Origin of the sequence: Thioalkalivibrio versutus, from assembly GCF_001020955.1 — a bacterium.
GTDB lineage: Bacteria > Pseudomonadota > Gammaproteobacteria > Ectothiorhodospirales > Ectothiorhodospiraceae > Thioalkalivibrio > Thioalkalivibrio versutus.
In genome coordinates this window covers 2,397,038-2,453,967 of the sequence record NZ_CP011367.1, presented here as the reverse complement: position 1 = coordinate 2,453,967, position 56,930 = coordinate 2,397,038, and the positions used below count along the sequence as shown (strand labels likewise).

General features: G+C 67.1%; 48 protein-coding genes, 1 tRNA gene, 1 other RNA gene and 1 pseudogene (1 of these 51 cut by a window edge). 27 read left to right on the top strand and 24 right to left on the bottom strand.

Going from position 1 to position 56,930, the window contains the following annotated elements; all coding sequences use genetic code 11:
* The 3 genes from rluD to clpB all read left to right on the top strand — a co-directional run.
* A protein-coding gene (gene rluD / locus TVD_RS11310; RefSeq protein ID WP_018175812.1) for a 23S rRNA pseudouridine(1911/1915/1917) synthase RluD crosses the window boundary here: on the top strand, window positions 1-802 show its 3' portion. The gene continues 158 nt to the left of window position 1, outside the view; the window shows 802 of its 960 coding nt (coding positions 159-960); its start codon lies off the left edge, out of view; it ends in the stop codon at window positions 800-802.
* A complete protein-coding gene (pgeF, locus tag TVD_RS11305) occupies window positions 795-1,577 on the top strand; it encodes a peptidoglycan editing factor PgeF (RefSeq protein ID WP_047251627.1) in 783 nt (260 codons plus the stop codon). Before rluD ends, pgeF begins: the two co-directional genes overlap by 8 nt.
* 270 nt (window positions 1,578-1,847) lie before the next feature.
* Window positions 1,848-4,430 carry an ATP-dependent chaperone ClpB gene (gene clpB / locus TVD_RS11300; RefSeq protein WP_018175810.1) on the top strand — a complete coding sequence of 861 codons (2,583 nt, stop codon included), beginning with the start codon at window positions 1,848-1,850 and terminating at the stop codon, window positions 4,428-4,430.
* A 112-nt stretch (window positions 4,431-4,542) separates the two neighbouring features.
* On the opposite strand, the gene TVD_RS11295 is transcribed toward clpB, so the two are convergent.
* Window positions 4,543-5,019 (bottom strand): cupin domain-containing protein, encoded by a 477-nt coding sequence (locus tag TVD_RS11295; RefSeq protein WP_019567775.1) that lies wholly within the window; start codon window positions 5,017-5,019, stop codon window positions 4,543-4,545.
* Between the two features lie 246 nt (window positions 5,020-5,265).
* Here TVD_RS11295 and TVD_RS11290 point away from each other — a divergent pair, with 246 nt between their 5' ends.
* From TVD_RS11290 to TVD_RS11275, 4 genes are all read left to right on the top strand, one after another.
* On the top strand, window positions 5,266-6,555 hold the full coding sequence (locus tag TVD_RS11290) for a lipase family alpha/beta hydrolase (protein WP_205622104.1): 1,290 nt from the start codon (window positions 5,266-5,268) through the stop codon (window positions 6,553-6,555).
* A gap of 110 nt (window positions 6,556-6,665) precedes the next feature.
* On the top strand, window positions 6,666-7,817 hold the full coding sequence (locus tag TVD_RS11285) for a zinc-binding metallopeptidase family protein (protein WP_018938369.1): 1,152 nt from the start codon (window positions 6,666-6,668) through the stop codon (window positions 7,815-7,817).
* Window positions 7,818-7,885: 68 nt separating this feature from the next.
* Window positions 7,886-9,544, top strand: coding sequence for a BCCT family transporter (locus TVD_RS11280; protein WP_018952106.1), 1,659 nt, complete (start codon window positions 7,886-7,888; stop codon window positions 9,542-9,544).
* Between the two features lie 318 nt (window positions 9,545-9,862).
* Entirely contained in the window at window positions 9,863-10,147 is a 285-nt protein-coding gene (locus TVD_RS11275) for a hypothetical protein (RefSeq protein ID WP_018168090.1), read from the top strand.
* Between the two features lie 75 nt (window positions 10,148-10,222).
* On the opposite strand, the gene TVD_RS11270 is transcribed toward TVD_RS11275, so the two are convergent.
* From TVD_RS11270 to TVD_RS11245, 6 genes are all read right to left on the bottom strand, one after another.
* Entirely contained in the window at window positions 10,223-10,801 is a 579-nt protein-coding gene (locus TVD_RS11270; RefSeq protein WP_047251625.1) for a TM2 domain-containing protein, read from the bottom strand.
* A gap of 99 nt (window positions 10,802-10,900) precedes the next feature.
* Entirely contained in the window at window positions 10,901-11,893 is a 993-nt protein-coding gene (locus TVD_RS11265; RefSeq protein ID WP_052772680.1) for an NAD(P)H-dependent glycerol-3-phosphate dehydrogenase, read from the bottom strand.
* Between the two features lie 299 nt (window positions 11,894-12,192).
* Window positions 12,193-12,720: a protein-export chaperone SecB gene (gene secB, locus TVD_RS11260; RefSeq protein ID WP_018938372.1), complete on the bottom strand. Its 528-nt coding sequence runs from the start codon at window positions 12,718-12,720 to the stop codon at window positions 12,193-12,195.
* A gap of 111 nt (window positions 12,721-12,831) precedes the next feature.
* The gene (gene grxC / locus TVD_RS11255; protein ID WP_018938373.1) at window positions 12,832-13,122 is read right to left on the bottom strand and encodes a glutaredoxin 3; all 291 of its coding nucleotides are present in this window, start codon (window positions 13,120-13,122) and stop codon (window positions 12,832-12,834) included.
* Entirely contained in the window at window positions 13,122-13,550 is a 429-nt protein-coding gene (locus tag TVD_RS11250) for a rhodanese-like domain-containing protein (protein ID WP_018144124.1), read from the bottom strand. Before TVD_RS11250 ends, grxC begins: the two co-directional genes overlap by 1 nt.
* 28 nt (window positions 13,551-13,578) lie before the next feature.
* Window positions 13,579-13,914 carry an ArsR/SmtB family transcription factor gene (locus tag TVD_RS11245; protein WP_026182005.1) on the bottom strand — a complete coding sequence of 112 codons (336 nt, stop codon included), beginning with the start codon at window positions 13,912-13,914 and terminating at the stop codon, window positions 13,579-13,581.
* A 74-nt stretch (window positions 13,915-13,988) separates the two neighbouring features.
* Between TVD_RS11245 and TVD_RS11240 the strand changes: the two genes are divergently transcribed.
* The 3 genes from TVD_RS11240 (at window position 13,989) to TVD_RS11230 (ending at window position 17,136) form a co-directional block, all read left to right on the top strand.
* Window positions 13,989-15,170, top strand: a complete 1,182-nt coding sequence (locus tag TVD_RS11240; RefSeq protein ID WP_047251623.1) for a murein hydrolase activator EnvC family protein — start codon at window positions 13,989-13,991, stop codon at window positions 15,168-15,170.
* 126 nt (window positions 15,171-15,296) lie between these two features.
* Complete coding sequence (locus TVD_RS11235; protein ID WP_018168096.1) at window positions 15,297-16,571, top strand: S41 family peptidase; 1,275 nt, start codon at window positions 15,297-15,299, stop codon at window positions 16,569-16,571.
* Between the two features lie 22 nt (window positions 16,572-16,593).
* Window positions 16,594-17,136 carry a DJ-1 family glyoxalase III gene (locus TVD_RS11230; protein WP_018175801.1) on the top strand — a complete coding sequence of 181 codons (543 nt, stop codon included), beginning with the start codon at window positions 16,594-16,596 and terminating at the stop codon, window positions 17,134-17,136.
* A gap of 313 nt (window positions 17,137-17,449) precedes the next feature.
* On the opposite strand, the gene recG is transcribed toward TVD_RS11230, so the two are convergent.
* The gene (gene recG / locus TVD_RS11225) at window positions 17,450-19,513 is read right to left on the bottom strand and encodes an ATP-dependent DNA helicase RecG (RefSeq protein ID WP_018168098.1); all 2,064 of its coding nucleotides are present in this window, start codon (window positions 19,511-19,513) and stop codon (window positions 17,450-17,452) included.
* A gap of 22 nt (window positions 19,514-19,535) precedes the next feature.
* Window positions 19,536-19,925, bottom strand: a complete 390-nt coding sequence (locus TVD_RS11220; protein ID WP_018168099.1) for a RidA family protein — start codon at window positions 19,923-19,925, stop codon at window positions 19,536-19,538.
* Window positions 19,926-20,095: 170 nt separating this feature from the next.
* Between TVD_RS11220 and TVD_RS11215 the strand changes: the two genes are divergently transcribed.
* Window positions 20,096-20,563, top strand: a complete 468-nt coding sequence (locus tag TVD_RS11215) for a CopD family protein (protein WP_018144117.1) — start codon at window positions 20,096-20,098, stop codon at window positions 20,561-20,563.
* 8 nt (window positions 20,564-20,571) lie between these two features.
* Here the strand turns inward: TVD_RS11215 and TVD_RS11210 are convergent, their stop codons facing one another.
* Window positions 20,572-21,069 carry a DUF3293 domain-containing protein gene (locus tag TVD_RS11210; RefSeq protein ID WP_047251622.1) on the bottom strand — a complete coding sequence of 166 codons (498 nt, stop codon included), beginning with the start codon at window positions 21,067-21,069 and terminating at the stop codon, window positions 20,572-20,574.
* 153 nt (window positions 21,070-21,222) lie between these two features.
* On the opposite strand from TVD_RS11210, the gene TVD_RS11205 reads away from it, so the two are divergent.
* A complete protein-coding gene (locus TVD_RS11205) occupies window positions 21,223-22,953 on the top strand; it encodes a diguanylate cyclase domain-containing protein (RefSeq protein ID WP_018168101.1) in 1,731 nt (576 codons plus the stop codon).
* A gap of 15 nt (window positions 22,954-22,968) precedes the next feature.
* Here TVD_RS11205 and TVD_RS11200 read toward each other — a convergent pair whose 3' ends face one another.
* Complete coding sequence (locus TVD_RS11200; protein ID WP_047251621.1) at window positions 22,969-25,872, bottom strand: EAL domain-containing protein; 2,904 nt, start codon at window positions 25,870-25,872, stop codon at window positions 22,969-22,971.
* Between the two features lie 164 nt (window positions 25,873-26,036).
* A complete protein-coding gene (gene cls, locus TVD_RS11195; protein WP_047251620.1) occupies window positions 26,037-27,458 on the bottom strand; it encodes a cardiolipin synthase in 1,422 nt (473 codons plus the stop codon).
* A gap of 126 nt (window positions 27,459-27,584) precedes the next feature.
* On the opposite strand from cls, the gene parC reads away from it, so the two are divergent.
* Both parC and htpX read left to right on the top strand, forming a co-directional pair.
* Entirely contained in the window at window positions 27,585-29,846 is a 2,262-nt protein-coding gene (gene parC, locus TVD_RS11190) for a DNA topoisomerase IV subunit A (RefSeq protein ID WP_018168104.1), read from the top strand.
* A gap of 112 nt (window positions 29,847-29,958) precedes the next feature.
* Complete coding sequence (htpX, locus tag TVD_RS11185; RefSeq protein WP_018168105.1) at window positions 29,959-30,846, top strand: protease HtpX; 888 nt, start codon at window positions 29,959-29,961, stop codon at window positions 30,844-30,846.
* An 85-nt stretch (window positions 30,847-30,931) separates the two neighbouring features.
* Here htpX and TVD_RS11180 read toward each other — a convergent pair whose 3' ends face one another.
* Window positions 30,932-31,615 (bottom strand): MBL fold metallo-hydrolase, encoded by a 684-nt coding sequence (locus TVD_RS11180; RefSeq protein WP_018952094.1) that lies wholly within the window; start codon window positions 31,613-31,615, stop codon window positions 30,932-30,934.
* Window positions 31,616-31,982: 367 nt separating this feature from the next.
* On the opposite strand from TVD_RS11180, the gene TVD_RS11175 reads away from it, so the two are divergent.
* From TVD_RS11175 to TVD_RS11125, 12 genes are all read left to right on the top strand, one after another.
* Complete coding sequence (locus TVD_RS11175) at window positions 31,983-33,458, top strand: ATP-binding protein (protein WP_047251619.1); 1,476 nt, start codon at window positions 31,983-31,985, stop codon at window positions 33,456-33,458.
* The gene (locus tag TVD_RS11170; protein ID WP_047251618.1) at window positions 33,455-34,882 is read left to right on the top strand and encodes a sigma-54-dependent transcriptional regulator; all 1,428 of its coding nucleotides are present in this window, start codon (window positions 33,455-33,457) and stop codon (window positions 34,880-34,882) included. Before TVD_RS11175 ends, TVD_RS11170 begins: the two co-directional genes overlap by 4 nt.
* Before the next feature lie 303 nt (window positions 34,883-35,185).
* Complete coding sequence (locus tag TVD_RS11165) at window positions 35,186-35,701, top strand: DUF4168 domain-containing protein (protein WP_018168109.1); 516 nt, start codon at window positions 35,186-35,188, stop codon at window positions 35,699-35,701.
* A 239-nt stretch (window positions 35,702-35,940) separates the two neighbouring features.
* On the top strand, window positions 35,941-36,369 hold the full coding sequence (rplM, locus tag TVD_RS11160) for a 50S ribosomal protein L13 (RefSeq protein WP_018144106.1): 429 nt from the start codon (window positions 35,941-35,943) through the stop codon (window positions 36,367-36,369).
* 31 nt (window positions 36,370-36,400) lie between these two features.
* Entirely contained in the window at window positions 36,401-36,793 is a 393-nt protein-coding gene (gene rpsI / locus TVD_RS11155) for a 30S ribosomal protein S9 (protein ID WP_018144105.1), read from the top strand.
* 40 nt (window positions 36,794-36,833) lie between these two features.
* Window positions 36,834-36,907: transfer RNA gene (locus TVD_RS11150), tRNA-Gln, on the top strand.
* 36 nt (window positions 36,908-36,943) lie between these two features.
* A non-coding RNA gene (locus tag TVD_RS14425) (RtT sRNA) lies at window positions 36,944-37,079 on the top strand.
* A gap of 467 nt (window positions 37,080-37,546) precedes the next feature.
* Window positions 37,547-38,464 carry an MBL fold metallo-hydrolase gene (locus TVD_RS11145; RefSeq protein ID WP_018144104.1) on the top strand — a complete coding sequence of 306 codons (918 nt, stop codon included), beginning with the start codon at window positions 37,547-37,549 and terminating at the stop codon, window positions 38,462-38,464.
* 88 nt (window positions 38,465-38,552) lie between these two features.
* Window positions 38,553-38,702: a DUF3096 domain-containing protein gene (locus TVD_RS14420; RefSeq protein WP_018144103.1), complete on the top strand. Its 150-nt coding sequence runs from the start codon at window positions 38,553-38,555 to the stop codon at window positions 38,700-38,702.
* Between the two features lie 80 nt (window positions 38,703-38,782).
* A protein-coding gene (locus TVD_RS14415; protein WP_156167552.1) for an IS3 family transposase occupies window positions 38,783-39,960 on the top strand; the annotation gives its coding sequence in 2 pieces (ribosomal slippage) (window positions 38,783-39,050 and window positions 39,050-39,960; 1,179 coding nt in all).
* Between the two features lie 182 nt (window positions 39,961-40,142).
* Window positions 40,143-43,985: a DUF3683 domain-containing protein gene (locus TVD_RS11130; protein ID WP_018938385.1), complete on the top strand. Its 3,843-nt coding sequence runs from the start codon at window positions 40,143-40,145 to the stop codon at window positions 43,983-43,985.
* 186 nt (window positions 43,986-44,171) lie between these two features.
* On the top strand, window positions 44,172-45,005 hold the full coding sequence (locus TVD_RS11125; RefSeq protein WP_047251616.1) for a rhodanese-like domain-containing protein: 834 nt from the start codon (window positions 44,172-44,174) through the stop codon (window positions 45,003-45,005).
* A 75-nt stretch (window positions 45,006-45,080) separates the two neighbouring features.
* Here the strand turns inward: TVD_RS11125 and TVD_RS11120 are convergent, their stop codons facing one another.
* Both TVD_RS11120 and rpiA read right to left on the bottom strand, forming a co-directional pair.
* Window positions 45,081-45,290 (bottom strand): DUF2905 domain-containing protein, encoded by a 210-nt coding sequence (locus TVD_RS11120; protein WP_047251615.1) that lies wholly within the window; start codon window positions 45,288-45,290, stop codon window positions 45,081-45,083.
* A 19-nt stretch (window positions 45,291-45,309) separates the two neighbouring features.
* Window positions 45,310-45,972: a ribose-5-phosphate isomerase RpiA gene (gene rpiA / locus TVD_RS11115; RefSeq protein ID WP_026313012.1), complete on the bottom strand. Its 663-nt coding sequence runs from the start codon at window positions 45,970-45,972 to the stop codon at window positions 45,310-45,312.
* Between the two features lie 103 nt (window positions 45,973-46,075).
* Here rpiA and ilvA point away from each other — a divergent pair, with 103 nt between their 5' ends.
* Window positions 46,076-47,590: a threonine ammonia-lyase, biosynthetic gene (gene ilvA, locus TVD_RS11110; RefSeq protein WP_018938388.1), complete on the top strand. Its 1,515-nt coding sequence runs from the start codon at window positions 46,076-46,078 to the stop codon at window positions 47,588-47,590.
* Window positions 47,591-47,819: 229 nt separating this feature from the next.
* Here the strand turns inward: ilvA and TVD_RS15075 are convergent.
* The 9 genes and pseudogenes from TVD_RS15075 to TVD_RS11070 form a co-directional block, all read right to left on the bottom strand.
* Window positions 47,820-48,025 (bottom strand): annotated as a pseudogene (locus TVD_RS15075) (hypothetical protein).
* A gap of 381 nt (window positions 48,026-48,406) precedes the next feature.
* Window positions 48,407-49,240: a symmetrical bis(5'-nucleosyl)-tetraphosphatase gene (locus TVD_RS11105; protein WP_047251614.1), complete on the bottom strand. Its 834-nt coding sequence runs from the start codon at window positions 49,238-49,240 to the stop codon at window positions 48,407-48,409.
* Window positions 49,241-49,249: 9 nt separating this feature from the next.
* On the bottom strand, window positions 49,250-49,648 hold the full coding sequence (apaG, locus tag TVD_RS11100) for a Co2+/Mg2+ efflux protein ApaG (RefSeq protein WP_018144096.1): 399 nt from the start codon (window positions 49,646-49,648) through the stop codon (window positions 49,250-49,252).
* A 58-nt stretch (window positions 49,649-49,706) separates the two neighbouring features.
* On the bottom strand, window positions 49,707-50,684 hold the full coding sequence (locus TVD_RS11095) for a glucokinase (RefSeq protein ID WP_047251613.1): 978 nt from the start codon (window positions 50,682-50,684) through the stop codon (window positions 49,707-49,709).
* Window positions 50,685-50,718: 34 nt separating this feature from the next.
* On the bottom strand, window positions 50,719-51,522 hold the full coding sequence (rsmA, locus tag TVD_RS11090) for a 16S rRNA (adenine(1518)-N(6)/adenine(1519)-N(6))-dimethyltransferase RsmA (RefSeq protein WP_018938391.1): 804 nt from the start codon (window positions 51,520-51,522) through the stop codon (window positions 50,719-50,721).
* The gene (pdxA, locus tag TVD_RS11085; RefSeq protein ID WP_047251612.1) at window positions 51,519-52,577 is read right to left on the bottom strand and encodes a 4-hydroxythreonine-4-phosphate dehydrogenase PdxA; all 1,059 of its coding nucleotides are present in this window, start codon (window positions 52,575-52,577) and stop codon (window positions 51,519-51,521) included. Before pdxA ends, rsmA begins: the two co-directional genes overlap by 4 nt.
* Window positions 52,543-53,985 (bottom strand): peptidylprolyl isomerase, encoded by a 1,443-nt coding sequence (locus TVD_RS11080; protein WP_018176128.1) that lies wholly within the window; start codon window positions 53,983-53,985, stop codon window positions 52,543-52,545. The genes pdxA and TVD_RS11080 overlap by 35 nt, the downstream gene beginning before the upstream one ends.
* The gene (locus TVD_RS11075) at window positions 53,969-56,221 is read right to left on the bottom strand and encodes an LPS-assembly protein LptD (protein WP_047251611.1); all 2,253 of its coding nucleotides are present in this window, start codon (window positions 56,219-56,221) and stop codon (window positions 53,969-53,971) included. Before TVD_RS11075 ends, TVD_RS11080 begins: the two co-directional genes overlap by 17 nt.
* Before the next feature lie 7 nt (window positions 56,222-56,228).
* Entirely contained in the window at window positions 56,229-56,870 is a 642-nt protein-coding gene (locus tag TVD_RS11070) for an adenylate kinase (protein ID WP_018144090.1), read from the bottom strand.
* Window positions 56,871-56,930 lie beyond the last annotated feature (60 nt).

The following is a 56,930-nucleotide window of genomic DNA, read 5'->3' as shown; positions in this document are numbered from 1 at the left end:
CACGCCGGTTCGAGGCGGCGAGCGGGTGGAACTGATCGCGCCGGACGCCCCGGTGCTGGCGGCGCAGCCCGAGGCCATAGCGCTGGATGTCCTGTACGAGGATGCGGCGGTGCTGGTGATCAACAAGCCGGCCGGGCTGGTGGCCCACCCGGCAGCCGGGCATCGCGACGGCACACTGGTCAATGCCCTGCTGCACCACGCCCCGGAGCTGGCGCAGTTGCCGCGCGCGGGCGTGGTCCACCGCCTGGACAAGGACACCACCGGACTGATGGTGGTCGCGCGTACCCCGGAGGCGCAGACCGCCCTGGTGCGCCAGTTGCAGGCGCGCAGCGTGCACCGTGAGTACCGCGCGCTGGTCCAGGGTCGGGTGATCAGCGGTGCCACCATCGAGGAGCCGATCGGGCGCCACCCGGTGGATCGCAAGCGCCAGGCGGTGACCGGCGGTGGCAAGCCCGCGGTCACGCATTACCGCGTGGCCGAACGCTTCCCCGCCCATACCCTGCTGAACGTGCGTCTGGAGACCGGCCGCACCCACCAGATCCGCGTACACATGGCGCATATCCGCCACCCGATCGTGGGCGACCTGACCTACGGCGGACGCCCGCGGCCGGTCAAGGGCATGGGTGAGGCGGCCAAGGCCACGGTGGCGGCCTTCAAGCGTCAGGCCCTGCATGCGGCGCGCCTGGAGTTCGAGCACCCGACCAGCGGCGAACCCTGCGCGTTCGAGGCCCCGCTACCGGAGGACTTCGAGGGCCTGCTTGCAGCCCTGCGCGCCGATGCCCGGGAGACCGGTGATGCCTGAGACCCTGCCCCTGCTGGCGCCGTCCCCCGGCGAACTGCCGGCCGGCGTGCGCGCGGTCCAGACCACGCGGGTGGGCGGCGTCAGTGCCGGGCCCTGGGCCGCGCTGAACCTGGCGCTGCACACCGGCGATGACCCGGAACATGTGGCGGAGAATCGGCGTCGGCTGGAACAGTCTTTGGGGCTGGCCGCGCCGATCGCCTGGCCGCGCCAGGTCCACGGCACCGGCGTGACCAGCGCCGACACCCTGCACGCGGCGCTGGAGGCCGGCGACGCGGCCGAGGCCGATGCGGTGGTCAGCGACCGGCCCGGGGTCGTCTGTGCGGTGCAGACCGCCGACTGCCTGCCGGTGGTGCTGGCGACCGCCGATGGCGCGGCGGTGGGGGTGGCGCATGCCGGCTGGCGCGGGCTGGCCGACGGGGTGCTGGAGGCCAGCGTGGAGGCCCTGAAGACGCTGCGCCCGGGGATGCCGATCCAGGCCTGGATGGGGGCGGCCATTGGCCCCGCGGCCTTCGAGGTGGGCCCCGAGGTCCGCGAAGCCTTTGTCGCGCACGACCCGGAGGCCGTTGCCGCGTTCTGCCCCGGCGCCGAGGGCCGCCTGCTGGCGGATCTCTACCTGCTGGCCCGGCAGCGCCTGCAGCGGGCCGGGGTGGCGCAGGTCGCCGGTGGCGGACGCTGCACCTTCAGCGAGGCGGATACCTTTTTCTCCTACCGCCGCGATGGCGAGACCGGCCGCATGGGTACGCTCGTCTGGGTCGATCCCGGCCACCTGCGATAACCCCGACGCTCGGTCCGGCGCGAGGGTTACCCATGGAGATCGCCGCGTCGCTGCGCTCCTCGCGATGACGGTGCTTTTTCCTGCCCCCGTCATTGCGAGGCCCCGCAGGGGCCGTGGCGACCTCCGCGCGCAACCCCGACGTTCGTGCGTGACGGTGTTGGCGTTTGTCTGATGCGGGCGGTTGCGTCCGTCTATCCTTGAAGGTCGGGGGATTGTCCCCATCATTGGTGTCAGTTCACCCAGATTTGACCGAGGGGTTTCCCAATGCGAATGGATCGCCTGACGACCAAGTTCCAGTCCGCCATCGCGGATGCACAATCGCTCGCGGTAGGCCGCGATCACCAGTTCATCGAACCGGCCCACCTCCTGCTGGCCCTGCTGGACCAGGAGGGCGGTACCATCCGCCACGTGCTCGACCGCGCCGGCGCCAACGTGCGCCAGCTGCGCTCCGCGCTGGGCGAGGCGCTGGACCGCCTGCCCAGGGTGGAGGGTGCCGCGGGCGAGGTGCATGTCTCCAATGACCTGGGGCGCATGCTGAATGTCTGCGACAAGCTTGCCCAGGAGCGCAAGGACCAGTACATCCCCAGCGAGCTGTTCCTGCTCGCGGCGATCGCCGAGAAGGCCGGTGTGGGCGAGATGCTGCGCAACGCCGGCGCCAACAAGGACTCCCTGGAGAAGGCCGTGGAAGATATGCGCGGCGGTGCCCAGGTGGACGACCCGAACGCCGAGGAGAACCGCCAGGCGCTGGACAAGTACACCATCGACCTCACCGAGCGCGCCGAGCAGGGCAAGCTCGATCCGGTGATCGGGCGTGACGAGGAGATTCGCCGTTCGATCCAGGTCCTGCAGCGGCGCACCAAGAACAACCCGGTGCTGATCGGCGAACCCGGTGTCGGCAAAACCGCGATTGTCGAGGGCCTGGCCCAGCGCATCATCAACGGCGAGGTGCCCGAGGGCCTGAAGGACAAGCGCGTGCTTGCGCTGGATCTGGGCGCCTTGCTGGCCGGGGCCAAGTACCGCGGCGATTTCGAAGAGCGGCTGAAGTCCGTGCTCAAGGAGCTCTCGCAGGAAGAGGGTCGCGTGATCCTGTTCATCGACGAGATCCATACCCTGGTGGGCGCCGGCAAGGCCGAGGGCGCAATGGACGCCGGCAACATGCTCAAGCCGGCGCTGGCACGTGGCGAGCTGCACTGCATCGGCGCGACCACGCTGGACGAGTACCGCCAGAACATCGAGAAGGACGCCGCGCTGGAACGCCGTTTCCAGAAGGTGGTGGTCGACGAGCCCACGCTGGAAGACACCATCGCTATCCTGCGCGGTCTGAAGGAGCGCTACGAGGTCCACCACGGGATCGAGATCACCGACCCGGCGATCGTCGCCGCGGCGCAGCTGTCGCAGCGTTACATCACCGATCGCCAGCTGCCGGACAAGGCGATCGACCTGATCGACGAGGCCAGCTCGCGGATCCGCATGGAGATCGATTCCAAGCCCGAGGTCATGGATCGCCTGGAACGGCGCCTGATTCAGCTGAAGATCGAACGCGAGGCCCTGAAGAAGGAATCCGACGACGCCTCGAAGAAGCGGCTGGATACCCTGGAGGGCGAGATCGATCGCCTGGGGCGCGAGCTCTCCGATCTGGAAGAGGTGTGGAAGTCCGAGAAGGCCTCGGTCTCCGGCGCCGCGCAATTGAAGGAAGAGCTCGAGCGCGCACGTACCGAGCTGGAGACCGCCCGCCGTGCCGGCGACCTGTCGCGCATGTCCGAGTTGCAGTACGGGCGCATCCCGGATCTGGAGAAGTCCCTCGCCATGGCCCACGAGATGGAGAGCCAGGAGACCCAGTTGCTGCGCACCAAGGTGACCGACGAGGAGGTCGCCGAGGTGGTTGCGCGCTGGACCGGCATCCCTGTCTCCAAGATGCTGGAGGGCGAGAAGGACAAGCTGCTGCGCATGGAAGAGGCCGTGGGTGATCGCGTGGTCGGCCAGACGGAAGCCGTGCGCGCGGTGGCCAACGCCATCCGCCGTTCGCGGGCGGGCCTGTCCGATCCGAACCGGCCGAATGGCTCGTTCTTGTTCCTCGGCCCGACCGGGGTCGGCAAGACGGAGCTGACCAAGGCGCTGGCGTCATTCCTGTTCGACACCGAAGAGTCCATGGTGCGCATCGACATGTCCGAGTTCATGGAGAAGCACTCGGTGGCGCGGTTGATCGGGGCGCCCCCGGGCTATGTCGGCTACGAGGAGGGCGGCTACCTGACCGAGGCCGTGCGCCGCAAGCCGTACTCCGTGATCCTGCTGGACGAGGTCGAGAAGGCGCATCCGGATGTCTTCAACGTGCTGCTGCAGGTGCTGGATGATGGTCGTCTGACGGACGGTCATGGGCGCACCGTGGACTTCCGCAACACGGTGATCGTGATGACTTCCAACCTCGGCTCGCAGCAGATCCAGGAGATGGCCGGCGAGGCGAACTACGACGCAATGAAGGCCGCGGTGATGGAGATCGTCGGGCAGCACTTCCGCCCCGAGTTCATCAACCGCGTGGATGATGTGGTGGTGTTCCACCCGCTGGAGCGCGAGCAGATCCGGGCGATTGCCGGCATCCAGCTGCAGTTCCTGCGCAAGCGTCTGGAGGAGCGCGATCTGGGGCTCACCATCACCGACGCCGCGCTGGATCACCTGGGCGCCGCCGGTTTCGACCCGGTGTACGGCGCGCGTCCACTCAAGCGGGCCATCCAGACGCAGATGGAAAACCCGCTGGCCCAGTCGTTGCTGTCCGGCGAATTCGGCCCCGGCGATACCATCGAGGTGGACCTGGCTGGCGACCAGCTTGCCTTTACCCGGGCTGCCGCTGCTGCCTGACCGGGTTGTCGCTGTTCCGATCCAACAAGGCCCGCCCCGTGCGGGCCTTTTTTGGGTCCGGGAGCAGCCGCGGGCGGCCGCATCCGGCTATGGTGATTGGACCGTGACGGGGTCAGTCGTCGTGGCTGGCGTGGGCGTCCACCGGTTCCTCGAAGGCGATGAACAGGATGCAGTCCTCGTCCGATGTGCAATGGGTGGTATGTGCCAGCCGGGCCGGTCCGTAGGCATAGGTGCCGGGTCGGAGCACGACCGGGTCCTGGTCGTCGTAGTCGACCTGCATCTCGCCGCTGACGAGCACCATGCGTTCGGCGCTGGTGTGCCAGTGGTGGGGCGCGGTGCTGTTGCCGGGGAGGAGGAAGAAGACGTCGGCATTGGGCTGCGCCGGGTCACCTTGCAGCACGGCGAGCCGGCAGCCATCCGGCATGAAGTCCGGGCACGGGCCCCATTCGAGCTCGGGGGAATCAGGTTCGTGGATGAAGGCCGGGCCCTGGTCCGCCGTCGCGACCGTCCAGGCGGCGACCAGCGCGAGGGCGGCGGCAGAGGCAAGGCGGGGTATGGCCGCGGTGGGTGGGATATCGCGTTTGAACATGGTGCACCTCCTGTGGGTCCTGGCTTCACCCGGCGCGCTCCGGGTGGGCGTGTCGTGGTGTGGCTGACCGGGCGGGTGTCCGTCCGGAGCGGCTTTTGCCTGTAAGTCTGGCTGGTTCACGTGGGGGTGGCTTCCAAGATCTTGCGGCAGGGGGGCGGATGTTGCGGTAGGTGGGCACCAGGCAGCGCCACGATTGCCGGCTCGCTACACTCGGGGTCTGGGAGCTATCGGATAGGGATGTTCGGAATGGGTGTGTTGCGGGTGTGTGCGGTCCTGGTGGTGGTGATGGGGCTGGTGGGGTGTTCGCTGCTGGATGCGCGCGAGCAGCTGGCGCGGATGGGCGGGGCCTGTGTGATCAGCGGTACGGTAGGATCGAACAAAGGGGCGGATGGGTCGGAACGGACCGGGCCCTATGTGGTGGCGGTGTTCCGCGAGCCGGTCGCCGGCGCCGTTGTGTCCGAACCGGCGGACCACGTGGTGAGCGCGCGCGGCGGGAGCTGGTTCTTTGCCCTGGAGCCTGGTCGTTACAGCGTGCTGGCCTTCCTCGACGAGGATGGTGATCGTACGCATCCGGCCGGCGCACCGGTCCAGCACGTCGCGGGCGGCGATTCGCTGGATTGTGGTCCTGGCGGACGGCTGACCGGGATCGATATCCGCGTGAACGGGAATGATCGCCTGGCGCACGCCATTCGCCTGCCGGATACACGGGGTCCTGGGGCCGGCGCGGCGCCGCTGAGCCTGGGCCGGGTGACGGCCTACGGCGAGATCGCCCATCTGGAGGATCCGCGTTTCGCGAACGAGGTGGCGCGGGGCAGCCAGTGGCGCCCCCTGGATTTCGTGCTGGCGGGGTATGCCGGGGTGTACTTTCTTGAGCCATACGATCCCGCTCGGACGCCCGTGCTGTTCGTGCACGGGATGAACGGCTCGCCGCGGGACTTCGCCGGGCTGCTGGAGGGGCTTGACCGAGAACGTTACCAGCCGTGGTTCTACTATTACGCCTCCGGGCTGCCGCTGCAGTCGGCCGCGGCGCACCTGGCACAGGTGGTCGAGGAGCTGGAGGTGCGCCACGGCGTCGAGTCACTGCCGGTGGTGGCACACAGCATGGGCGGGCTGATCGCGCGCGGCTTCCTGAACGAGCGCGCCCGGCGCGAGGCGGCGGCGACCGTGCCGGCGATGATCACCCTGTCCACCCCCTGGGCCGGACACGAACGCGCCCAGCAGGGTGTCGATCGTTCGCCGGTGGTCATTCCGGTATGGCGCGACATGGCCCCGGGCAGCGATTACCTGGAAGGCCTGTTCGCGGATGCCAACACGGAGGTGACCGAGCTGCATCTGCTGTTTGGCTACCAGCGCGGGGAGGGAGGCGCGCGCGCCACTGCGGACGGGGTGGTCACTCTCGCCAGCATGCTGCACCCGCCTGCGCAGCGCGAGGCGGCCTCGGTCTTCGGGGTGGCGACCACGCACGCCGGCATCCTGTCCCATCCACTGGTGCTGGAGCGAGTGGACGGACTTTTGTCCGGCGTACAGGGGGACTGACTGCCGTCTGCGGTGGTGTGTGCCGCCGCGACGGCGCCACGGGATCGGCGTAGTCTGAAGGCATGCCTGCCGCCTGGACATCCTCGGCAGGCCAGCCAACGGGGAGCGCGATGCAGTTATTCGAGTGCGAGGTCTGTGGGCAGGGGGTGTATTTCGACAACACCTTCTGTACCCGCTGCGGCCACCGGCTGGGATTCCTGCCGGACCGCCTGGAGGTCTCCGCCCTAGTGCCGGCGGGGGAGGCCGTGGGCGCCCGTGGGCGCCCGATCCCCGGTGGCCTGTGGCGGGTGGCGGACGAGCCGGACGGGCTGTTTTATCGCCAGTGCCGGCACTATGCGGTAGACGCGGTGTGCAACTGGATGGTGCCACATGAAGAAGCCGAGCCGTTCTGTCGCGCCTGCCGCCTGAATCGCACCATCCCGGACCTCAGTGTGCCGGGCAATGCGCGGCTGTGGGAGCGTCTGGAGGCCGAGAAGCGACGCCTGGTATATGGCCTGTTGCGCCTGGGCCTGCCGGTGGTGCCGCGGAAAAGCGATCCTGGGGGGATTGCGTTTGATTTCCTGGCCGATCCGGCCCCGGAGTTCCGCGAGGGCGGAGGCGTGGTCACCGGCCATTCGCATGGGCTCATTACCATCAATATCGCCGAGGCCGATCCCGCGGTGCGCGAGCGCATGCGCGAGGCGATGGCCGAACCCTATCGCACCATTCTCGGCCACTTTCGCCATGAGTCCGCGCACTACTACTGGGATCGACTGATTCGCGGTAGCCACTGGCATACCGATTTTCGCGAGCGCTTCGGCGACGAGCGTGCGGACTACGACGAGGCCCTGCGGCGCCATTACACCGGCGGTCCTCCGGCGGATTGGCAGGCCTCGTTCGTGTCCGCCTATGCCAGCTCCCACCCCTGGGAAGACTGGGCCGAGACCTGGGCCCACTATATGCACATCGTGGATACGCTGGACACGGCCTCCGCCTACAACATGGACATCGAACCCGTCGCCGGGCCGTCGGCGCGGCTGGGCGCGCAGGGGAATCTGCCGGCTTTTGATGCCTATGCCACGGTGGACTTCGATTTGCTTCTGGAGCATTGGCTGCCGCTGGTCAGCGCCCTGAACAGCCTGAATCGCAGCATGGGTCACTCGCATGTCTACCCCTTCGTGCTGACCGCTACCGCGATCGCCAAGCTGGCGTTCGTGCATCAGGTCATTCAGGATTTCCGCATGGGCATCCGCGTACAACCGGCGGGCGCCACCGGCCCTTGATCTGCCGGCCTGGATCGGCAAAGGTCCGGTCCTGAAATACATCCATCGCGCAAGCGAAAGGACGCGAGATGTACAACGTTGCCACCCGCGGCCCGTTCAAGGGGCTGAACCCGCGTGTTGCGCCGCTGGCGCTGATGCTTGTGGTGATCATCGCCCTGCTGGGGGTTTATCGAACCGAGCAGCTGGGCGCAGTGGTGGGGGATGCGCGCGCCTTCGTGACGCCGCTGCTGGAGTGGTACTACGTGGTGATCATGGCCTTCTTCCTGGTCATGGTGATCTGGCTCGGGGTGGGGCGCTACAAGAACGTGCGCCTGGGGCGCGACGACGAGGTCCCGGAGTTCACCACGCTGTCCTGGCTGTCGATGCTGTTCGCCGCCGGCATGGGCGTCGGCCTGCTGTTCTGGGCGGTGGCCGAGCCGCTGTCGCATTACGGCGGCAACCCGTTTCTGGCCGAGAACGGCAACCAGGCGGCCGCCGCCGACATGTCGATGGTGCTGACGTATTTCCACTGGGGGCTGAATGCCTGGGGTGTGTTCGCGCTGCTGGCACTGATCCTGGCCTATTTCAGCTTCCGCAAGGGCCAGCCGCTGGCGCTGCGCTCGGCCCTGCACCCGCTGATCGGCAAGTACAGTCATACCTGGCCGGGCGATCTGGTGGATCTGCTCGCCATCGTGGCCACGGTCTTCGGGATCGCAACGACTCTGGGGCTGGGTATCCAGCAGCTGGAGGCCGGGTTGGCGCATACCGTGGGCCTCTCGCTGGAAGGGGATCGCGGTCTCCTGCTGCTGACGGCGCTGCTGACGGTGACCGCGATCGTGTCGGTGGTGGCCGGGATGCAGGCCGGGGTGCAGCGGGTCAGCCAGGCCAACCTGTGGCTTAGTGTCGCTCTGCTTGGACTCCTGCTGGTATGGGGTCCAACCCAGTACTTGCTGGCCTTGGTGGTGCAGTCCAGTGGTAGTTACATGCAGAACCTGCTGGGGCTGTCGCTGTACACCCATGCTCACCACCTGGACGAGTGGCACTCCGACTGGACGGTCTTCTACTGGGGCTGGTGGCTGGCCTGGGCGCCGTTCGTCGGGCTGTTCATCGCGCGCATCTCGCGCGGGCGCACGCTGCGCGAGTTCGTGATGGGTGTGCTGCTGGTGCCGACCCTGATCACCTTCTTCTGGCTCGCACTGCTGGGCGGTACGGCCCTGCACGCCGAGGTCGAGGGCATCGCGAACATTGCCGATCAGGTGGCGGAGGACCTGACCATGGCGACCTTCGCCACCATGGAGACCCTGGAACCCTGGTTGATCGCGAAGAGCGGGGCCGTCCTGATTACGGTGCTGATCGCGACCTACCTGCTGACCTCGGCCAATGCCGGCATCGTGGTCATCAACACCCTGCTGGCCCATGGGTCCACCGAACACCGGGCGATTCACCTGATCCTGTGGGGCGCGATGATCGGTCTGGTGACCGGCGTGCTACTGCTGGCCGGCGGGCTGGAGGTCCTGCAGAATGCAGTCATCCTGGCCGCGCTGCCGTTCTCGCTGGTGATGCTGATGATGGTGGTGGGCCTGATGCGCGCCCTGGAAGACGAGCGCTATGCCCCACGCCCGGGCGAGCATACGGTCGCCCCCAGCGAGCCATGGACCATTCCGCCGGATCGCGTCCACGAGGACTTTGACATGGACGACGATGCCCCCGAGGCCCGTGACGAAGACGACGACCCTCGTCGCTCCTGACGGTCCCAGTTTTCCACCACGAAGCACACGAAGAAGGTCAAAAGCCTTTGCACCACAGAAGGCACGGAGGAAAGAAAGGAACGCGGTAACGCCTGGGTGGCGAAGGCGCCGTTCGATTCGCCTTGCCCTTCAACCCTGATTTTCTCCGTGCCCTCTGTGGTTCAAATCGCTCTTGAACTTACCTTCTTCGAGCCTTCGCGCGCTTCGTGTTGAACACACCAGGGAGGGAAAGGCCCGCGCATCTTGCGTTCACTTTCGGGGTGGCGGGGCTTGCCGTAGCCTGTGCGCAACGATTTCACGAACCGCGAGAGGAACCCCATGAGCGATACCCTGCAGTTGTCCGGCGAGTTGATTCAGAAGGTCCAGGATCTGCTGACCGAGGTGGACCCGAAGGCGCAGCAACCCATCGTGGCCGTGCAGTACCTGAGCGCGATCACCGGGTTCATGGTCGCGCAGATGCCGGAGTCGGTGAACGAGCGCAAGGAGTACCTCAAGCAGCTCTCCGAATTTACCGAGTCGGTGTTCGTGGACGTCGAGAGCCGCAAGCAGACCGCCCCGCCGCCGCAGGATGCCAGTGGCGTGTGGCGCCCCGGCGAGAACTGAGCGCCACGGGCCATGCCGTCGGGCGTGGCCGCAACCGGGGGCGGCGCAACCTCGGTGATCTTGTGAAGGCGGCGGTCAGTTGTTCCCGTCGCCTTTGTTTTTGTCCTTGCGCATCTGGCGCAGCATGGCTTCCTGTTCGTTGAAGCTGGGCATGCGGCGCTTGCCGCCGGCGTCGCGGGCCGGGTCGTTGCGACCGGCTAGGCCTGATTGCCCGGGCTTTTCGGCTTCCTTGATCTGCTGGTATTCGTCCAGTTCGCGGCGGGCGTCTTCGTCGCTGGTGTAGCGGCCACGGTAGTCCTGCGGTGGCTTGTGGCCCTTGCGCAGGAAGAGCTGCTTGCGTAGCTCCTTGTTGTAGTCGGTCACTCGGCGGTCAATCCACCACAGGTCCACCAGCGCCCATGACACGCCAATAATCAGCGGTAGCAACCACCAGGCGGCGGGGCCAAATCCGGCGAGGGCCAGGGTGGCCGCACTGAGTGCCAGGAAGCCGGTGCCGCCCAGCGGCTCGTGCAGGTAGAAGCGATGCAGCCCGAGCGGGAACAGGATCCACGCAGCGTAGGCCGCAGGGCGGGTGCGCATCTCGCGAGCGAGGCGGGCGTTGACCGCCTGCAGGCCGCCACCTTCCAGGTCCAGTTCCTTCCAGGCCTTGCTCATGCGGTTCTCCGTTGCGTTCGCGTGTGAGGGCCACGGTAGTCCGACCGGAGCGTACGGGCGATTGTGCGGGTGTCGCGCGGGGCTTTTGCAGACGCGGCTTCAGTCCTCTTCGCGGGTGGCGTCGCGTTCCAGCAGCCGGCGCACAGTGTCGTGCACCGGGCGGCCCTGATAGAGCACCGCGTGCACCTCGGCGCAGATCGGCATGTCCACTTCCAGTGCCTTCGCCCGCGCCACAGCGACCCGGGCGGTCTCTACGCCCTCCACCGACTGTCCCACCCGCGCGCGGGCGGTGTCGAGATCCAGGCCTTCGCCCAGCATCCGGCCCAGACGCCGGTTGCGCGACTGGTTGTCGGTGCAGGTGAGGATCATGTCCCCCAGTCCGGAGAGGCCGGTGAGGGTGGTCGGACGGGCGCCGACCGCCGCGCCGAAGCGCTGGATCTCGGCCAGCCCGCGGGTCATCAGTGCGGCGCGCGCATTGGCCCCGAACCCGGCGCCGTCGGCAATACCGGTGGCCACCGCGAGCACGTTCTTCAGCGCGCCGCCCAGTTCCACGCCGATCACGTCCGTATTGCGGTACAGGCGCAGCGAGCGCCCGTGCAGGGCCGTAACCAGGCAGTCCATGTGGCCCTCGTCGCTGGAGGCCACGGACAGCGCGGTCGGCTGCTCCTGCGCCACCTCGGCGGCGAAGGAGGGCCCGGAGATCAGAGCGGGCGGGCGCTCGGGCCCCAGTTCCTGTTCGGCAATCTCGTGCAGCCAGGCCCCGGTTGCCGTCTCCAGGCCCTTGGTGGCCCAGGCGACCACCTGGTCGTGTGCGAGGCGCGGGGCGATCCAGCGCAGGGTTTCGCGGAAGGCGCCGGAGGGGACTGCGATCAGGACCAGGTCGCGGCCCTCGATGGTCGCCGGGTCGGCGCTGACGCGCAGGTTGTCCGGGAGGCGCAGGCCGGGAAGGTAGCGGGCGTTCTCGCGCTCGCGTTCCAGTTGTCCGGCCGTGGCGTCGTTGCGCACCCACAGGGCGACGTCGGCATGCAGACGGGCCGCATGCACCGCCAGCGCCGTGCCCCAGCAGCCGCCTCCGAGGACCGCGATACGCATCCTAGGGAAACACTGATTCATGTACACGCTCGCGCTCGAGCCGCTTTTGCGTGCGAACAAGGCGCGGTGACTGCGGTGCAGTCATTCTGCACAAGGGAGCCGCAACGCCGTTCCCACGCAAAAGCGGCCGAGCCCCTGCTTTCAATAATTTGTGGGGTTGGTACCCCAGGTTCCCCGATCCTGCGTTGCGCCGCTTGCGGGTAGAACCACTACCCGCTACACGACGCGCCTTGTCTCGGAAAACCTGGGGTACCAACGCGAGTGTGTACATGAATCAGTGTTTCCCTCGGCGCCTCGCGTCAGGCCTGTTGCGTGGGCTCGGCCTGTTCCCCGCCGGCCTGTTGCTTCTGTTCCTGCAGGTGCTGGGCATACAGCGACTCGAAGTTGACCGGTTGTAGCAGGAGCTGCGGGAAGCCGCCCTTCAGTACCAGGTCGGCCACCGTTTCGCGGGCGAACGGGAACAGCACGTTGGGGCAGTAGGCACCCAGCAGGTGGTTGCGCTGATCCTCGGCAAAATTGCGCAGGATGAACACGCCGGCCTGCTTGATTTCGACCAGATAGGCGGTCTTGCCGTCGGATTCGGTGGTCACGGTCAGGCCCAGTTCCACCTCGAAGGCGCCGGCGGCCTCGTCGATCGGACGTGCGTTGGTGTTCAGCTGGATGTTGGTCTCGCCCTTCCACTCGCGCATGAATACCTCGGGGGATTCCGGCGCCTCGAAGGACAGGTCCTTGATGAAGACCTTCTGGATGGAGAAGTCGGGCCGGTCACTCTGTTCGGCCTGGGCCGCGCCGTTGCCGCTCTTCGGGGAATTCTTCTCTTCAGCCATGATGTTGTCTCGCAGTCGTCTGGAATCGGGGCATTGTAAGGGGGATGAGCGGTGTTTTTCGGGGTCGCCGGGGCGATCCTGTTTGCCGCCCGTTGCCGGCGGCGGCGCGTGTTATCCGGAGGCGTTGTCGGTCGGGGCTTCGAGGCCGGCCTCGCTGGCCAGGCGCGCCAGTTGGCCGTTACTGTCCATCGCCTGCAGTTCGTCGAAGCCGCCGATGTGTGTGTCGCCGAGAAAGATCTGCGGGACCGAGCTGCGGCCGGCGGCGCGCTGTTCCATCTCCGCGCGCAGACCGGGTTCGCGGTCGACGGCGTACTCCGCGAACGGGTAGCCACGCTGATTGAGCAGGCGCCGCGCGAGCAGGCAGAATGGACAGCGCCCGCTGGAGTAGACCTCGAACTGCATTACTTCTTCTTGATGGGCATGTTGGCCGATTGCCAGGCCTGGATGCCGCCCTGCAGGTTGACTACGTCCTCGAACCCGGCCGCGGTCAGTTGCTGCGCGGCGCTGGCGGAGCGGTTGCCGCTGCGGCAGTACACCACTACCGGCTTGTCCTTGTATTTCTCGATGTCGCCCATGCGCTTTTTCAGGCTGCCGAGCGGGATATGCTTGGCGCCGCCGATGCGCCCGGAGGCGACTTCGTTGTCCTCGCGCACGTCCAGTACCAGGGCGTCGTCCTGGTTGATCACGCGCACCGCCTCGACCGGCGAGAGCGAGCGATACTTGCGGTTCAGGCGTCGCAGTTCGACGAACAGGATCATCCCGATCACCGCCAGCAGGGCGCCGGTCAGGATGGGGTGGTTGGCGAGAAATTCGGGCAGGCGTTCAAGCATTCGGGAGACCGGATCGGAGGGGTGGGTGTCAGGAACTGCAGAAAACGTCCTGCATCATACCGATCAGGCGCAGGGTCCGGGAGTCCCCCACCCGGTAGTAGACCCGGTTGGCGTCCTTGCGCGTGGCGAGGATGCCCTTGTCGCGCAGGATGCCGAGATGCTGCGAGATGTTGCTCTGCGACGTCCCGACCTGATCGACGATTTCCTGTACGCTGATTTCGCGATCGCCGAGAATGCAGAGGATCTTCAGACGCAGCGGGTGGGACATGGCCTTGAGCGAGCGCGAGGCCCGCTCGATGTCTTCGTCCTGGGACATCAAACCGTCTTCGACGTACATTTCGTCTTCAACCGTTTCGTTGCTCACGGCATGCCTCTCTTGCTCGCGAGGGAAGGCCCTCGCAACTGGGTCAGAATATAAGAACCTAAACGTACCCCGATATGCGAATTTGCGCAATCTTGAGTCATCCAAGCGGTTCACGCGCCCTTTTGTGGTGCGGTGTGTTGCTCTGTTTTCTGTGGCCGGTCGGCGCCGTGGCGCTGGAACCGGAGGCGGAGCTGCGCGAGACGCGCGAGGCCATCCAGGACCTGGAGCGTAGCCAGGAAGAGCGTTACGCGGCCCTGCAGCAGCTGGAAGGGCTGCTTGCGGAGGCCGCTCGCGGGACCGAGGCCTCGCGCCAGGAGCTGCGCGAGCTGGCGCGGGCGCGTTCGCGTCAGGAGGCGGTGGTCGCCGACCAGGAGGACCGTGTGGACGAGGCCCGGGAGCGGCTGGAGGCAGAACGCCGCGCCGCGGCCCGCCTGGTGCGCGATCAGTGGCAGGGCGAACGCCATCCCGGACGGAGCGACGGTCAGTCTGCGGAGCACCGCCATCAGGCCGCGTTTGCCGCGCGCATCCGCGAGGCGCGCGAGCAGGCCCTGGTCGTGTTGCGCGACCGTATCGAGGCGCTGGAGACGGCGCGCGAGAACCTCGCGCGGGAGCGGGCGGTGCTGGCAGAACGGGAAGAGCAGGCCCGCGCGGCGGTCGCGGATCTGGAACGCGAGGAGGCGCACCAGCGCCAGGCGATGGCGGAGCTGGAGGCGGTGATCGAGGACGAGTCGCTGGAACTGGAGCGCCTGGCGCGCAATGCCGAGACCCTGGAGGCGGTGATCGAGGAGGTCGAGGCTCGCAGCGCGGCGCGTGCCGCGGCACCCCGCGAGTTTACCCCCGAACGGCCGGACGTGGCCTTCGTGGAATTGGAGGGCGAGCTCCCGCGTCCGGCCGAAGGCCGCGTGATCCGCAGTTTCAACGAGTCCCGTGGTAGCCGCCTGCGCTCGCGCTGGCGTGGCGCGGTGCTGGCGGTCGATAACGGCACGGCGGTACGCGCGGTGCACTACGGCCAGGTGGTCTACGCCGACTGGATGCAGGGCTACGGCTTCCTGGTGATCGTCGATCATGGGGAGCGCTATCTGACGCTCTACTCCAATGTAGAGGAGATCCTGGTTGCAGAAGGCGAGACCGTGGGTGCTGGCGAGCAACTGGCCGTGGCGGGCGAGGGCAGCGAGGCGATTGCGCCCGGGCTTTACTTCGAGATCCGTCACAACGGCGGACCATTGAACCCCGAGAGCTGGTGGCCCTCTCAGTAGAGGGAAAAAGATGGAATGCGCCCATGCCCCGGCAAAAGGCCGATCGGTGGCGTGCATTCAGGCAGCCGTCACATTGCGGGTGCTACCATCTTCACACAAATCACCTCAAGTGAACGAGGAAAGGTAATGAGCAAGTCTTGTCGCACCGGATACTCCCTGATCGTCGGACTGGTTGTCGGGGTCATGTTGAGTGTCTCGGTGGCGGTCTACGCCGACCGCGACAATGGCGCGCAATCCGCTTTGCCAGTAGAAGATTTGCAGCGCTTCACTGACGTATACATGCGCATCAAGCGCAATTACGTCACCGAGGTCGAAGACAAGGATCTCCTGGACAATGCGATCCAGGGGATGCTGTCCGGCCTTGACCAGCATTCGGCCTATCTGGACGAACAGGACTTCGAGGACATGCAGGTCGGGACCTCCGGCGAGTTTGGCGGTCTGGGCATCGAGGTTGGCATGGAAGACGGCTTCGTCAAGGTCATCGCGCCGATCGATGACACCCCGGCCAGCCGTGCCGGGGTCGAGGCCGGTGACCTGATCATTCGCCTGGATGGCGAGTCGGTGAAGGGTATGTCCCTGTCCGACGCGGTCGCCAAGATGCGCGGCGAGAAAGGCTCGGACATCACCCTGACCATCCTGCGCGATGGCGAGGACCGCCCGAAAGAAATCACCATCACCCGCGACGTGATCCAGGTGCAGAGCGTGCGCTCCGAGATCCTGGAGGACGGCTTCGGCTACGTACGCATCAGCAATTTCCAGCAGCGCACGGCACGCGACTTGGTGCGGGCGATCGAAGACCTGCAGGAACAGGGCGAGCTGCAGGGGCTCGTGCTGGATCTGCGCAACAACCCCGGTGGCATTCTGACGGGCGCTGTGGGCGTCTCGGACGCCTTCCTCGAAGAAGGCCTGATCGTCTACACCGAAGGTCGGCTGGAGGATTCGCAGTTCCGCTACCAGGCCTCGCCGGGGGATGTTCTCAAGGGCGCGCCGATGGTCGTCCTCGTCAATCGCGGATCGGCCTCCGCCTCCGAGATCGTGGCGGGTGCGTTGCAGGACCACCGGCGGGCCGTGGTTATGGGTCAGAACACCTTCGGCAAGGGTTCGGTGCAAACCATCCTGCCGCTGACCCAGAACACCGGGATCAAGCTGACCACCGCGCGTTACTTCACGCCTGATGGCCGTGCCATCAACGAGGACGGGATTGACCCGGACATCCGCCTGCAGCAGCTCGTGGTGCAGCGCTCCGACAGCGAAAATGGCGGTGCCCGCATGGGCCGTGACGGCCTGCCGGAATCTGTGGATGCGGACGAAGACAATGGCGAGACGTTGGCCGAGCGCGATTACGGTATGAACGAGGCGCTGAATCTCCTGAAGGGCCTGAACTTCTACAACCGCCGCTGAGCGCGGTGGACAGGGAGGATTGATGCCGAACGTACTGGTGCCCCTGGCCGCCGGGGCCGAGGAACTGGAGGCGGTCACGATCATCGACCTGCTGCGCCGGGCGCAATTCGAGGTCACCGTGGCCGGGCTGGAGCCGGGGCCGGTGACCTGCTCGCGGGGCACGGTGATCCAGCCGGATACCACGGTTGATCAGGTGCTGGATCAGTCCTTTGACCTGATCGTCCTGCCGGGTGGCCTGCCCGGCGCCAATCACCTGCGCGACGACGCCCGGGTGCAGGGTTTGCTGCGGGCGCAGGCCGAACGCGATGGCCACTTGGCCGCGATCTGTGCCGGGCCCAAGGCGCTGGCCGAGGCCGGGCTGCTGGAGGGGCGCACCGTGACGGCCTTCACCGGCGCGCTGGACGAGGCGGGGATCCCGTCCACTGGCGCCCCGGTGGAGATCGACGGGCGCCTGATCACCGGCCGTGGCCCGGGTGCCGCGATGGACTTCGCCCTGACCCTGATCGAACAGCTCGCCGGCCGCGAGGCCCGCGACGCCGTCGAGGGCCCGCTGCTAAGGCCCTGATGGTCTTAGCCACGAAGCGTACGAAGACCCGAAGGAAGACACGAAGAGGGTAGGATGTGTTGAGCGCAGCGAAACGCATCGGGGCCCGGATCATTCCGTGAGGCCGATGCGATTCGCTGCGCTCATCCTCACCCTGCCCGCTGCAAAACGATCGTGGCCTTTCTGATACGCCTCAAAAGGCCCGATGGAGGTCGTCAACACCCGCTGTTTCGTGCGCGATAGCGCGTCGTCCCCGGACGGGGCGCCAACTCTGTGGTGGAAGCTTTTGACCTTCCTCGTGCGCTTCGTGGTGGATTCGCCCTTCGTTCTTGAGCTATCCCACGGTCGCGTAGCGGGTGGCGGTGCCCAGCCAGCGTTCGATCAGGGCGGCGGCGCGCGCCGGGTCCTTCTCGATGCGTGCGGCAAGGGTGGTGGCCTCGTCGAGCAGGTCCTGGTCGCGTGACCAGTCGGCGACGCGGAAGCTGCGATCGCCAGTCTGGCGCGTGCCCAGCAGTTCGCCCGGACCGCGCAGCTTGAGATCCACCTCCGCAATCTCGAAGCCGTCGTCGGTGCGGCGCATCGCCTCGAGGCGCTCGCGGGCGGTATCGCCCAGTGGCGGACGGTAAAGCAGCACGCAGGCCGAGGCGGCACTGCCGCGCCCGACCCGGCCGCGGAGCTGGTGCAGCTGCGACAGCCCCATGCGTTCGGCATTCTCGATGATCATCAGGCTGGCGTTGGGGACGTCGACGCCGACCTCGATCACGGTAGTCGCCACCAGCAGGTCGATCGCGCCCGCGCGGAAGCGCTCCATCACCGCATCGCGCTCGGGTCCCTTCATGCGTCCGTGGGCCAGTCCGATGGTCAGCTCCGGCAACGCCTCGCGCAGGCGTTCGGCGGTGGCCTCGGCCGATTCCGCCTCCAGTTGTTCCGATTCCTCCACCAGCGGGCAGACCCAGTAGGCCTGGGTGCCGGAGCCGCAGGCGGCGCGGATGCGTTCGATGACCTCGTCACGGCGCTCGTGGCTGATCAGCGCGGTGCGTACCGGGGTGCGCCCAGGCGGGCGTTCGTCGATGACCGAACTGGCCAGTTCCGCGTACAGGGCCATGGCCAGCGTGCGCGGGATCGGGGTGGCGGTCATGATCAGCTGATGCGGCATCCGGCCGTTGCCCTTGTCGCGCAGGGCCATGCGCTGGTGCACGCCGAAGCGGTGCTGTTCGTCGATGATTGCGAGCCCCAGATGATGAAACCGCACCTCCTCCTGGAACAGGGCGTGGGTCCCGATTGCGACCTGGCGCTGCCCGCTGGCCAGTTCCGCGAGCAGCTGGCCGCGTTCGCTGGCCGTCTGGCGCCCGCCCAGCCAGGCGATCGCGACGCCCAGTGGTTCCATCCACTGGGCAAGATTGCGCCCGTGCTGGCGGGCGAGCAGTTCGGTCGGGGCCATGAACGCCACCTGATAGCCGGCCTCTACCGCCGCCAGCGCGGCCGCGACCGCGACCAGGGTCTTGCCGGAGCCGACATCGCCCTGGACCAGACGGTTCATCGGCTGCGGGCGCGCGAGGTCGGCCAGGATCTCTGCGGTAACACGCTCCTGTGCGCCGGTGGGTTCGAAGGGGAGCTGCCCGCGCAGTTGTTGCCACAGCGCCCCCGGGGGCTGGATGACCGGGGCGCTGCGTGTGTCCGCGGGCATCCGGCTCTGCTGCATGCGCGCGAGTTGGTGGGCGCAGAGCTCTTCCAAGGCCAGCCGTGTGCGCGCCGGGCTGCGGTTCTCCGGGGTGTCCAGGGCGGCCAGTGCGTCGGCCTGCGCCGGTGGGTGATGGAGCTGCTCGAGGGCGCTATGCAGGCCAGGCAGGCCCTGCCGGGGCAGTTCCGGAAGCAGGTCGGGCAGGGCCTGCATCCCCGGCAGGGCGTGCGCGACCAGCTGGCGCAGCAGCTTTTGCGACACGCCCTCGGTGGTCGGGTAGATCGGGGTCAGGTGCGACTCCATCGCCGGCGGGCTATCGCCCACGGTCTGGATCTCCGGGTGCACGCACTCCAGTGCGCCGGGCATGCCGCGGGGCTCGCCGAAGGCGCGGATGCACGTGCCGGGGCTCAGGCGGCGCTGCTGGTTGGCCCCGAAGTGAAAGAACCGCAGCAGGACCTGGGCCTGGCCGTCGGCCAGGGTGACCACCAGCATGCGCCGGCGGCGGTGGACCACCTCGGAGTGGGTGACGTGCCCCTCGAACAGTGCAGCCAGCCCCGGACGCAGCGCGGCAATCGGCGTCAGGCGCGTGCGATCCTCGAAGCGCAGGGGCAGATGGAACAGCAGGTCCCCGGCCTGCTCCAGACCCAGACGCTCCAGTCGTTCCGCCACCGCCGGGCCGACACCCTTCAGCGCGGTCAGCGGGACCTGCAGCTCCACCGGTTGGGTTCGCGCAGCGCGATCAGTCGCGCGGGCACCAGGCGATGGCGTCCATTTCCACCTGGGCGCCCTTGGGCAGGGCGGCCACGCCGATCGCGGCACGTGCCGGGTAGGGCTCGTTGAAGACTTCGCTCATGATCTTGTTCACAAGCGGGAAGTGAGCCAGGTCGATCAGGAAGATGTTCAGTTTGGCGATATCGGCGGTGCTGGCTCCCGCCGCCTCCAGGACAGCCTGGAGGTTGGCGAACACCTGGCGGATCTGGTCCTCGATGCCGCCGTCGACCAGTTCCATGGTGGCCGGGTCCAGCGGGATCTGGCCGGACAGGTACAGGGTGTCGCCGGTACGCACGGCCTGCGAGTAGGGGCCGATGGCGGCCGGGGCGTTTTCGGTCTGGATGATCTCGCGCGACATGTGGACTCCTTGTACTGCCGGGTTGAATCTTGATAGGGCCGCGATTGCTGCATGCGGACCCGCCATTCTACTGATCAATCCGCCCGCGTGTGCGGTTGGGGGGCTCGGCAGCCGTGCACGCGGACGGCTACACTGCGGGCCACATCCGTAACGACAAAAGGAAGCAGGCAATGACGGGATACGCACTGGCAAACGTGCTGCATGTACTGGCCGTGGTGATCTGGGTGGGCGGTATGTTCTTCGCCTACATGTTCCTGCGCCCGGTGGCCGGGCAGCAGCTCGAGGGGCCGGCGCGGCTGAAGCTCTGGGAGGGTGTGTTCGCGCGCTTCTTCCCCTGGGTCTGGGCCTCGGTCCTGGTGATCCTGGTGACCGGCTTCTACCTGATCTTCGGGGTGTTCGGCGGCATGGGTGATGTGCATCCCAGCGTGCACACCATGCTGCTGCTGGGCCTGATCATGATGGCGATCTTCGCCCATGTGTTCTTCGCCCCTTATCGGCGCATGCGCAAGGCCATTGCGGCAAACGATACCGAGGAAGGACTGCGCCGGCTGGGGCAGATCCGCATCCTGGTCGGGATCAACACCGTCATCGGTCTGGTGACGATCGTGGTCGCTTCCGGCGGTCGCCTGCCGCTGTAGGAGGCACGCTACCTTTCTAGCCCCGGGTGCCATACCAGCCGGGGCCGAGCCGGCGGTTCCAGCAGCACGGCTGCGTTCTGGCCGAAGGCCTCCAGCCAGCGCGCCAGCAGGTCGTCGGGCAGGTCCGCGATGGCCAGGCCCGGTTCGTCCGGCCACTGGCCGCGCGGGTCGCGATTGCGGGCAGGCCATGCGCGCAGGCCGTGCTCGGCCACGGTCTGCTCCAGCCGGCGCTGGCGTTGGATGTTTTCACCCTCGGTGCTCGGGCGGCTGCCCGGGTTGCAGGCGGTGAACAGGACCAGGCGCTGCATGTCCCGCTCGGCCATCCAGGTCGTGACATCCTCCGCGGGCTGGTCGATGTACAGAACTCGGCTGCTGCCCTCGATCTCCAGGCAGTAGGCGGCGCTTAGGTAGGCCTTCTCCAGTGTCGCCAGCTGCGCTACGGGAGCGGACGACTCCGCGTGTGCGGCAGACATCCGGTCGCCGTATTTGCTTGTATTGGTGGACATCTCGCGGCACCCTCCCCGCCTGGATCGTGCGGATGTGGTCGATCAAACAGGGGGAGCGGGATGCGCGTCAAGGATGCGACAGCGGTTTGTGGTGCCTCGTCGGGTGCGGGTGCGTCCATGGACCGGCCCGTCCCCGGCTGGGATTGAGACGCGATGGCCCCGCGTCCCTTCGTTCCCGGGCTGACCGGCGCCTTTGTCGTGGTGCTGCTGCTGGTCGCGGTGGTCGCCGTCGCCAGCTGGCTTCGGGTGCAGCAGCTGCAGTACGACGTCCAGGCCCTTACCGAGGAGTACGTGCAGAAGGTGGACCGCGTGCATCGTATGCGCAGCCTCGTGCGCGAGCGCATGCTGCGCGCCTCGCTCGTGATCAGTGCAGAGGACCCGGCCCTGCAGGATCGCTACCAGCGGGAGTTTCGCGAGCTGGCCGAGCGCTTCCTGGACGCCCGCGAGGGTGCGGAATTACTGGCTCGGACCCCTCGCGACGCTGCGCTGCTGGCCGAACTGCGTGCGCTGACCGCGACCGGTGCCCCGATCCTGTCCGAGCTCCTCGACATTGCCCTGGCGGGTGGGCGCAACGAGGCGCTGGCGATCCTGTATGCGGACGCGATGCCGGTGCAGGAGGATGTGCTGGAGCAGATGGAGGCCATCCTCGCGGCCTTCGAACGTGATAACGAGGAGGCGGTGGCGGCCATGGCGCAGCGCCATGAACAGGCGCAGCAGGTGATGCTGGTGGCCACCGTCCTGACCATGCTGATGATTGTGCTGATGTGGGTGCGGGTGCGCCGGAGGATCTGGCGTGATCACGCCGCCTTGCACAAGGAACTGGAGGGGCGCCAGCAGATCGAGGCGCGCCTGCGCGAGACGCAGGCCGGGCTGGAGGCGGCGGTGGCCCGGCGAACCGCGGCCCTGCAGGAGACTACCGAGCGCCTGGAAGAGGCCCAGCGGATTGCCGGGGCCGGTTACTGGGACTGGGATATTCGTGGTCTGCGGATGAACTGGTCCACGCATGTCTTCGATCTGTTCGGGCTCGACCCGCAAACCGATACCGCGGGATTCGAGGCCTACATGCGAGCCATCCATCCCGACGACCGTACGCGGGTGCGCCGCGCTACCAACGAGGCGCTGGATCACGAGGCCTATTACCGGGTGGATCACCGGGTGGTGCGCGCGGACGGCGGGCTGCGCCATGTGCGGGTCGAGGGCGAAATCGATCGGGACGCCCAAGGCCGCGCCGTGCAGGTCCTCGGGATGGTCCGTGACATCACCCGCGACAAGGCCTCCGAGGAGCGCCTGTGGCACCAGGCCCATCATGACTCCCTGACCGGCCTGCCCAATCGCAGTCTGCTGCAGGAGCATATTCAGCAGGCCCTGCGCCGGGCCCAGCGCGCCGGCACCGGCCTGGCCCTGGTGGTCTGCGATCTCGACGGCTTCAAACCCATCAACGATCGCCTGGGACACGATGCCGGCGACGTGATGCTCGTGACCGTGGCGCGGCGTCTGCGCGAGGGCGTGCGCGAGAGCGACGTGGTGGCCCGCGTGGGCGGCGACGAATTCGTGCTGCTGCTGGAGAATGTGCGTGATCCGGATGCGGTGACGGGGGTCGGACTCAAGCTGATCGAACGCTTCGAGGAGCCGGTGGAGGTGAATCGCGAGTCGGTTCGCGTCGGGCTCAGCATGGGGGCGGTGCTCTACCCCGAGGACGGGGACGATGTGGAGGCGTTGCTGCAGCGCGCCGACCGCGCGATGTACGTGGCAAAGGAGGAAGGCGGCAGCCGGATCGTGCTGTACCGGGAATGCCCCGGAGAGGAGCGCCGGCAAACGGATCTGTCCCTGCGCCGGCGCGGCGCGCTGGGTTGCGGGCTGGAAGACCCGGCCGCTCGCGACTGAATCGGCCGGCCTCGTCTACGGCCGATGCAGTCGCGCGACGAATTGTTCGTGCGTCAGCGGCGCGCTGAACAGGAAGCCCTGGAACCGGGTGCAGCCCAGGGCCAGGAGCTGCTCCCGCTGTTCCGGGTGCTCCACGCCCTCGGCGATGACGTCGAGCTCCATGTTGCGGGCAATGTCCACGATGTTTTCGATCAGGGTCCGGTCACCGCCGGCCAGCAGTTCCTTGACGAAGGATTTGTCGATCTTCAGCTCGTCCACCGGCAGGTCGCGCAGGTAGGCGAGCGAGGAATAGCCGGTCCCGAAGTCGTCCAGGGCGATGCGCATGCCCAGCCGGCGCAGCGCGCCCAGCTTGGTGATGGCGTCCGGCAGGTCGCGCAGCAGGCCGGACTCGGTGACCTCCAGGGTCAGGGCGTGGCCGTCCACCCCGTGTCGGCGCAGCCGCGCCTGGAACTGGTCGACGAAGTCCGGGCGCGCCAGTTGCCAGGGCGAGAGATTCAAGGCCAGGCGAGGTGGCTGCAGGTTCCCGGCCTGCCACTGCGACAGCTGCATCAGGGCGTGTTCCAGGACCCAGTTGCCGACCCCGTGGATCAGGCCGGTCTCCTCGGCGACCGGGATGAAGAGATCTGGCGGGACCTGGCCCATCTCCGGATGCTGCCAGCGCAGCAGGGCCTCGGCTCCGATCAGGCGCTCGGCGGCATCGAACTGCGGCTGGTAGTGCAGGTCCAGCTCGTCACGTTCGGCCGCTTGTCGTAGCCCGTCCTCGATCTGCAGGCGGGCATGCGCCTCGTCCTGCAGTGCATGGCGGTAGAACTGCACGCCGCCGCGGCCGGCACGCTTGGCCTGGTACAGGGCGATATCGGCGTGGCGCAGGGCTTCTGCCGAGCTCTCGCCGGCGTCGGGATAGCATACGCAGCCGAGACTGGCGCCGACCCCGAAGGTGCGTTCGCCGATGATGATCGGGCGCTGCAGGGCCTCCAGGATGCGCTCGGCGATTGCCTGCAGTTCCGGCTCCAGGGTCTCGCGTACCCGGGCGCAGGGGGGCAGGACAACGGCGAACTCGTCGCCACCCAGGCGCACGATCAGCGCATCCCCGGGGGCATGGCTGCGCAGGCGGTCCGCCACCGCGCCCAGCACGGTGTCGCCTACCGCATGCCCCAGGGCGTCGTTGATGGTCTTGAAGTGGTCCAGGTCGATCAGGATCAGCCCGCCATGCAGGTGGCCGGCGGTGGCCTCCTCGATGTGGCGGGTCAGGTCGTCGTGCAGGCGGGTGCGGTTGGCCAGCCCGGTCAGGGAGTCGTGGTAGGCCAGGGCATGGATGTGTTCCTCGGTGTGCAGGCGTTCCAGTTCCGCCCCCGCGCGGTCGGCCATGATCCCGAGGATCTCCATCGCCTTGTCGACATCCTCCACCGGATATCGGTTGACCATGGCGATGTGCCCCAGCAGCGTGCCCTGGCTGTCCAGCAACGGGGCCCCCAGATAACTCTCGGCGTCCATCTCCACCAGCATCTCGTCGGCCGGAAAGCGCTGTTGTACGTCGCAGGGGTAGATACAGGTACCGATCTCCAGCACACGTTCGCAGGGGGTCTCGGCGAGGTCGTAGCGCAAGTTCTCCACGATCTGCCCCGCGGTACACAGGGCGACGGTCTCCACCACGCCGGGTTTCTCCGGATCCTCGATGCCGATCAGGGCATGGTCGGCAGCGAACAGGTTGCTCAGCTTGAGAACCAGCTGCTGGAAGAACTCCTCGCGCGAGCGCGCCTGCAGCCCCTCGGCGATCAGGCGCAGGGCGTCCTCGCTGCGGTGCGCGGCGGTGATGTCCTCCTGCATCACGATCACGTCCTGTACCTCGCCGCGGGCATCCTGCAGTGGGTAGATGCAGCCCCGCAGCCAGCGCTCGGGGGTGATGAGCGGGGTGGTCTGGGTTGCCGGGCCGGGGTCGGTGGGTTCGGCCGACTGGTCGGGGCGGGCTGGCGGGGTGTAGGGCAGCGGGCCGATCTCGCGGTAGTGTCCGCGCAGGGCATCCTTGAGCGGTTCGTGGATGTGCCGGTCGATGGCATCCGGGCGGTCCAGAACGTTGCCGCCCGGCAGGGAGGCTTGTGCGCCGTGCATGGTTTCCCAGGCGGCGTTGCACTGGCGGATCTCGCCCTGCGGTGTGAGTACCTGGATGCCGACCGGGGATTGCTCCACCAGCGCCCGAAAACGGCTTTCCGAGTCACGCAGGCGTTCGCTGGTCTCGCGGTTCAGTACCAGGCTCATCATGACGACCATCACCACGTAGCCGAACGGCGCGAGCTGGGGCATCTCCAGTGCGCCGCCCCGGGCCAGGACGCCCTGCAAGGTGAACAGGACGAAGACCCCGATCCCGCCCAGCAGGAGCAGGGTGGTGGTCTGGCGATAGCGCCGGTAGTGCCGGATCAGTGTGGTGAGGGCGAAGCCCAGGACCAGAAAGACCGCGAGCACGCCAAAGCCGAACCAGGGGCTGATGGTGCCCACTGCGAGAGCCACGGTTTCACCCCAGGGGAGTTCCAGGGGGCGGAGTTCGTCAATCACCTGGTACTGCATGCTGTAGGGCTGCAGGGTGTTGACCACCCAGGTGATGACCAGCAGTACCAGAAGACCGGAGATCAGCCAGCGGGCGGGGGTGCGCGTATGGGCCGCGACGAAGGCGGCGAACAGCACGTAGAACGGTCCCAGCAGATAGACGTTCAGGGTGAGTGCGCGGGTATAGGCCTCGACGGTGCCGGCCTGGTAGGTCTGGGCTGATCCGACGGCAAGCACCGCCATCAGGGCGCACATCGCGGCGAACAGCCGGTGTTCGGTGCTCCGGGCGCTTTGCCGGCTGTGCAGCAGGTGGCTGAGCGTGGCGTAGATCGCCAGCCCCGCTGCAAGGTAGAGCGATGGCGCAAGAATCCCGTTCATCGGTTCCCTGCGCTTGCATCCCAGTGCCGTGCCATCCCTTGCCCCCCTGCGGTAAAGCGATGCGGGTCGGTCCCCGCGCTCGGTCCCTGCCGCTACAGTACAAAAGACCACGCGCGCGCGTCCCGGTTCGCGTGATGGTCACCGCGGGGGTGGCTAACGGTCGGTCACAGATACGGCGTGAGCAGGCGCGCGGCCCCGTCGCGCAGTTGGGTCGCGAGCGGCCGGGCACGAACCTCCTCGAGCGTCAGGGGGTGCGACTGCGCGCGCAGCGCGTCGGTCCAGCTGGCCAGTTCCTGGCCCAGTCCGGCATCCAGGCATTCCAGGTTGAACTCGAAGTTCAGGCGCAGGCTGCGTGGGTCCCAGTTGGCGGAGCCAACCAGGGCCCACTCGCGGTCTACCAGCATCAGCTTGGCGTGGTTGAACGGTGGTGGTGTGAGCCACAGCCGGCAGCCGCGCTCCAGCAGTTCGGCCTGCTGCGGGCGGCTGGCCCACTCCACCAGGCGCAGGTTGCTCCGGGCAGGGATCAGGATGTCGACTTGCACCCCGCGCAGGGCCGCGGCCTTCAGCGCCCCGGTGAGCGCCACGTCGGGCAGGAAGTACGGGGTCACGATGGTGACCTGTTCGCGAGCTTCGGCCAGCGCTGACTGCAGGGTGAAGTTCAGGACCTCGAAGTCCTCGTCCGGGCCGTCCGGAAGGCCGCGGCAGGCGCGGGCGCCGGCGGGGTCTACGGACTGCGGAAGCCAGAGCGGCCCCTCCAGGCGTTCGCCGGTGGCGAATTGCCAGTCTTCCGCGAAGACCCGCTGCAACTGGGTGCAGGCCGGACCCCGCAGCTCGAAGTGGAGGTCGTGTATGGGGTGCGGCCCCGGGTTGGTGTGGCTGTGGCCGCGGCGGATGTTCATGCCGCCGGTGAAGGCGCGGGCGCCGTCGATCACCAGCATCTTGCGGTGATTGCGCAGGTTGAAGGCGGCCAGGCTGCTCGGCAGGTGTACCGGCATGAAGGCGGCGGCAGGCAGGCCCACCCGGCGCAGCTGGCGCAGGGTGTTGCGACGGCTGTAGCGGGCGCCGATGGCATCGATCAGGATGCGCACCTGTACGCCCCGGTCCTGTGCCTGCTGCAGGTGGGCGACGAAGCGCTCGCCTACCTGGTCATAGTCGAAGATGTACGTGGCCAGGCTGATGCTGTGACGGGATGCGTCGATCGCGGCCAGCATCTGCGCGTAGGCGCGATCGCCGTCGAACAGCGGTTCGATCGCGTTGCCACCGACCAGGCGGAACGGGCTCAGGCGGTCCCCGGAACGCAGCAGGCGCTGCCAGCGTTCCGGTGGCTCGGCCAGGCTGGTCCCGTCGGAGCTGAGGTCGGCGATCAGATAGCCCTCGCGCAGGGCGTGGGCCCGCCGGCGAATACGATTGACGCCGAACAGCCAGTAGAGCAGCGAGCCGGCCAGGGGCAGCAGTACGATCAGCCCGACCCAGGCGATGACGGTCCCGGTATCGCGGCGTTGCAGCAGCGCGTGCACGACGCTCATCACCGCCAGGGCGAAGACGGCGATGGCGACGATACTGGCGGTCCAGCCTGTATCCGGCACGGACGGACTCCTTGTCGATGATGCGTTTTCCGACTGCACCCGTGGAACGCCGGGCGCGTGCCCGCTACAGTACGCGGGCCCGACCCGGCGTAAAACCCCGGCCCATCCACGTCCGCGAGACCGTCGATGACCGATATCGAGACCCCCAGCCTGTTCGCCAACAGCGGCGAGCAGCTGCCGCTGAAGGACTTCACCGAGAAGGCGTACCTGGACTACTCCATGTACGTGATCCTGGACCGTGCGCTGCCGCATATCGGCGACGGCCTGAAGCCCGTACAGCGGCGGATCATCTACGCGATGAGCGAGCTGGGGCTCTCCGCCACCGCCAAATACAAGAAGTCCGCGCGCACCGTGGGTGACGTGCTCGGCAAGTTCCACCCGCACGGGGACTCGGCGTGCTACGAGGCGATGGTGCTGATGGCGCAGCCGTTCTCCTATCGCTATCCGTTCGTGGACGGGCAGGGCAACTGGGGTTCGCCGGATGATCCCAAGTCCTTTGCGGCGATGCGCTACACCGAGTCGCGCCTGTCGCGTTATGCGCAGCTGCTGCTTTCCGAACTGGGTCAGGGCACGGTGGACTGGGTGCCCAACTTCGACGGTGCGCTGGACGAGCCGAAGATGCTCCCGGCGCGGCTGCCGAATGTGCTGCTCAATGGGGGTTCCGGGATCGCGGTGGGTATGGCAACGGACATCCCGCCGCACAACCTGCGCGAGGTGGCCGCCGCCTGCGTGCACCTGCTGGAGCACCCGAAGGCAACGGTCGAGGAGTTGTGCGCGATCCTCCCGGCGCCGGATTTCCCCACCGAGGCCGAGATCATCTCCCCGCCGGCCGAGCTGCGAAAGGTCTACGAGACCGGCCAGGGCTCGATCCGGGCCCGGGCGCGCTACGAGCGCGAGGGCGACGACATCGTGGTGACCGCGCTGCCGCACCAGGTCTCCGGCGCCAAGCTGCTGGAGCAGATCGCCGCCCAGATCCGCGCGAAGAAGCTGCCGATGGTCGAGGACCTGCGCGACGAGTCCGACCACGAGCATCCGACGCGCCTGGTGATTACCCCGCGCTCGAACCGGGTGGACGTCGAGGGCCTGATGGCGCATCTGTTCGCGACCACGGATCTCGAGAAGACCTACCGCGTGAACATGAACGTGATCGGCCTCGATGGCCGGCCGCGGGTGCGCGACCTGGCAGGGCTGCTCGGCGAGTGGCTGCAGTTCCGGATCGAGACGGTGCGCCGGCGCCTGCAATGGCGGCTGGAGAAGGTGCAGGCGCGGCTGCACGTGCTGGAAGGCCTGCTGATCGCCTATCTCAATATCGACGAGGTGATCGCGATCATCCGCGAACACGACCGGCCAAAGCCGGAATTGATGAGCCGGTTTGGCCTGAGCGATATCCAGGCCGAGGCGATCCTGGAGCTGAAACTGCGCCACCTGGCGAAGCTCGAGGAGATGAAGATCCGCGGCGAGCAGGACGAGCTCAGCCAGGAGCGCGACCAGCTGGAGAAGACGCTGGGCTCCGAGCGCCGCCTGCGCACCCTGGTCCGCCGCGAGATCGAGCAGGACGCGAAGGAGTATGGCGACGAGCGGCGCTCGCCGCTGGTCGAACGCGCGGCCGCGCAGGCGCTGGATGAATCGGCACTGGTGCCGACCGAGCCACTGACCATTGTGCTCTCGGAGAAGGGCTGGGCGCGGGCGGCCAAGGGCCACGATGTCGATCCCCGCGGGCTCAGCTACAAGGCCGGGGATGCCTTCCAGGCGGCAGTCATCGGGCGCAGCAACCAGCCGGTGGCGTTCATCGACTCTACCGGTCGCACCTACACCATTGCGGCCCACACGCTGCCGTCGGCGCGTGGCCAGGGCGAGCCGCTTTCCGGCCGGGTGAACCCGCCGGAGGGGGCGCGTTTTGTGGGCCTGGCCACCGGGGCGGAGGAAGATCGCTGGCTGCTGGGCTCGGATCACGGCTACGGCTTCATTGCCAAGCTGGGTGACCTGCTCGGCCGGCAGAAGGCAGGCAAGAACGTGCTGAGCGTACCGGCTGGCGCGGCCGTGCTGCAGCCGGCGCCGGTGCGCAACCCGCACGAGGATCACATCGCGGTGGTTACGACCCGCGGCTATCTGCTGGTGTTTCCGGCCGCGGGGTTGCCGGAACTGGCGCGCGGCAAGGGCAACAAGCTGATCGGCATCCCGTCCGCGGCGCTCAAGGATGGCTCCGAGCGGGTGCTCGGGGTGGCTGTGCTGGCGCCGCAGGACACCCTGGTCGTGCATGCGGGCAAGCGCTTCAAGGCACTGGCCCCGGCGGAATGGGCCGAGTACGTTGGCGAGCGCGCGCGTCGCGGGCGTCAACTCCCGCGCGGTTATCAGAACGCGGACAGCCTGGAGGTGCGCCCGGCCTGAACCCGCGCGTACCTGTGTGGTCTGTGAACGCGGCGGTGCTTGAATTTGGCCGCTGCGCCCCGACTATCGGTTCATCCCGTCGAGTTCATTAATTGGAGTACAGGAAAGCTTCATGAAACGTATCGTGCTGTTTCTGGCGACCAACTTCGCCATCCTGATCGTCCTTAGCATTACTCTGCGCATCCTTGGGGTCGAGAGCATCCTGGACGACCAGGGGGTCAATCTCGACCTGACCGCGTTGCTGATCTTCGCCGCCGTGTTTGGCTTTGGTGGTTCGTTCATCTCGCTGGCCATCTCCAAGTGGATGGCGAAGAAGACGATGAAGGTCCACGTGATCGACAAGCCGCGCAACGCCACCGAGCAGTGGCTGCTGGAGACGGTCACCCGTCAGGCCCGCGAGGCCGGAATCGGGATGCCGGAGGTCGGTATCTACGACTCGCCGGACCCGAACGCCTTCGCCACCGGCATGAGCAAGAACAATGCCCTGGTCGCGGTCAGCACCGGGTTGATGCAGAACATGGGGCAGGGCGAGGTCGAGGCCGTGCTGGGGCACGAGGTGGGCCACGTGGCCAATGGCGACATGGTGACCCTGGCGCTGATCCAGGGGGTGGTCAATACCTTCGTGATCTTCCTGTCGCGCGTGATCGGTCACTTTGTCGATCGCGTGATCTTCAAGAACGAGTCCGGTCACGGGCCGGCATTCTGGATCACCGCCATCGTGGCCGAGATCGTCCTCGCGATCCTGGCCTCCATCATCGTGTTCTGGTTCTCGCGTCAGCGCGAGTTCCGCGCCGACGAGGCGGGGGCTCGTTTCGCCAGCCGCGAGAAGATGATCGGGGCGCTGGAGTCGCTGGCGCGCGCCTCCGGTCGCCCGGTGGATATGCCGGACCAGATGGCCGCCTTTGGTATTCGCGGTGGCATGGCCCAGGGGCTGAAGAAGCTGTTCATGAGCCACCCGCCGATCGAACAGCGCATCGCGGCGCTGCGCGCCAACGGCTGACCGCAACCCTTTATGTGTACCAGGAGAGGGCCGCCCTTCGGGGCGGCCTTTTTCGTTTGCAGTGCCGGGGCTGCGGCCGGTCGGATCAGTAGTAGCGACCGCGTCCGGGTTCGCTGCCGGGGGCGGCGATGACGTCGTCGCCGACGAAGGGGTTGCTGCGGCGTTCTTCGCCGAAGGTCGACTCGGGACCATGACCGGGGACGAATCTGGTGTCGTCGCCCAGCGGCCAGAGCTTCCCGGTGATGGAGTCCAGCAGCTCACGCCCGTTGCCGCGCGGAAAATCGCTGCGGCCGATCGCGCCATGGAACAGGACGTCACCGACCAGGGCGAGTCGGCCCTCCGGATCGTGGAAGACCACGTGGCCCGGGGTGTGGCCGGGACAGTGCAGGACGTGGAGCGTGGCTTGCCCGAGCTCGATGGTGTCGCCATCGTCCAGCCACTGATCGGGCACCAGTGGCTGGACCTCGGAGAAGCCGAAGATCTGCGCCTGCGCCGGGAGTTGGTCCAGCCAGAAGGCATCGTCGCGGTGCGGGCCGATAATCGGCGCGCCGGTACGTTTGGCCAGTTCGGCGGCTGCGCCCACGTGGTCCAGGTGGCCATGGGTCAGCAGGATCTTTTCCAGGTGGACGCCCTGATCCCGCGCGATCCGTTCCAGGGCCGCGGCATCCGCGCCGGGATCGACCCAGGCCGCGGCCCCGGTGACGTCGCACCAGATCAGGGTGGCGTTCTGGGCAAGCGGGGTGACGGGGTGGCTCAGATGGCGAAGCATGGCAGTGAATCCGTGAACAATTTCGAATTTTGAAGGCTGGGGGCGCTGGATTGCACGCAGCGGGGAATAGAACTGGCGAGCGGGCGTCTTACGGGGTGTGCAGGTCTTCAAGGGTACGTGATATGACGATGCGGTGAATTTGCGAACCCCCTGCGCATTCACCGGTTGACAAGAATATCGTCATATTAGAAGATTTGCATACGCTAATCGCTGTCCCCCCTGTCAGCGGTTGGTGGACTCCTCCATCCTCCTTTGGTGGTTTTCTTGGCGCGGGCCTCGACCCGCGCTTTTTTTTGCCTGCAATTCGCGTCATGCCGGCCGCCGTGTCTACCATGGTGGCCTTCGACGACGCTGCGAATCGCCCTTTATGACCCGACGCCTGAACAGTCTGCGCACCGCGGTGTTGTCGTTCGTGTTGCTGCCCCTGCTGCTGTTGATGGCCGCGGTGGTGGCGCTGGGTCTGCACGAATTTCAGACCCAGATGGAAAACCGGATGCAGGAGGACATCGAGCTGGTGGCGCGCTCCATCCGCCTGCCTGTGGCCGGTGCGATGCTGCAGGACGACGCGGCCGGTGTGCAGCAGTCGCTGGACTCCCTGTTCCAGATCGAGGAGGTGTTCGGGGTCTATGTCTACGATGCCGACGGCCGGATGGTGGCGGCCAGTGGCCCGCCCAGTCCGACCCTGCAGCGCCGTGGCGAGGCGCAGGTCATCAGCGAAACCGGGAGCCTCGGGGCTTTCGGCGAACATCAGGGGCGCGAGACCTTTTCGTTCTTTCTTCCGTTGTCCGATCCGGCCGGTCGCATCGTGGGGCTGTTGCAGGTGACGCGCGACGTCACACCGTTCCGGGCCTTCGTCGCGCAGCTCCAGTGGCAGGGTGGGTTGCTGATGCTGGGGATTAGCGGGCTGTTTCTGCTGGTGGTGCTGTTCGGGTACCACCGGGCGGTGGGGCGGCATGTGTCTCGGTTGATGGCCGCGATGCGCGCGATTGGCGAGGGTCAGCGTGGAATGCGGGCGCCGGAACAGGGGCCGGCGGAGCTGCGCGGCCTGGCAGTCTCGATGAACCGCATGATGGAGCGTCGCGAGGCCTCGGAGGCCGAACTGGAGGCGCAACGCCTTGAGCAGGGACGGCTGGAGGAGAAGCTGCGGCACTCGGAGAAGCTGGCGGCGATCGGGCAGCTGGCGGCCGGCGTGGCACACGAACTGGGGACGCCGCTCGGGATTATCGCCGGTCGCGTGCAGCGCGCCATCCGGCACCTGCCGGAGGCGGATCCGGCGCGCACCGAGATGGAGGCGCTGAAGGCCGAGCTGGAGCGGGTGGAGACCATCGTGCGCCAGCTGCTGGACTTTGCCCGGCGCAATCCGTTGCAGGAACGCTCGCTGGATCTCGCGCAGCTGGTTGGAGATCTGGTCGAGCGTGTGCGCGAGCGGCATGCCTCCGGCGGGGTGGAATTCCGGCTCGAAGGCCCCGAGTTGACCATCGCCGCGGACCGCCTGCGCTTGGGCCAGGCCCTGGAGAATCTGCTGGAGAATGCCGCGCAGGTCGCCGCCCGCGAGGTCCGGGTCCGCTGGTATGCCTCGTCCGACCGGGTCGAGCTGGTGGTGGCGGACGACGGCCCCACGGCCGGGCGAGGGATAGACGATGAGCAAGCCGAACGCCTGTTCGAGCCCTTCTTTACCACCAAGCCCACCGGCGAGGGAACCGGGCTCGGGCTGGCGGTGGCGCAGGTGGCGCTGGAGGACCACGGGGGTACGGTGATGCTGGATCGCAGTGTCGCGGGGGAGACCCGTTTTGTCGTGCATCTGCCGGTGGCCGCTGGCGCCCAGGAGGATTCGCTTCGATGAGCAGCAAGGCACAAGTCCCCGCAACGCCCCCGGAGTCGGTCCTGGTCGTGGAGGACGATCGCGGGCATCGCGAGCTGCTGACCGAGGAGCTGACCGAGGCCGGCTACGCGGTTACGGCGGTTGCCAGTGCCGAGGATGCCGCGCGGGTGCTTGCGCAGCAGGCCTTCAGTCTGGTGGTGAGCGACCTGCGCCTGCCCGGCGCGGATGGCTTCCAGGTGCTCCAGGAGGCCCGCGCCCGGGTGCCGGCACCCGGGTTCATCATGCTCACGGGCTTCGGGACCATCGACCAGGCGGTGGCCGCGCTGAAGGCGGGGGCGGATGACTTCCTGACCAAGCCGGTGGATCTGGATCACCTGCGCCTGGCCGCCGACCGGGTGACCGAGGCGCGGCGTTTGAAGGACGAGGTGCGTCGCTATCGTGAGGTCCTTGCGCAGGCCGATGGCTTTCACGGCATGCAGGGCCGCAGTCCGGCCATGCTGCAGTTGTTCGACCTGATTCGACGGATCGCGGCCGCCGACGGCAGTGTCCTGATCACCGGTGAGTCCGGGACCGGCAAGGAACTGGTGGCGCGCGCGCTCCATGCGGAAAGCGAGCGGGCCGGTGGTCCGTTCGTGGCGATTAACTGCGCGGGCATCCCCGAGGCCCTGCTGGAGTCGGAGTTGCTGGGGCACGTGGCCGGTGCGTTCAGCGGGGCCAAGGGGGCTCGGCGCGGCCTGTTTACCGAGGCCGACGGCGGCACCCTGTTCCTGGACGAGATCGCCGAGATGCCGGTGGCCATGCAGAGCAAGCTGTTGCGTCTTCTGCAGGATGGTCGCGTGCGTCCGGTGGGCGCCAACGAGGAGATCGCGACCGATGTGCGTATCGTGGCGGCCACACATCAGGATCTGCAGGCGCATATTGCCGACGGTCGTTTTCGTGAGGATCTCTACTATCGCCTGGAGACCTTTCGTATCGAGATCCCGCCGCTGCGCGAGCGTGGCGATGACATCGAACGCCTGGCCCTGCAGTTCCTGCGTCAGCAGGCCCTGGCCCGCGACCTGCCCGAGCGTCGCCTGAGCCCGGAGGCCCTGCGCGCGCTGGTGCGGTATCCGTTCCCGGGGAACGTCCGCGAACTCGCGAGTCTGATGGAGCGTGCCGCCACCCTGGCGGCCGGCGAGGTCATCGAGACCCGTGATCTGCCGGAGCGCGTATTCGAGGCGCTCGCCGAGGATCCCGGCGGAACGACGGGCGACCGGGCGGAGGGGGCGACGCCGGTCCCGGGGATGGGCGACGACGGCCAGTGGCCGACCCTGGAGGAGCGCGAACGCGACTACATTCGTCGGGTGCTGGAGCATGTGGACGGCAACAAGCAACGCGCCGCGCGGATCCTCGGCATCGGCCGCAAGACGCTGTACCGCAAACTCGGGGAATCCGACCCATCGTGACATCCTGACCCGGGTCGACCTGACCCATGTGTCATTCTGACCCGGTTTACCGTTGGGGCGTTCCTCGGCCCTTTCGGGGTGATGAGAGCATAAGTCGCTGTTTCAAAGTGTTTTGTTTGTCTTTTTCCAATCTTGGCACGATGCCTGCTCCTTCTGGGACAGCAATCGAGGAATCGGAACCGCAGTGATGGACCATTCCTCCTCACACGGTTGCAACGAAATCGGGCGGGCGGACGATCGACCTTGAGTCGTAGCCGGCTTCGCCCCGAGATCCGAACGATCCAAAGGAAAAGGAGCAACATGATGAATATGCGCAAGACGATGCTCGCGATGGCCCTGACCTCCCTGTTTGCCGTGGGTGGAGCCGCCTCTGCCCAGTACGGCGGTGCCGAAGGTGGTGCCGGTGGGGGCGACATGGGCGGTGCCCAGGGCGGCCAGCCGCCGGCCCAGGAAGGCGGTGCCGGTGGCGGTGCTCAGGGCGGCCAGCCGCCTCAGGGTGGTGCCCAGGGCGGCGCGGCCCAGGGTGGCGCCCCGATGCAGGAAGCCCCCGAGGTGGATCTGAGCGAAGAAGACATCGACACTTTCGTAACCGCCTTCGTTGCGGTGCAGGAAGTGCGCGAAGACTTCGCCGACCGCCTGCAGAGTGCCGAGGACGAAACCGAGGCCCAGTCCATGCAGCAGGAAGCACAGGACGAAATGGTCAACGCGGTTGAAGACTCGGGCATGAGCGTCGAGGAATACAACGAAGTGGCCATGGCCCTGCAGAACGATCCCGAGTTGATGCAGGAAGTCCAGGAGCGCGCTGAAGCCCAGCTGTAACGGGCAGCGCAAAACCGCCCCGGGCATTGCGCCCGGGGGGTTGCAGGGGCCGGCCTTCGGGTCGGCCCCTTGTTTGTGTCCGGGGCATGCACGCGAATGTTCTGCACATTGATCCGTGATTCCCCCGAGGGCGGACGCCTTCGCGTCTCGGGAATTGTCCCTGTAGCTTGAATTGGGCAGAGGGAAGCGTTATTCTTGCGCGCTTTCTGAATCGCCCCGACCTCGGAGCATCGAACATCATGAGTACCATTAGCGCCAAGCCGGCCGAAGTCGAACGCGACTGGTTTCTCGTCGACGCCGACGGCAAGACCCTCGGTCGACTCGCCACGGAAATCGCACATCGCCTGCGCGGGAAGCACAAGCCCGTGTACACGCCGCATGTCGATACCGGCGACTACATCGTCGTGATCAACGCGGAGAAGATCCGCGTCTCCGGCAACAAGGCCATGGACAAGAAGTACTTCCACCATTCCGGTTACCCGGGTGGCATCAAGGAGGCCAACTTCACCCAGATGATCGAGCGTCATCCGGAGAAGGTGCTGGAGCTTGCCGTCAAGGGCATGCTGCCGCGCAACCCGCTTGGCCGGGCCATGTTCAAGAAGCTCAAGGTCTACGCCGGTACCGAACACCGGCACACGGCCCAGCAGCCGCAGCCGCTCGAAGTCTGAGCCGCCAGAATCAGCAAGGGAATCGATCCGAATGGCTATCAATCAGTATTACGGCACCGGCCGCCGCAAGACCGCCTCGGCGCGCGTCTTCCTGCGTCCCGGCACGGGCAACATCACGGTTAACGAGAAGCCGCTGGACGACTTCTTCGGCCGCAAGACCTCGCGCATGGTGGTACGCCAGCCGCTGGAGGCGACCGAGTCGACCGGCAACTTCGACGTGATCGCGACCGTTGAAGGCGGTGGCGGCAACGGCCAGGCCGGCGCGATCCGTCTGGGCATTGCCCGCGCCCTGGTGCAGTACAACGAAGACATGCGCCCGTCGCTGCGTCGTGGTGGTCACCTGACCCGCGATGCCCGCGAGGTGGAGCGCAAGAAGATCGGCCTGCGCAAGGCCCGTCGTGCAACCCAGTACTCGAAGCGCTAAAATTCGCGTCGAGTTTCGGGCTGCACCCGACCCGGTTTACTGGGGGATCGTCTAGCGGTAGGACTGCGGACTCTGACTCCGCCAACCCAGGTTCGAATCCTGGTCCCCCAGCCATTCATGGAAGAAGGCCCCCTTGTGGGGCCTTTTTTCATGAATGTCTGGAAGATTTCAGGATGAGAACCTGCAAGGTTCGACGGTGAGGCGTAGCCGAGCCGAACAGCGCCGTATGCGGCGCTGGCCCGAAGGGCGAGGCGCATAGCGCCGAGTAATCCTGGTCCCCCAGCCAAACATAGAAAAGGGCCCCCTCGTGGGGCCCTTTTCTATGGGCGGACCAGGGTTCGAACCTGGAAGCTTCGGCGAAGCGCAGTGAAGCATGCACGCGCTTGCGCGTGCAGCCCCGTAGGGGTGAGGCGGCGTAGCCGCCGAATCATCCTGGTCCCCCATCCCCGGCGCCATGGCCGCGATTCGGGCCAGAACGTTTCGGTACTGCCCCGCTGATTTGTGGACGCCGACCCTGCTTCCGGTCTCCCTGCCTTTAAATCGCCAGCCACCGCCGACCTTGGCGACCGGTCCCCGGTACCCACAAACGCCCGGACCCCGGCATCCCGTCAACCCCGCTCCCGACTCCGCTACAATCCCTCGACAGTGATCGGGAAATGCAGGGAATTCTCCCGCCCTTTTTCCGTCCAATTCCGCAGAACCCGGCCGCACTGGGTCGGATCGATCAAAATGCCAGAGAAGAGAGGATTGACCATGTCGGTACCCGAGAATCCCTACGAGCCGGTCAGCGTGGATGTGACAGCCCACGAGGTCGAAGGTCTGGACACCTGGTACATGATCGGGATCTCCGGTATTCCGGATCCCGACAACGAGGGGCATACCTCGAATGCGGGGTTCGTCGTGACCGACGAGGGCGTGGTGGTATATGACGCCCTGGGGACGCCGCCACTTGGCTTCGAGATGATTCGCCGGATCCGCGAGGTGACCGACCAGCCGATCAAGTACGTGATTGCCGGTCATTATCACGCGGATCACATCTATGGCCTGCAGGCGTTCGCGGACCACACCGATGCCAAGATCATCGGGCAGGCGCGCGCGCGAGACTATCTGGGAGGCGCCGGTGCGGTGGCGCGGCTCGAGCAGCGCCGGGGCGTGCTGGCCCCGTGGGTGGACGAGGACACCCAGATCATCCCGCCGGATGAATTCTTCGAGGACGAGTACACCATCCGTCTCGGCGGGAAGACCTTCCGGTGCGTGCACGCGGGGCCCGCACACTCGCCGGACGACATCATCATGGTGGTGGAGGAGACCGGCGTGGTGTTCGCCGGCGACATCGTGTTCGATGGCCGGATCCCGTTTCTGGGCGACGATGCGCTGGATTCGGAGAACTGGGTCAAGCGCCTGGAAGAGCTGATGGAGATGGACCTGAAGTTCCTGATTCCGGGGCATGGCGAGGCGACCGATCAGGCGGCCCGGGCGGTCAGGTTCACCCGCGACTACCTGGTGAAGCTGCGCGAGCACATGGCCGTGGCGGTCGAGAACATGGATTCCTTCGACGAGGCCTACTCCGCGATGGACTGGAGTGACTACGAAGACCTGCCGGCCTTCGAACAGACCAACCGCAGCAACGCCAACGCGGTCTATCTGGAGATGGAAGAGAAGCTCTTTTGAGCTCGGCCCCAGGGGAAGCCCGGTCGGTGCGTGCGTTGCGGGTCCTTGATGTATCCCTGAATCCCACAAGCGAAAGGAATGATCGCCAATGACGCTGAATATTGAACCGGGCCTGCTCATGGCCATCCTGTCCCTGGTGGCGGGCATCCTGATCCTGATCCGGCCCCGCCTGCTGAACTACATCGTCGCGATCTATCTGATTGTTATCGGGGTGCTGGGTCTGCTGGCGTATTTCTAGGGAGATGCTCATTGAGCTGGTCTAATTTCCATGGACACCTCGTTAGGTGGGACGATACCCCCTGGACGAGGAGAACAACCATGGCACGCAAGCGCCGAAGTTTTTCAAGCGAATACAAGGAGCGCGTGGCCCGGATGGTGGTCGATGACGGCCTGGAGGTCTCGGTCGTATGCCGGGATCAGGATCTAGGCGAGACGGCCGTTCGCCGCTGGGTCGATCAACTCAAGGCGGAGCGCACGGGACAACCGGGCGAGGGTCGGCCGCTCACGGCGGAACAGCAACGGATCCGCCAGCTCGAGGAGGAGAACCGGCGGTTGAAGGAGGACAAGGAGCTTCTAAAAAAAGCGTCGGCCTTCTTCGCCCGGGAACTGAAGTGATGCATCGCTGCATCACGCGGTTGAGCGGAGAAGGCCCTGTCCATCGTCTTTGTCGGCTGCTGGGAGTGAGCCGGGCCGGCTATTACGCGGCGCGGGCGCGGGCCGAACATCCAAGCGTGCCCTGCGCCGCTGGCGCTCACCTCGAGCGCGTGTTCGCGGCTTCCGGGCGAACCTACGGCAGCCGGCGTCTGGCAAAAGCCTTACAGGCGGATGGCACCGCCGTGGGCCGTTACCGGGTGCGGACGCTGATGCGCGAGCGCGGCCTGCGGCCCGTCTGGCGGCGGCGCTTCGTGACCACCACGCAACGCGACGACAGGGCCCCTGTCGCCGAAAACCATCTCAACCGCGAGTTCACCCCGGCCGGACCGAACCAGGCGTGGGCGTCCGACATCACCTATATCCCAACCGCCACCGGCTGGAGCTACCTGGCGGTCATCCTCGACCTGTACTCGCGCAAGGTCATCGGTTGGGCCCTCGATCGGCAGATGCCGGCGAGCCTGACCTGCGAGGCCCTGCGCATGGCGCTGGAGCAGCGCCAACCGGAGCGGGGACTGCTGCTGCACTCCGACCAGGGCTGCCAATACACCAGCGCCGCCTGGCGGCGGTTGCTGGCCCGGCACCAGATCCAGGCGAGCATGAGTCGCCGGGGTAACTGCTGGGACAATGCCGTCGTCGAACGCTTCTTCCTGAGCCTCAAGACGGAACGCGTCTGGCAGCGCCGCTACTCGAACCACGGCGAGGCGCGGCGGGATATCGCGGACTACATCGCTCGGTTCTACAACACCATTCGCATCCACTCGACGCTGGGCTACCTGCCTCCCAGCGTCTACGAGCAACCAACGGCAGCCAATCCACCTAACGCGGTGTCCGAAATCACTTGACCACCACACATGGGGCGCCAGCGCGGATGCGTGAATCGATCAGCGCCCCCCCCTGGCGACGTAAAGGTCCCCGTCACCGATAGTTTGGTGCCCAAAAGCATGGACCAACAGTGCGACTTCGTGCGCAGGGCGTGCGGACCCGTTACTCTTTGGCCACATTCTGATCGGGGGGCTACGCCTCAATGACCGCCGAACGCGTCCGAGAAATACCCTATAACTACACCTCATTCTCCGACCGCGAAATCGTTATCCGTTTCCTGGGTTCCGATACCTGGGACCTCCTCAATGAGTTGCGTGGGGAGCGTCGGACGGGTGTGTCTGCGCGCATGCTGTTCGAGGTCCTGGGCGACATGTGGGTGGTCACCCGAAACCCGTACATCCAGGATGATCTGCTGGAGGACAAGAAGCGCCGCAAGGCGCTGATTGATGCCATGCAGCATCGTCTGGGCCAGATCACGGCCCGGGCCGACGGCAACGAGAAGGCGCTCAAGTTGGGCCAGCGCGCGCAGGCGGCAGTGTCTGCCTTTGCGCAGGAGTTCACCGATACCGCCGCGCTGCGCGATCAGGTGCGCAAGCGCATGAAGGCCCTGACGCACAAGGACAACATCCAGTTCGGCGGCCTGGCGCGGGTCTCCCACGTGACCGATGCGACCGACTGGCGTGTGGAGCTCCCGTTCGTGGTGCTCACCCCGGATTCCGAGGAAGAGATGGGCCCGCTGGTCGCGGCCTGCATCGAGCTCGGCCTGACGGTGATCCCGCGTGGCGGTGGCACCGGCTACACCGGTAGTGCCGTCCCGCTGTCCAAGCGCTCGGCGGTCATCAACACCGAGAAGCTGGAAGGCCTGGGCGAGGTCGAGCGCCGACCCCTGCCGGGTGTGGAGCGTGACGTCCCGGTGGTGCGCGTGGAGGCCGGTGTGGTCACCAAGCGCGTCTCCGAGCTGGCCGATCGCAACGGTCTGGTGTTCGCGGTGGATCCGACCTCGCAGGACGCCTCCACCATTGGCGGCAACGTCGCGATGAACGCCGGCGGCAAGAAGGCCGTGCTGTGGGGTACCGCGCTGGACAACCTGGCCGCCTGGACCATGGTGACCCCCGAGGCGGAGTGGATGTATGTCGAGCGCCTCGACCACAACCTCGGCAAGATCCACGACGCCGAGGTCGTGCGCTTCCGTGTGAGCCGCTATCAGCCGGACGGCAAGACCCCGAAGGGCGAACCCGAGATCCTGGAGATGCCGGGGCAGAGCTTCCGCAAGCTGGGGCTGGGCAAGGACGTGACCGACAAGACCCTGATGGGCGTGCCGGGTATCCAGAAGGAAGGCTGCGACGGTCTGATTACGTCGGCCGAGTTCATCCTGCACCGGATGCCGGACAACATCCGCACCGTGTGCCTGGAGTTCTACGGGACCGATCTGCACCAGGCCGTGCCGGCGATCGTCGAGATCAAGGATGCGGTGGACGCCGAGGACGAAGTCCTGCTGGCGGGCCTGGAGCACCTCGACGAGCGCTACGTGCGCGCGGTGAAGTACACCCCGAAGGGCGCCCGTGGTGACCTGCCGAAGATGGTCCTGGTCGCCGACATTGTCTCCGACAACGAGGATGCCCTGGGCAAGCTGGCGGCCAGGATGGTGCGCGCGGCGAACGCCCGCAATGGCGAGGGTTTCGTTGCGGTCAGCCCCGAGGCCCGCAAGCGCTTCTGGGCGGATCGCGCCCGCACCGCGGCGATTGCTCACCACACCAACGCGTTCAAGATCAACGAGGACGTGGTGATCCCGCTGGAGCGCCTGGCGGAGTACACCGAGGGGATCGAGACCCTGAACGTGCGCGAGTCGCTGACGAACAAGCTCCGGATGGTCGACGAGATGCAGGAGTGCATGCGCGGTGACCATCCGGAGCTGCGCGAGTTGCTGGACGACACCGGTGGCGAGGGCCAGCAGTGGTTCGAGGCCAAGCGCGAGCGTGCGGTGGAAGTCCTGGAGACGGTGAAGAAGCGCTGGGAGGCAATCTCGGACAACTTCTTCACCCAGGCCTCGGAATGTGACGAGCTGCTGGACGAGCCCGCTCGTGCGGACTTGCGCGACCATGACAAGCTCATCAATGTGCTGCTGCGGCGCAGCCTGCGCATCTCCTACCGCGCCGAGGTCGAGCGCCCGCTGTTCGAGATCTTTGGCGGACACCAGCTGGAGCCGGTGCGCAAGCGGCTGACCGCGATCCACGACCGGGTACTGACCAGCCGCCTGTTTATCGCCCTGCACATGCACGCGGGCGATGGCAACGTGCACACCAACATCCCGGTCAATTCCAATGACTACCAGATGATGCACCAGGCCGAGCGCCTGGTGGATGAAGTGATGCGCCTGGCACGCGAGCTCAATGGGGTGATCTCCGGCGAGCACGGGATCGGGCTGACCAAGATGCAGTATCTGGAGCCCGAACGCATCGAGTCGTTCGCGAAGTACAAGAAGGACGTCGACCCGAATGGCGTGTTCAACGCCGGCAAGCTGCTGGTGGGCTCCGGGTTGTCCAATGCCTATACGCCGTCGCTGCGCCTGGTCAAGCAGGAGGCGTTGATCCTTGAACAAAGCGAGCTGGGCGATCTCAACGACGAGATCAAGGACTGCCTGCGTTGCGGCAAGTGCAAGCCGGTGTGCAACACGCACGTCCCGCGCGCCAATCTGCTGTACTCGCCGCGCAACAAGATCCTGGCGACCGGGTTGATCGTCGAGGCGTTCCTCTACGAGGAGCAGACCCGGCGCGGGCTGTCGCTGAATCACTTCGAGGAGATGAACGACGTCGCGGATCACTGCACGATCTGTCACAAGTGCCTGAATCCGTGCCCGGTCGACATCGACTTTGGCGACGTGACGATGCACATGCGTTCGATCCTGAACAAGAAGGGCAAGCGCAAGGCGACGCCGGCGACGATGATGTCCATGGCCTTCCTCAACGCGAAGGACCCGGCCACCATCAAGGGTATCCGCAAGGGTGCGATCCAGATGGGCTACGCCGCCCAGCGCCTGGGGCATTTCGCATTCAAGAAGCTGAACCTGACCGGGGAGGGCAAGACCCCGCGCTCGACCACCGGCAAGGCACCGATGCACGAGCAGGTCGTGCACTTCGTGAAAAAGCCGATGCCCGCCGGGCTGCCAAGCCAGACCACCCGCCAGATGCTGGGGCTGGAGGATTCGCGCTACGTGCCGATCCTGCGCGACCCGGTGAAGACCGATCTGGATTCGGATGCGGTGTTCTACTTCCCTGGTTGCGGTTCCGAGCGCCTGTTCAGTCAGGTGGGCCTGGCTACGCTCGCCATGCTCTACGACGTCGGCGCGCAGACCGTGCTGCCGCCGGGCTACCTGTGCTGCGGGTATCCGCAGAATGCCGGTGGCGATTTCGAGAAGGGCCAGCAGATCAGTACCGAGAACCGGGTACTGTTCCATCGCCTCGCGACCACGCTCAACTACCTCGACATCAAGACCGTCGTGGTGTCCTGTGGCACTTGCATGGATCAGCTCCTGAAATACGAGTTCGAGCGGATCTTCCCGGGTTGCCGGTTGCTGGACATCCACGAGTACCTGATGGAGAAGGGCGTCCATCTCGAGGGGCTCGAGGGCGTGCAGTACATGTACCACGATCCCTGCCATTCGCCGATGAAGTCGCACAAGCCGACCGACGTCGCGGCCAAGCTGCTGGGTCAGGAGGTCCTGCAGTCCGACCGTTGCTGTGGCGAGGCCGGGACCTTTGCGATCAGCCGTCCGGATATCGCCACCCAGGTGCGCTTCCGCAAGCAGGAAGAGCTGCACAAGGGCATCAAGGAGCTGACCGGAGAGGAGAAGGCGAAGGACGGCAACGTGAAGATGCTGACCTCCTGCCCGGCTTGCCAGCAGGGCCTGGAGCGCTATCGCGAGGATACCGGGATGGATACCGACTACATCGTGGTGGAGATGGCCAACCGTCTGATGGGCGATGGCTGGCAGAAGGCCTTCATCGAACGGGCCCGCGAGGGTGGGATCGAGAAGGTCCTGCTGTAGGGCTTGGAGCCGGCACAAGCGGGTGCTGCACATGGCCCGCCCGGGTTGGCTACAATCGGGGGCACCGGGCGGTCGCGACGGAATAAAGGATCGTCACGTCGCGTCGCCCCATCGGGCGTACGCAATGCCCGTCAAGGCCGCGGCAGTGTATGCGGCATGTCCACCCGTCCATGCAAGGGAGTTCGCATGACCTTTCGCTCTTTGAGTCCCCGTCTCGCCGTCATGGCCCTTTGTTTCGGGCTGGCGGCGGCCCCCGTCGTGGCCAGTGCCCAGGCCTTTGTCGAATTTCCCGGCCGCAGTCTTTACGAGCGATTCGGCGTGGATGCCGTGGACCTGTTCGATCTGCGGGGCCAGTTGTCGCGTTCCACGGTGATCGATGTCCGTCCGCGTCTGGAATACGACATCCTGCACATCGAGGGGGCCCATCATGTACCGCTGGGCGCTCCGGATTTCGAGGATCAGGTACGGGCCCTGGAAGAGCAGCATGGCGGGCCCCTGGTGTTCTACTGCAACGGGCGCGAGAGCTACATGTCCTATCGCGCTGCCGCGCGGGCCAACGCGGCCGGGCTCGGCCCGACCCAGGCCTATGACGCCGGCGTCGCGGACTGGGCAGACCGCTACCCGGGGTTGGCCATCCTCCGCGGCGAGCCGATCGAGGACCCCGAGACCCAACTCATCACGGACGAGGCCTTCGAGGCGCGGTTGCTGGAGGCCGACACCTTCGCCCGTCGTGTTCGCAACGACGACAATGCGGTGGTGCTGGACGTGCGCGGCAACGAAGAGCGTGACGAGATCTCGCTGTTTGCCGGGCGCGAGATGTCGGCCCCGTTGGAGAACATCGATACGCTTAACCGCATCCTCGGCCAGGCCAACAGGGATGGTGATGCGCTGTTGATCTTCGACCAGAACGGTCAGCAGGTGCGCTGGTTGCAGTATCACCTGGAGGAACGCGGCATCGAGAACTACCACTTCCTGGAAGGCGGCCTGCAGCAATTCTACGATGAGGTGATGGCGCGCTGATTGGCGGTCTCACCGCTTGCCCACGTTAAAAAGGGCCGGGATCATATGATCCCGGCCCTTTTTTCTGGAGCGGTATCAGCGACGAAACAGCGCCAGGAGGATCGTGATCACCACGCTGACGATGATCATCGTGGTGAGCGGGAAGTAGAAGCGGGCGTTTTCGCGTTCGATCACGATGTCACCCGGGAGCCGGCCCCAGGGGATTTTTCCGAGCCACGGCCACAGCAGACCGATCAGGACGATCAGCCCGCCGATGATGATCAGCCATTTGCCCGTCGCGGTCACCGTGGCGGACTCGACCCGCTTAACCGGCGGTCATCTCCTCGACGCCCGAGGCGGAGCCCACCAGCATGACATCCGCCGAACGGCGGGCGAACAGTCCGTTGGTCACGACGCCGGCGATATGGTCCAGCTCGGATTCGAGCTCAACCGGGTTCATGATGCGCAGGTTGTGCACGTCGAGAATCACGTTGCCGTTGTCGGTCTTGAAGCCCTCGCGCAGTTCCGGGTTGCCGCCCAGCTTCGACAGGGCGCGGGCCACGTGGCTGCGCGCCATCGGGATGACCTCGATCGGTAGCGGGAAGGCGCCGAGATAGTCGACGACCTTGGTCTCGTCGACCACGCAGACGAAGGTCTTCGACGCCGCCGCGACGATCTTTTCGCGGGTCAGCGCGCCGCCGCCGCCCTTGGTCAGGTGCAGATGCCGGGTCGCCTCGTCGGCCCCGTCGACGTAGATCGGCAGCGGACCGGCGGAGTTCAGGTCCAGTACCTCGATACCGTGGCCGCGCAGGCGCTCGGCGCTGGCCTCGCTGGAGGCCACGGCGCCATCGATCTTGCCCTTGATGCCGGCCAGGGCGTCAATAAAGTAGTTCGCGGTGGAACCGGTGCCCACACCCACGATCCAGCCGCTCTCGATCCGTTCCAGCGCCGCCTCGGCGACTGCCTTTTTCATTTCGTCCTGATTCATCACCGTCTCCCGAATATTCTGTCCGTAACCCATTGAGGATACCGACTGCTCCGTCCCCGGGACAAGCGGAAGCGTTAAGGCCTCGCATGCTATCGTTTGGGCCATGAAATTCCCCTATCTCGAGAAGATCCTGACGGCGCGCGTCTACGATGTCGCGCGCGAGACGCCACTGGACCCGATGCCGAATCTGTCGGAGCGCCTTGGCTCCACGTTGTGGCTCAAGCGCGAAGATCTGCAGCCGGTGTTCTCGTTCAAGCTGCGTGGCGCCTACAACAAGATCGCCCAGCTAACCCCGGAGCAGCGCGCAAAGGGCGTGGTCGCCGCCTCCGCCGGCAACCATGCGCAGGGGGTTGCGCTGGGGGCCAGTCACCTCGGCATCAAGGCCGTGATCGTGATGCCAGTGACCACGCCGTCGATCAAGATCGACGCGGTGCGCCGGTTCGGTGGCAAGGCTGTGCTGCACGGCGACTCCTTCGACGAGGCGGCCGCCCACGCCCGCGAACTGGAACAGAAACACGGCTACACCTTCATCCATCCGTTCGACGATCCCGACGTGATCGCCGGGCAGGGCACGGTGGCCATGGAGCTATTGCGCCAGCACCCGGGTCATCTGGACGCGGTGTTTGTCTGCATCGGTGGCGGTGGCCTGGCGGCCGGCATGGCGGCCTACATCAAGCGCCTGCGCCCGGAGATCAAGGTCATCGGCGTGGAGCCGGACGATGCGCCCTCGATGTACAAGGCGCTGCAACAGAACCGCCGGGTCACCCTCAAGCAGGTCGGGATCTTTGCCGACGGTGCGGCCGTGCGTCAGGTCGGCAAGGAGACCTTCCGTCTGTGCCGCGACCTGATCGACGAGGTCCTCCTCGTGGACACCGACTCCATTTGCGCGGCCATCAAGGACATCTTCGATGACACCCGCGTGGTGGCCGAGCCGGCCGGGGCCCTGGCGGTGGCCGGGATGAAGCAGTACATCCAGCGCGAGGGCCTGCAGGGCGCGAACCTGGCGGCGGTACTCAGCGGGGCCAATATCAACTTCGATCGCTTGCGCCACGTGGCCGAGCGCGCCGAGATCGGCGAGCATCGCGAGGCCCTGTTTGCGGTCACTATCCCCGAGCGTCCGGGTAGCTTTCGTCAGTTCTGTCAGGCCATCGGCAAGCGCGGGGTCACCGAATTCAACTACCGCTACGCGGATGACGAGAAGGCCCAGGTCTTTGCCGGTATCAAACTGGAAGGGGGCGACGCCGAGCGCCAGGAAATCCTGGCGGCCCTGGAGGAGGCGGGTTACGACGTTCTGGACATGACCGAGAACGAGGTGGCCAAGCTCCACCTCCGGCACATGGTCGGCGGCCACGGTGGCGAGGTCCGCAACGAACGGATCTACCGCTTCGAGTTTCCGGAGCGACCCGGCGCGCTGCTGAATTTCCTGACGCACATGGGCCAGACCTGGAACATCAGCCTGTTCCACTATCGCAACCATGGTGCCGCCTATGGCCGCGTGCTGGTCGGCATGCAGATCCCCGCCGAGGATCGGGCGCGGTTCCGCGAGTTTCTGAAGGAGGTCGGGTATCCATGGCACGAGGAGACCGGGAATCCGGCCTACTCCCTCTTCCTGCGCTGACCGCGCGTTTCCTTAGGGGGTGGCATGTCCTAGGCGGGCCCTGGGCCGTTCTCCGGTGTTTACGTGCCTTCGTCCGGCCGCCTGCCAGGCGCTCTTTCGCGAGCGCACCGCGAGGTACTTTCTTGCTTGCCCAAGAAAGTACCCAAAGAAGGGCCCCAGGATTCCGCCCGGGAACCTCGCTCCGGACGCGCTGGGCCGGCGGCGCTGAACTCGCTACGCTGCGCTTCGCTCAGACATCCAGCGCCTTCTCCCGGCCCATCACGCCCTCCGCGAGGGGCTCCATACGGGAGGGGAAGGTCAAAACAGCAGGTATTCCGGCGCCATGGAACGACAACAGGCATCGCCGCTCGAAGGGCCCGGCACCCGCTCCGCGGGTGCGGCACGCAACGGCCAAAGGCCGAGCGTGCCGAAGATGCTCGAAGACCTAGCCATCATCCACTGGCAGGAACGCTGGGATAGCCGTTGTCTTGGCCTATCTCCCCGTTGTCGTCGCGCCGAGTGGAGAGGCTTTTCGCGGGATTCAAGGCGCTGGATGTCTGAGCGTAGCGAGTTCAGCGCCGCCCGCGAAAAGCCTCGGAGCGAGGGAAACCCCGGCCCGCGCAGCGGGCCGGGGTCGCGGCAGTCGGGCGTGTTTCTTGGGTACTTCTTTGCACGAGCAAAGAAGTACCTCGCGGCGCGCTGGCGAGACAGCGCACGGCAGTATGCGGACTGAAGCCACCGTAAACACCGAGCGATGAACCATGGCCAGCCACAACATGGCATATGCGGCCGGATGGTAGGCGGGTGCCTGGAAGGTGCTGCGCGGTAGCGGCCGGGTCAGGTGGGGCAGGGTGTCTGCCAGGTGGTCACGCGGGCGGGATCGCCGTCGGTGTTGTCGAGGCGGGCGAGGGTCATGCGGTTGCCCCAGACGCAGCCGCTGTCCAGGGCCAGCCAGTCCGGCCCGACGCGATGTCCGAGGGCGGCCCAGTGGCCGAACACGATCGGGTGCCCGGCGGCCGCGCGGCCGGGTACCTGGAACCAGGGGGTGAGGCCGGATGGGGCCTCTTCCGGCGGGCCGTTGCCGGCGAATTCCAGCGCCCCATCGGCGGTGATGTAGCGCATGCGGGTGAAGGCGTTGATGGTGTAGCGGGAGCGGTCGTAGCCGTCGAGATCGGGGCTCCACAGCGTCGGTTCATCGCCGTACATCACCTCGAACAGCGCCTGACGGCGGGCGGGGTCGCGTAGATCGGCCTCCACGCGCCGGGCCTCGGTCTGCGCTGTGCCCGGGTCCCAGGCCGGCGGGAGGCCCGCATGCACCAGGGTCCAGCCGCTGGACGCGTCGGAATGCAGGAGCGGGCGCCGCGCCAGCCAGTCCAGCAGGTCGGCGGCGTCCGGGGCGTCCAGCACCGGGCGCAGGGTGTCCTTGCCGCCGGGGGGGCGCACGCCTTCCGCAGTGGCCAGCAGGTGCAGGTCGTGGTTGCCCAGTACCGTGGTGGCGGCATCGCCCAGCGCCCGGACCCGGCGCAGGCAGCCGAGCGAGTCCGGGCCACGGTTGACCAGGTCGCCGACCAGCCATACATGGTCGGCCGCCGGGTCGAAGCGCACCTGCTCCAGCAGGCGTTCCAGCGGGGCCAGGCAGCCCTGGAGGTCGCCGACTGCGTAGAGGGCCATCGGGCCGGCCTAGTGCAGCGTACGCGGGACGGATAGCGTGAACGGCGGGATTGGCGCGTCGAAGGTGTTGCCGCGTTCGTCGCGCATGCCGTAGCTGCCTTCCATGGTGCCCACCGGGGTCTCGATCACCGTGCCACTGGTGTACTCGAAACTGTCACCGGGCTCGATGCTGGGCTGTTCCCCGATCACGCCCTCGCCGCGTACCTCCTGCGTCTGGTCGCGGCCATCGCGGATGATCCAGTGGCGGTTGAGCAGTTGCACGGTCAGCGCCCCCGCGTTGCGGATCACCACGTGATAGGCGAAGACATAGCGGTCGTCATCGGGTTCCGACTGGTCTTCCACATAGGCAGTGGAGACCTCGATCTCGATGGTGTGGGCTTCGGTGTCGTGCTCTTGGGGCTGGTTCATGCGGTTGCGGCTCCAGATTCGTGAGCGGGAAACGCCCGTGCGCGGGGCAGGCCCGGCATCAGGGTTTCACGGACCGGCTGGCGTAAACGGCAGCGCCGAGCAGGCCCGGTTCGGGGTGCATGATAAGGGCCACGGGCAATTGCTCAAGCAAGTGGGTCATCGGTGGGCGATTACGGAAGGTGCTACGAAAGCGTGGTCCGCGGAATGCCTCGAGCCAGCGCGGGGCGATGCCACCGGCCAGGAAGACCCCCCCGGTGGGGAGTGCGGTCAGGGCCATGTCCGCTAGTTGCCCGGCGTAGATGCCGACGAAGCGATCGATGACGGCTTGAGCCGCGGGGTGCCCGGCGAGCGCCAGTTCGCCAATCGCCGCGGCGGGTTCGGCGGTCTCCAGGGCCTGCGCCAATTCCGGGTCAGGCTGGCGGTCGAGCTCGAAATGCCCGATGCGGGCGATTCCACGACCGCTGAGCAGATGCTCGCGTGTGCAGTATCCCAGTTCGCGGGCTACGAAATCGCCCAGTGCGGCCTCCTCCGCCCCGCTGGGCGAGAAGCGCGCGTGGCCGCCCTCGCCGGGAAAGATGGTGGCGGCGCCGGGCGGGCCCACCAGACAGGTGCCGAGCCCGGTACCGGCGCCCGCGACCAGGCGCAGGCCGGCGGGATCGTGCGTTCCTTCCTGCAGGGTTTCGTAGTCCTGTGGCTGCAGGGCGTCGAGGCTCGCGCCGATGGCGGCAAAGTCATTCAACAGGGTGACGGGCAGCCCCAGGTGATCCGCGAGCGTGGTGGTGTCCAGCGCTGGCCAGGGCAGGTTCGTGACGCGCGCCCGGCCGTGATGCACGGGGCCGGCCACCGCCAGACCCGCCGCAGCAAAGGTATCCACTGTCGCAACCTCGGTGCGCCAGCGTTCGAGGATGCTGGCCAGGTCGGGGTGTTCGCGGCTGCGGTAGCGCTCGCCCTCGTGCAAAGACCACCCGTCCGCATCGCGGTGGGCGCGGGCAACGCGGGTATTGGTCCCGCCAACATCGGCAACGATCAGGTCCATGGGCCCATGGTAGCGGATCGCGGCCGCCGGCTGTTCAGGGGGTGGCGGGGTGGAGGCGTCGAGCCAGGGCTTCGAAGCCGGTGATGTCGATGTTCTCCGGGCGCTCGCCCGGATCCAGGCCGGCGGCCTCGAGGTCGGCGATCTCGGCCAGGCCGGAGAGACCGCGGCGCAGGGTCTTGCGGCGGCTGGAGAATGCCTGGTTGACCACCCGCGCGAAGGTTGGGTACAGCGTCGGCGCGACGCGCGGTTCGGCCAGGGGCGTGATGCGCACGACGCTGGAGTAGACCTTGGGTGGGGGGTGGAAGGCCCCGGGGGGCACGGTGAACAGGGCGGTCGCCTCGGCGCGGGCGGCCAGCATCACCGTCAGGCGCCCGTAGCGCTTGCTGCCGGGGGCGGCAGTCATGCGCTCCACGACCTCGCGTTGCAGCAGGAAGTGCATGTCGCGGATGGCGCCGACCTGATCCAGCAGGTGGAACATCAACGGGGTGGAGATGTTATAGGGCAGATTGCCGACCACACGCCAACCCCGCTCGGGCAACGCGCCGAGGTCGGATAGCTGCATATGCAGGGCGTCGCCCACGTGCAGGTCCAGGCGTTCTGGGGGGAAGCCGGCGCGCAGGCCGGCCGCCAGGTCGCGGTCGATCTCCACCGCGACCAGATGCTCCAGGCGCTCCAGCAGGGCGGCCGTCAGGGCGCCACGGCCAGGACCGATCTCCAGCACGGCATCGCCGGGTTGCGGGGCGATCGCCGCGACGATGCGCGCGAGGATGCCGGCATCGTGGAGGAAGTTCTGGCCGAAACGCTTGCGGATCGGCGACGAGGTCTTGATTCGGGTCATGCCCTGGGGGTGCTCCGGCGTGCGGCGGCTCGCGCCGCGAGGGTTTCGGCCAGGCGTTCGGCGGCCTGGAAGCTGCCGACCTCGGCGCGCCCGGTGCCGGCCAGATCCAGTGCCGTGCCGTGGTCCACCGAGGTGCGGATGAAGGGCAGGCCCAGGGTGACATTGATGGCGCTGCCGAAGCCGGCATGCTTGAGCACCGGCAGTCCTTGATCGTGGTACATGGCGAGCACGGCGTCGACGCCGTGCAGGGCGCGCGGGGTGAATGCGGTGTCGGCCGGGAGTGGCCCGCGCAGACGCATGCCGGCTTCCCGCAGGCGGTCCAGGGTGGGGGTGATGATCTCGATCTCCTCGCGTCCGAGGACACCATCCTCGCCGGCATGCGGGTTCAGCCCGCAGACGGCGATCACCGGGTCGGCGATACCGAAGTCGCGCTGCAGGTCGTGATGCAGGACGCGGGTCACGGCCTCCAGGCGGTCTGCGCTGATGGCGTCGGGGACCGCGCGCAGTGGCAGGTGGGTGGTGACCAGCGCGACCCGCAGGCCCTCGGTGGCCAGCAGCATCACCGGCATCGGCGCGCCGGCACGCTCGGCCAGCCACTCGGTGTGACCACTGAAGGCGATCCCGGCGCGGTTGATTACGCCCTTGTGCACCGGACCGGTGACCATCGCCTCGAAGGTGCCGTCGAGGCAGCCGGCGGCGGCCGTGGCCAGCAACGCCAGCACGTGCTCGGCGTTGGCCGGGTCCAGGGTGCCGGCGACCACCGGGGTTGCCACCGGTACGGGCAGGATCTCCAGGGTGTGGGCCGGGGTGATCGCGCGCGGGCGTTCCGGGTCGAAGTGAATCAGGCGCAGGGGCTCGCCGAGTTCGCGGGCACGCGCCTCGAGGACGTCCGGGTCGGCGATGGCGACGCGCTGCGCGTGGCCATGCTGCCGGGCCATGGCGATCAGGAGATCGGGCCCGATGCCGGCGGGGTCGCCGGCGGTCAGGGCCAGGCGCGGGACCGCGTGGGCCCCGCGCGGATCAGGAGCCGAAGCCGTCGACCCGGTATTCGACATAGGCCTCGTCCCGCAGGCGGCGCAGCCACAATTCGAGTTCTTCCTCGCGCTTGCGGTTTTGCAGGATCTCGCGGGCACGGGCCCGGATCTGTTCGCGCGAGGTGTCGACCTCGCGGCGTTCCAGGACCTCGATGACGTGCCAGCCGAACTGGCTCTCCACCGGTTCGCTGACGACGCCCGGTTCCAGGGCGTCCATGGCCTCCTCGAAGCCGGGCACCAGTTCGCCCGGGCTGACCCATCCGAGGGCGCCGCCCTGGGCGGCCGAGCCGGGGTCGTCCGAGTTGGCGCGTGCCAGGTCCTCGAAGCTCGCCCCCTCGCGGATGCGGTTGTACAGCGACTGCGCCTGGCGGCGGGCGTCCTCGTCGCTGCGCACCTGGTCCGGGCTGATCAGGATATGGCGCACGCGGGTCTGCTGCACGCGGGTCTGGTCGCCGCCCTCGCGGTCCAGCAGTTTCATGATGTGGAAGCCGCCGGGCGAGCGCAGGACCTCGCTGATCTCGCCTGTGCGCATCAGCACCGCTTCGCGGGCGAACATGCCGGGGATCTCGCCGGCCGAGCGCCAGCCGAGGTCGCCGCCTTCCAGGGCCTGAGGGCCTTGGGACTCGCTGATCGCGACGGTGGCGAAGTCCTCGCCCTCGCGCACGCGCTGGCGCAGCGCTTCGGCCTTCTCGCGTGCCTCGGCGATCTGGCTGGCATCCGCGCCCTGGGGCAGGGGGACCATGATCTGCGCGATGCGATAGCGCACGCCGCGGTCGATCGCGCCGCTCTCGGAGGCGATCAGGTCGGCGATCTCCGGGTCGGAGACGCGGATGCGCTGATCGACCTGGCGGCGCTGCAGCTGGTTCACGGTCAGTTCGTGGCGGATCTGTTCGCGAAAGGCGTTGAAGTCCACCCCGTCCTGCATCAGGGCCTGGCGCAGTTGCGGCAGGGTCATGCGGTTCTCGCGGGCGATGTTTTCCATCGCGCGGTTCAGGGTCATCTCGTCGATATTGATGCCGACGCGCTCGGCTTCCTGCAGCTGCACGCGCTCGACGATCAGGCGCTCCATGACCTGCCGCGCCAGGGTGTCCTGATCCGGCGGGCGGGTGCCGCGCTCGACCATCTGCTGGGCGATCAGGTTCATGCGTTCCACCAGCTCGCGCTGGGTGATCACGTCGTCACCCACCACGGCCAGGATGCGGTCGGTGAAGCGGTCGCCCTCCGGGGTGATGGGGGCGGCCGGGGCCCCGCTGTCGCGGGCGGCCCCGGGGGTGACCGGGGCCTCGACCGCGCCCTGCGAGAGGTCGCCGGCCGCGGGCGCGGTCGTCTGGGCCATCGCCGGCAGGCCGAGGCCGTAGACCAGGGCGGCCAGCAGCGGCAGCAGGGCGCGGGCCTTGCCGCGGCGGCGTTGTTCAGGGACGTGCGTCATATCCGGCAATACCCTCGCGCAATAGCGAATCCACGCCGGAATCGAACCGTGCCAGGCCGTCCAGCGTGAGTTGGAAGTAGATCGAGTTGTCGTAGGTCTCGTCGAAGGAGTACGCGCGGCGTGCGACCACGCGGATACCATAGCAGCAACTACGATACTGAAGCCCGGCCAGAAGTTCGAGATCGCGTTCCTCCTGCAGGCTGTAGTTCCAGCGCCCGATGGCGTCGATGCGCTCGGTGACCGGCCACATCACGGAGATATCGGTCTGGTCGATGGAGCGGGCGCCGGCCTCGCGCTGGCGGTAGCCCACGTTGATCCGGGCGCGTTCGCGCGGGCTGTAGCCGACCGAGACCGCCGCCAGGGTGGTCTCGCCGGCATCCTGGTTGTAGAGGATGGATCCGCGGCCGTCCCAGGCATCGCCGATGCGGACCCGGCCTTCCAGTGCCAGGTCGGAGGTGGAGGCGTCCAGTACCGGGGCGTTGGGGTTGCGCCGGACCTCGCGGTCTTCCAGATAGTGGATCTGCCCGGCAGACAGGCTCAGGCGTTCGCGCCCGGTCTGCTGGTCGAAGATGCGGGTGGTCAGGGCCGTGGTGACCTGATGGGTGTCGCCCACCCGGTCGGCGCCGACGAAGCGGTCCAGGCTGAACAGGTTATCGAAGCTGAAATCGGCCTCGCCGGTATCGAAGATCGGGATGTCATTCTGGTCGCGGTAGGGCACGTAGCCGTAGAAGATGCGCGGTTCCAGGGTCTGCAGGCGCTGGCCGCCCGCGATCGGACGTTCGAAGATCAGTCCGGTGTCGATGGAGGCGCGCGGCACGGTGCGGCTGATCGATTCCGGACGGTCGTCCTGGCCGCGGCGGTCCAGCTCGTAGCGGGTGTGACGGACCCCGAAGGCGGGTTCGAAGAAGAAGCCGCCGGTGTCATGGCGCCAGCGCACCTCGGGGTTCAGGTCGATCCTGGTGCCCAGCGGGCGCCCGGACTGATCTTCACTGCGCTCGAAGCGCACCAGTTCGGTGTCGAGGTCCCAGGACAGGCCGTGGCCCAGGTATTCCCCGGCCTCCAGCGTGATCTGCGGCAGGCGCTGGTAGGGCTCGCCGGCGGCACTCAGCTCGGGGTCGACGATCTGGTAGTCCTCGATACGGGTGCGCAGGCGATAGGCCGGCTGGTTCCAGGTCAGGTCGGCGGAGCGCCGCAGATAGGGGGTGGAACCGGCGTAGCGGTCCGAGTTGCCGAAATCGAAGAAGTATTCGCGGTCGGAGACATCCGCGGCATCGAGGCGCAGGTTCAGATTGGAAGTGATCCGGGTCTGATGGCGCCACTGGGCGAAGTGGCGGTCTTCGCCGGTCTCGCGGTCATCCGGCAGGTAGCGGACGTCAAGCACACCATGGTGCCGGGGCTGCAGATAGCGGAACTCGGTGCCCAGCATTACCCCGCGGTCGGCCATGATGCGCGGGGTAAAGGTCGCGTCGTAGTTGGGCGCGATGTTCCAGTACCAGGGCGTCGCGAGATCGAACCCGGTGCGCCCGCCGGTACCCGCACTGGGCAGCAGGAAGCCACTCTTGCGGCGATCATCCAGCGGGAAGTTGATGTACGGGGTGTAGGTGATGGGCACACCCTTGAAACGGATCGTCGCGTTGCGGGCCACGCCGACGCCGCTTTCGCGGTCCAGCTCCAGGTCGCCGGTGCGCAGCCACCAGGAGTCGTTGCCCACCGGGCAGGTGGTGTATTCGGCGTCCTCGAAGTCGTGGAGGTGCGGGGCATGCTGAACGCCGCGTTCGGCGCTACCGCGGGCCGGGATGGACTGCACCAGGAAATCGATTCGGCGGAACTCGCCGGTCTCCGCGTCCAGGCGATATTCGCCGCCTTCGGTGTGCAGCAGCAGGTCGCCGTCGAACAGCCGGGTGTCGCCCTCGGTGCGCGCAGTGCCGGAGGCGCGGTCGTATTCGAGGAAGTCGGTATCCAGGCGTCGCCCGGCCTCGAACAGGTGCACGTTGCCCGTGGCCGAGATGCGTTCGCCATCGCGGCGGACGTGATCGGCGTCAATCTCGGTCAGGCCGCCCTCGAGGGTACGCAGCTCGGGCCATTCGATCTCCGGGGCAAACGCGCATCCCGACGGGCGGTCGTCGGCGGGAACGGTTACGGGGATCAGGCCGGCGGCCGCCAAGCCCAGGCTCACCGCGACCTGCCGCGCGATCGGGTGACGGCGAGGCGCGGAGCTGGCGGGCCGGCGGCTCATCCCGAATTCAGGACAGCAGCTGGCGGATCTCGTCGAAGATCAGCTCGATGTCGCGGGTGCCGTTGATGTGCTTGAGCAGGCCATGACCGTCGTAGTACTCGATCAGCGGCTGGGTCTGCTCCTCGTAGACCTTGAGGCGGTTGACCACGGTCTCTTCATTGTCGTCCGCGCGGTGGACCAAGTCACCGCCGCACAGGTCGCACACGCCTTCCTTTTGTGGCGGGAAGGTATGGGTGTTGAACACTGCGCCACAGTCGCCGCAGGAGACACGCCCGGTCAGGCGCTGCTTGAGTTCCTCGAACGGGACGTCGATCTGGATCGCGCGGTCGAGCGGCGACTCGATGTCGGCCAGCATGGTATCCAGGGCCTCGGCCTGGGCGACGTTGCGCGGGAAGCCGTCGAGGATGAACCCCTTCTGCGCATCGGGTTCCTGCAGGCGATCGCGGATCAGCCCCAGCACCAGGTCGTCGGGGACCAGCTGGCCGGCATCCATCGCGCTCTTGGCCTGCTTGCCGAGTTCCGTCTCGGCAGCGACGGCGGCACGCAGCAGGTCGCCGGTGGAGATCTGGGGGATGCCGAAGGTGGCGACCATCTTCTTGGCCTGGGTGCCCTTGCCGGAACCGGGGGCGCCCATCAGGACGATACGCATAGCTGACTCCTGCCGGGTGCCGCGCCGAACCGCAGGACTAGCCGGGAACGGGGGCGGCAC

Coding starts and splice junctions, on each gene's coding strand:
- pgeF (WP_047251627.1), top strand. CDS start 795: ATGCCTGAGACCCTGCCCCTGCTGGCGCCGTCCCCCGGCGAACTGCCG.
- clpB (WP_018175810.1), top strand. CDS start 1,848: ATGGATCGCCTGACGACCAAGTTCCAGTCCGCCATCGCGGATGCACAA.
- TVD_RS11295 (WP_019567775.1), bottom strand. CDS start 5,019: ATGTTCAAACGCGATATCCCACCCACCGCGGCCATACCCCGCCTTGCC.
- TVD_RS11290 (WP_205622104.1), top strand. CDS start 5,266: ATGGGTGTGTTGCGGGTGTGTGCGGTCCTGGTGGTGGTGATGGGGCTG.
- TVD_RS11285 (WP_018938369.1), top strand. CDS start 6,666: ATGCAGTTATTCGAGTGCGAGGTCTGTGGGCAGGGGGTGTATTTCGAC.
- TVD_RS11280 (WP_018952106.1), top strand. CDS start 7,886: ATGTACAACGTTGCCACCCGCGGCCCGTTCAAGGGGCTGAACCCGCGT.
- TVD_RS11275 (WP_018168090.1), top strand. CDS start 9,863: ATGAGCGATACCCTGCAGTTGTCCGGCGAGTTGATTCAGAAGGTCCAG.
- TVD_RS11270 (WP_047251625.1), bottom strand. CDS start 10,801: ATGAGCAAGGCCTGGAAGGAACTGGACCTGGAAGGTGGCGGCCTGCAG.
- TVD_RS11265 (WP_052772680.1), bottom strand. CDS start 11,893: ATGCGTATCGCGGTCCTCGGAGGCGGCTGCTGGGGCACGGCGCTGGCG.
- secB (WP_018938372.1), bottom strand. CDS start 12,720: ATGGCTGAAGAGAAGAATTCCCCGAAGAGCGGCAACGGCGCGGCCCAG.
- grxC (WP_018938373.1), bottom strand. CDS start 13,122: ATGCAGTTCGAGGTCTACTCCAGCGGGCGCTGTCCATTCTGCCTGCTC.
- TVD_RS11250 (WP_018144124.1), bottom strand. CDS start 13,550: ATGCTTGAACGCCTGCCCGAATTTCTCGCCAACCACCCCATCCTGACC.
- TVD_RS11240 (WP_047251623.1), top strand. CDS start 13,989: ATGCGAATTTGCGCAATCTTGAGTCATCCAAGCGGTTCACGCGCCCTT.
- TVD_RS11235 (WP_018168096.1), top strand. CDS start 15,297: ATGAGCAAGTCTTGTCGCACCGGATACTCCCTGATCGTCGGACTGGTT.
- TVD_RS11230 (WP_018175801.1), top strand. CDS start 16,594: ATGCCGAACGTACTGGTGCCCCTGGCCGCCGGGGCCGAGGAACTGGAG.
- TVD_RS11220 (WP_018168099.1), bottom strand. CDS start 19,925: ATGTCGCGCGAGATCATCCAGACCGAAAACGCCCCGGCCGCCATCGGC.
- TVD_RS11215 (WP_018144117.1), top strand. CDS start 20,096: ATGACGGGATACGCACTGGCAAACGTGCTGCATGTACTGGCCGTGGTG.
- TVD_RS11210 (WP_047251622.1), bottom strand. CDS start 21,069: ATGTCCACCAATACAAGCAAATACGGCGACCGGATGTCTGCCGCACAC.
- TVD_RS11205 (WP_018168101.1), top strand. CDS start 21,223: ATGGCCCCGCGTCCCTTCGTTCCCGGGCTGACCGGCGCCTTTGTCGTG.
- TVD_RS11200 (WP_047251621.1), bottom strand. CDS start 25,872: ATGAACGGGATTCTTGCGCCATCGCTCTACCTTGCAGCGGGGCTGGCG.
- parC (WP_018168104.1), top strand. CDS start 27,585: ATGACCGATATCGAGACCCCCAGCCTGTTCGCCAACAGCGGCGAGCAG.
- htpX (WP_018168105.1), top strand. CDS start 29,959: ATGAAACGTATCGTGCTGTTTCTGGCGACCAACTTCGCCATCCTGATC.
- TVD_RS11180 (WP_018952094.1), bottom strand. CDS start 31,615: ATGCTTCGCCATCTGAGCCACCCCGTCACCCCGCTTGCCCAGAACGCC.
- TVD_RS11175 (WP_047251619.1), top strand. CDS start 31,983: ATGACCCGACGCCTGAACAGTCTGCGCACCGCGGTGTTGTCGTTCGTG.
- TVD_RS11170 (WP_047251618.1), top strand. CDS start 33,455: ATGAGCAGCAAGGCACAAGTCCCCGCAACGCCCCCGGAGTCGGTCCTG.
- TVD_RS11165 (WP_018168109.1), top strand. CDS start 35,186: ATGAATATGCGCAAGACGATGCTCGCGATGGCCCTGACCTCCCTGTTT.
- rplM (WP_018144106.1), top strand. CDS start 35,941: ATGAGTACCATTAGCGCCAAGCCGGCCGAAGTCGAACGCGACTGGTTT.
- rpsI (WP_018144105.1), top strand. CDS start 36,401: ATGGCTATCAATCAGTATTACGGCACCGGCCGCCGCAAGACCGCCTCG.
- TVD_RS11145 (WP_018144104.1), top strand. CDS start 37,547: ATGTCGGTACCCGAGAATCCCTACGAGCCGGTCAGCGTGGATGTGACA.
- TVD_RS14420 (WP_018144103.1), top strand. CDS start 38,553: ATGACGCTGAATATTGAACCGGGCCTGCTCATGGCCATCCTGTCCCTG.
- TVD_RS11130 (WP_018938385.1), top strand. CDS start 40,143: ATGACCGCCGAACGCGTCCGAGAAATACCCTATAACTACACCTCATTC.
- TVD_RS11125 (WP_047251616.1), top strand. CDS start 44,172: ATGACCTTTCGCTCTTTGAGTCCCCGTCTCGCCGTCATGGCCCTTTGT.
- rpiA (WP_026313012.1), bottom strand. CDS start 45,972: ATGAATCAGGACGAAATGAAAAAGGCAGTCGCCGAGGCGGCGCTGGAA.
- ilvA (WP_018938388.1), top strand. CDS start 46,076: ATGAAATTCCCCTATCTCGAGAAGATCCTGACGGCGCGCGTCTACGAT.
- TVD_RS11105 (WP_047251614.1), bottom strand. CDS start 49,240: ATGGCCCTCTACGCAGTCGGCGACCTCCAGGGCTGCCTGGCCCCGCTG.
- apaG (WP_018144096.1), bottom strand. CDS start 49,648: ATGAACCAGCCCCAAGAGCACGACACCGAAGCCCACACCATCGAGATC.
- TVD_RS11095 (WP_047251613.1), bottom strand. CDS start 50,684: ATGGACCTGATCGTTGCCGATGTTGGCGGGACCAATACCCGCGTTGCC.
- rsmA (WP_018938391.1), bottom strand. CDS start 51,522: ATGACCCGAATCAAGACCTCGTCGCCGATCCGCAAGCGTTTCGGCCAG.
- pdxA (WP_047251612.1), bottom strand. CDS start 52,577: ATGTCGAATACCGGGTCGACGGCTTCGGCTCCTGATCCGCGCGGGGCC.
- TVD_RS11080 (WP_018176128.1), bottom strand. CDS start 53,985: ATGACGCACGTCCCTGAACAACGCCGCCGCGGCAAGGCCCGCGCCCTG.
- TVD_RS11075 (WP_047251611.1), bottom strand. CDS start 56,221: ATGAGCCGCCGGCCCGCCAGCTCCGCGCCTCGCCGTCACCCGATCGCG.
- TVD_RS11070 (WP_018144090.1), bottom strand. CDS start 56,870: ATGCGTATCGTCCTGATGGGCGCCCCCGGTTCCGGCAAGGGCACCCAG.